We start from the raw sequence: 57,671 nt of genomic DNA on the forward strand, positions 1-57,671 counted from the left end.
GGGCGGCGGGCCTAACTATTCGAATATGTGATCGGCTGGCGGCAGGATTGAAACTGCAATTGGAAATGAAAACGGCGCTTCTTTGAAGCGCCGTTTTTTTCTTGCCTGTTCCTGCGGTGCGGCGCCATTGAGCAGCACCAGCAAGCTGCCCGGCATGGCACCGGGCGGGTTTCAGTACAGGACGAAATTAAAAGGTTTCCCATTCATCGTCGCTGCCGGCGGCATGCACCGAGCCGCGTGCTGCCGGCTTCTTGGCGCTGGCGACCGGCGGCAAAGCCTGAGCGGCTTTGACCGCAGGCGCGCGCGCAGCCAGCGGCTTGGCCGTTGCTACAGGTTTTGCCGCGGCGGTCCGGATCGGCGCTGCAGCAGCAATACCGGCGTGCGATACCGCTGCGTCGCCGATCTTGAAGATCGAGACTTCCTGCTTCAGATTCTGCGCCTGCATTTCCAGCGATTTGGCGGCGGCGCTGGCTTCTTCCACCAGCGCGGCGTTTTGCTGGGTCGCTTCATCCATCTGCGACACCGCACGCGAAACCTGATCGATGCCTGCGCTCTGCTCGCTCGAGGCCGATGAAATCTCACCCATGATGTCGGTCACGCGCTGCACGGCGCTGATGATGTCGCCCATGGTGGTGCCGGCCTGACCGGCCAGTTGCGAGCCGACCTGCACGCGATCCACCGAGTGCATGATCAAAGTCTTGATTTCCTTGGCGGCGCTGGAAGAGCGTTGCGCCAGCGCGCGCACTTCCGATGCCACCACGGCGAAGCCGCGGCCCTGCTCACCGGCGCGTGCTGCTTCCACCGCTGCGTTGAGCGCCAGGATGTTGGTCTGGAAGGCGATGCCGTCGATGATGCCGACGATCTCGGTGATCTTGGTCGAACTGTCGCGGATTTCATCCATGGTGGTGACCACCTTGCTGACCACCTCATTGCCGTCGGCCGCAATGGTCGAGGCGTTCACCGCCAGCGTCGAGGCCTGGCGGGCATTGTCGGCATTGTGTTTGACGGTGCTGGTCAGTTCTTCCATGCTGGATGCGGTTTCTTCCAGGGAGGCGGCTTGTTCTTCAGTGCGCGAAGACAGATCCAGATTGCCCGATGAGATTTCACGCGTGGCGGTGGCGATCGCTTCGCTGCCGGTACGCACGGCGCGTACGGTGTTGGTCAGATTGTTTTGCATGTTGGACAAGCCGGCCAGCAGCTGACCCATTTCATTTTTGGAGTGCACATGCACCGGCTGCGTCAGATCGCCCTGGGCGATGGCGTCGAAATGGGCGAGTGCGCGCGAGATCGGCTCGGCGATGGCCTTGCGCAGCGACAGCCAGCTGTACAGCGCCACCAGCAGGCCGATCACGATGGCGGCAATCGAGATGTTGCGCGAGCTTTCATACAGGAGGGTGGAGCTGTGCAGGCTCTTCTCAGCCTGCTCCGATTCGTATTTGTTGAGCGCCTTGCCGTCGCCCTGCATCGCGGTGTAGGCGGTGCCAAGCGCTCTGGCCGCATCGGCGATGGTCTGGCGGTCGCCGCCCTTGATGGCGGTGGCGAAATTGGTGATCGATTGCTGCACCTTGTCCACGCCTTCCGATACCTTGTTCACGAAGACCTTGGCTTCTTCGGTCTGCGGCAGCGCCTTGTAGGCGGCCCACGCATCCATGGCTTCCTTGCGGCTGTCGCCTTCGGTCTTGTACATGCGTTCGGCCCAGGCCGGGTCAGTGGTCAGCGCCGCCTGATCCAGCGAGGTGCGCTGGCGCGCGATCCAGATCAGCATGTTATCGGCGGCGATTGTCTTGGGCAGACGTTCTTCGATCAGCTCGCGATTGATCTTGACGGCGGCCGACATGCCGAGCAGACCGGCTGCGCCGATCGCAATGAGGAGGATGGACAGCACGGCGATCGCAATCGCCAGCTGTGCCTTGATGGATAAATTCTTGAGGGACATTTTTTGTTTGCTTTCAGTGGAGAGAGGGAATCAACCCGAACCGGCTAGCAAACAGCATCGTTGTGTGGACAAGCGCAGATGTTCAGAACCTCAGCCGGAAGAGGTCCTGCAAAAATATTGGCGAAGCGTCAAGTCCAGGTGTTGTTGAAAGTAGGCGCGGACACTATTTGCTTACTGGGTAACGGCATATGAAAAGAGATTCTTTAGGGAAACACCGAAATCATTTTGGATTTGGCCTTGCCCCTTATCTCCTGGTCAATTGTTTCGGAAGCGGAAATGGCAGAAGAGTGGCGTGGATGGCGTCACTTTTAACGCAGGATCCGACATCGGCACAGCGACCGCGAGCGCCCGGGCCCTGAGGTCTGGCAAGGCATACAGGCAGAGCGGAGCGAATCGCAATGTTTGCAGGCCGACCACACAAACAGCGCGCGGTATGTGTGCAGTTCGGCGGGCGCAAGGCCCCGGCGCTTGACGCAGATTTAATCTTGTAAAGACATGCGGCAATGCCTTGGGAGCAATATGTCGCAACTCAATCCGCCGCAGTCGCATTGGCCGATGCGCGGTACCTGGCCTTCAGCACGTCGGCGTATTGTTCGAGGATGGCCGCCAGCTCTCCTGTCTGGCGCATGCTTTCCAGCTGCGCGTTGAGGCGCGGCAGATATTTGAGACAGGGGCTCTTCTTGCTGATGGCGATGAAATTGTCGGTCTCGGTGACATACGGCGTCAGCGGCATGAAGCGGTCGGCCTGCTTGGACTGCAGCAGATACACCAGGCCGCTGTAATAGCCGGTGACCAGATAGTCGAGCGCGCCCGATTGCAGCTTGGCGAAATTGATGCTGATTTTTTGCGCAGACTCGACGTTCAGATCGCTCAAGAGATATTCATCGAAGCCGTTGCCGAACTGGTTGCCCATGGTGATGCCGCCTTTCCTGCCGGCCAGGCTTTTCCAGTTCTCGTAGACAAAGCTCTTGTCTCTGGCGACAAACACCGCAATCGGATTGGTGAAGACCGGCACCGTGCTGAAGCTCATGTATTGCTTGCGCTCGGGTGTGATCTTGAGGGTGGTGACCATATCGACTTCACCGCTGCGGACTTCCTGCAATACGCGCGAGAACGGGCCGACATAGCGCACCTGAAAAGGAATGCCGAGCGCGGTCAGCGCGCTGGTGGCGATATCGATGCTGGCGCCGGTGAGTTTCTTGCCGTCATACCAGTGCAGCGGTGCATAGTCGGAATCTGCTGAAATGACGAGCTTGTTGCATTCGCCTGAATGAGCCGGCAGCGATGCGGCCGCCAGCAGAAAGAATATCCATCGTTTCATCTCTCCTCCCGGAACCTAGGATTCTCGTTTTGGTGACCTCGCCTTAGCAAGGCCCGGATGCTTGTCATCGACATTTGATGATCGCATCTTCGAAGATTCTTGAGATTAGCTTACGACAAAGCTCAGGCGGCGACCAGCCCGATTCCACAAACGACTTTGATGAGCTGGTGCAGGTGTTGCAAATACGGGCGGCGCTGAGCACACATCTGATGTGTTCCACATCGGCATGTATTTCCGTCAGGCCATGAATCGCATTATTCACTCGTATTTTCTCGCTGTTTTTCTAGCCAAGCTCAGCTTTATGAGGGATTTCCTGATATGCAAACGCACACAGCTGACCAATACTCGGCTCGTATGCGAATACATTCCTGTTGTATGGCTGTCCCCTCGTAGCAATAAATAACGTACGGAACTTAACTACAACGTGACTTTTACTGACCGTAAAACCTAAGCTCGACTCGCATAGCTGCGCGTCCCTCAAAGGAGAATCTCATGAGCTTCTTTAAAAATCTGAAAATCGGAACGAAGCTCAGTCTGAGCTTCGGCAGCCTGGTTGTCCTGATGGCGGTGCTGGTGGCGATTTCGCTGTTCAGCCTCTCTTCACTGACCCGCGCCATGCGCGTCGGCGAGGCTGTGCAGAATGAAAAACTGGATCCGCTCTATGTCGCCCGTGAAGCGCTTGATCAGACCGGCCTGGCAGCGCGCAACGCCTACATCTTCAAGAACGATGCCGATGCCCAGAAGGAACTCAAAATCGTGGATGAGCAGAAGGCGATTTATCTGGACGTGCTGAAGAAACTTGAGCCGCGTTTTGCCGGTGACAAGGACTTCGATAAAGCCCGCAAGGGCTTGCTGCAGATGGCCGACGAACTCAAGCGCCCGCGCCACTATCGCGAAGCCGGCAAGATGGACGAATACAGAGATTTTCTGGTGAACGAATGCAGCCCGCTGCGGCGCCAGATCGTGATTGATATCAACACCCTGTTGAGCCAGGTTGCGGCCGAGGACACCAAGGCCATGCTCGATGCAGAACAAACTTCGCAGGAAGCCCGCGCTTTCCTTCTGACGCTGGCCGGCATCGTGGTGCTGATCTCCATCGCCGTGGCCGTCATCAACACGCGCAGCCTGCTCAAGCAGCTCGGTGGTGAGCCGGCCTATGCCGCCGACATCGCCCAGCAGATCGCCGAAGGCAATCTGTCGGCCGATGTGAAGACCGGCGCCGGCGATCAGTCCAGCCTGCTGTTTGCGATCAAGACCATGCGCGACAATCTGTCGTCTATCGTGCGTCAGGTGCGCCACGGCACCATTACCATCGAAACAGCATCATCTGAAATCGCCAAGGGCAACATGGATCTGTCCGGCCGCACCGCGCAGCAAGCCAGCGCGATTGCCGAGACTGCCAGCGCCATGGAGCAGCTGACGTCAACCGTCAAGCAGAACGCCGACAATGCCCTGCAAGCCAATCAACTGGCAGCCTCGGCCTCCGACGTTGCCTTGCAGGGCGGCAGCGTGGTCAATCAGGTGGTGGAGACCATGGGCGGCATCAATGATTCTTCGCGCAAGATCGTGGACATCATCGGCGTGATCGACGGCATCGCCTTCCAGACCAATATTCTGGCCCTGAACGCGGCAGTGGAAGCCGCGCGCGCCGGTGAACAGGGCCGCGGCTTCGCGGTGGTCGCTTCCGAAGTGCGCAGCCTGGCGCAGCGCTCGGCCGCCGCCGCCAAAGAAATCAAGATACTCATCAGCGACTCGGTCGCCAAGGTGGAAAGCGGCAGCCAGCTGGTCGGTCAGGCCGGCGCCACCATGTCCGACATCGTCAACAGCGTGAAGCGCGTGACGGATGTGGTGTCGGAAATCTCCGCCGCCAGTCAGGAGCAGAGCGACGGCATCGGCCAGGTCAGCCTTGCGATCGCGCAGATGGACGAGTCGACCCAGCAGAATTCCGCGCTGGTCGAACAGGCCGCCGCCGCCGCCAAATCGATGATGGACGAAGCCGAAATGCTGGCCCGCATCGTGGCCATCTTCAGACTGGAAGAAGAGCGCGGCAGTGTGGTGATCGATATCGCGCCCGAGCGTCACGCCGTCAGCTACGGCGGCGGCATGCGAAAGCTGGCCTGATTTGCAACACCGCAGCGTAATTTCAATGTTAAAACGGCCGCTCCATGAGCGGCCGTTTTTCATTGACGGAGGCGATCCGCCAGGCTCAGCGAAAGGCCGCCCAGGCGATGAACGCCGAGAACATGCCCAGCGCCACTGAACTCAGCTGCTGAATCTTGCGCGGGCTGATGAAGCTCAGACGCTTGTGGTTCAAGGCATGACCCAGACCTATCCAGCAAGCGCCGATCGGCACCAGCAGGCAGGCGAACGAGAGCATGGCCAACGCATAACTGTGCATGGCCTCGAAGGTATGTGCCGGAAAGATCACCAGCGCAAACAGCAAGCCCTTGGGATTGAGCAGCGTGGCCACGAACAGGACTCCGGGCGTGATGGTTTTCTGCTGCGGTGTCTGCAGCAGGCGGGCGTCGCGCCAGACCATGACGGCGGTGTAGGCGAGGTAGGCGCTGCTGGCGATTCTGACCAGCGTGGCGATCCACGGATAGTGCAACTGCACCGGCGCCAGCAAAATGCCCCACAGTGAAATCGAGATGAAGTAACCGGCCAGCTCAAACGCCAGCAAGGGCAGGGCGCGCCGCACGCCGAGTCCCAGTCCGGCCAGCGCCAGCAGCGTGTTGGTCGGCCCCGGCGTGAGCAGAATCAGCGCGACGCTGAGTAAAAAGACAAAGGATTGCAGGTCGAAGGACATGGCGATGGCTGAAAAATTTATTGTGGCAGGAGACTAACTCATGTCGGTGCGGCAGTGTTCGATTCACACACTCATTGCCATCCGAATCCCGACGGGGATACCGGCAGATGAAACAGTTTGCAGCGCAGCTCAATGATTCATTGCAATTCATGCAGCCGGATTGAGTGCTTGCGAGGCGTCTGCTTTTTTCAGGCCGCCCGGATTGGTTTCTCAGACCGTGCCAGTTGCCAATCTGGTACGGCATCTCAAAAAATCCGCGCTACTGTACCAGCCTGCGGCGCCGGATGGGGGCTATGCTTGGCAAAAAACGGCAGAGCTGCGGTGTGAGCAGAATCACACGCAGCCATGCGATCAGAGCACAGGAGACAGATTGAATATTTCACCGCAGAACCGGCCCTGCAAGCCCCCGGCCGGATAAAACCGCTGCTTTCAGGCGGGTTTGCCGCGCGATGCCGCAGCTTCTGTCCCGCTTTACCTCTCAGCGCGCCAGCCATCTTGCAAGCGGCTGCAACCGGCGACCAGCACGTCGGTTTTCCATACTCAAAATGATTTTCTTCAAGGACGCCTCATGAAACGTGTTTTGCTTCAGTTTGCAGTTTGTACCTGTGCCGTATGGCAGGTCGCCGCCCATGCGCAGATGTCGAACGATAAGGTGCGCATCGGTTTCATTTCGGACATGTCCGGCCCGTTTGCCGACAACGACGGTCCGGGCGGCCTGGAAGCTGTGCGCATGGCGATTGCGGATTTTGGCGGGTCGGTCAACGGCAAGCCGATCGAAGTGCTGTCGGCGGATCATCAGAACAAGGCCGATATCGCCTCGGCCAAGGTGCGCGAGTGGGCCGATGTGCAGCACGTGGACATGGTGGTCGGCGGCGCCAATTCGGCTGCCATGCTGGCGGTCAACAAGCTGGTGGAAAGCAAGAAGTTCGTGTTTCTGGTGGTGTCGGCCGGCGCCACCCAGTTTGCCAACGAGGAGTGCACGCCCTACACCGTGCAATACGCCTACAACACCACTGCAGTGGCGCGCGCACTGACCAGCGCCACGGTCAAGCAGGGCGGCAAGTCCTGGTACTTCCTGACCAGCGACTACACCTTCGGCCATTCGCTGGAAGGCGAGGCCTCCAAGGTCGTTCTGGAGAACGGCGGCAAGGTGCTGGGCCGGGTACGCCATCCCATCAATACCGAAGACTTTTCCTCCTTCCTGGTTCAGGCACAGTCGTCCAAGGCCAATGTGCTGGGTCTGGCTTCTTCCGGCAGCGACACCATCAATGCCATCAAGGGCGCGCGTGAGTTTGGTCTGACGCAATCGATGAAGATCGCCGGCCTGTTGCTGTTCATGAACAATGTCGAAAGTCTGGGGCTGAAGAATGCGCAGGGTCTGCTGCTCTCCGAGTCGTGGTACTGGGATCAGGACGACGCCTCGCGCGCCTTCGCCAAGCGCTATTTCGCCAAGATGAAGAAGATGCCCAACAGCCTGCAGGCGGCTGATTATTCGGCCACCATGAACTATCTCAAGGCGGTCAAGAGCGCCGGTAGCGACGAGCCGCAGAAAGTGATGAAGCAGATGCGCGCAGCGGGTGTCAATGACATGTATGCCAAAGGCGAAATCCGCGCCGACGGCCAGATGGTGCATGACTTCCATCTGTATGAAGTCAAGACGCCGGCAGAGTCGAAGGGCGCCTGGGATTACCTGAAGGTGGTGGCAACCATTCCGGGTGCGACGGCCTTTACTCCTTTGTCCGAATCGAAATGCGCGCTGGCCAGGAAGCCATGAGGCGCAGGGTGATGGTCAAGCAAGTTCAACGATATCCGGCCAGCCAAGCGAGAAATTCGGGATTGGAACCGTAGGCGACATTGACGCGCATGCCCGGCTCTTGCGTCGGCGACACCATGAAGGCATCAGGCGGTGCAACGAAGATGCCCAGGCGCGCCGCCTGCGCCGCGATGTCGGCGGCGCGCATGGCCTCGTTGAGTCTGATCCAGACATAGAAGCCGCCGCCCAGCGGACGCGGCACGCTGAAGCCGGCTTGTTCAAGTCCGGCCACCGTCTCCGAGGTCGCAAGCGCAATGCGTTCGCGCAGACGGCGCAGATATTTGAGATAGCGGGCGTCCTGAATCAGTGAATAGACCAGTCGCTCGTTCTGCGCCGAGGTGGAGATGATGGTGATCACCTTCATCTCGTTGAGTTCGGCGGCGATAGCCGGCGAGGCCGCGATATAGCCGACCCGGAAGCTGCCTGGCAGCGTCTTTGAAAACGATCCCACATAGATCACGCGCTTGAGCTGATCCAGCGCCGCCAGTCTGGGCGCCGTGGCCGGCAGAATGTCGGCGAAAGGATCGTCTTCGACCAGCAGCAGATTGTTGGCTTCGGCGATCTTCATCACGCCATAGGCGTTGCCGGCGGTGATCGAACCGCCGACCGGATTGTGGGCCAGCGATTGGGTGAAGAAGATGCGGGCGCCGCTGGCTTGCACTTTTTCTTCAAGATCGGCGAGATCGGGGCCGTCATGCCGCCTGCGCACGCCGATGATGTTGGCGCCGGCCACTGTCAGTTTCCAGAACAGCGGGTAATAGCCGGGTTCTTCCACCAGCACGGCATCGCCCGGACGCACATAGCAGCGAATGATGAGGTCCATGCCATGGTTGCCGCCGTAGGTCATCAGCACCTGATGGGGGTGGCACTGGATATCGCGTTCGGCCAGCACGCCGCACAGGTGTTCGCGCAGCGGGAGGAAACCCCATGCGCTGTTGTAGGAGTTGGATGCGGCGACGCGCGGCAGGGCGATCGAGCGCCGCAGTTCCGCCGGGTCCAGCCAGTCGGGCGGCAGGCGACCGTCGCCGGGACGGATCGGCAAGCGCTGCTCAAGCTGCTCGGTCAGAATTTCAGCGCCCCTGGCGGCCTCGACGATGAGCGGCAGGCTGGGCGATTTCATCTGTGCCGGCGTCCTGGAGACGTAGTAACCGGCGCCGGGGCGGGTGGTGACCACGCCCTGGGCGACCAGCCGCAGATAGGCTTCCGCCACGGTGTTTTTGGCCACGCCCTGCAAGGCGGATTCTTCGCGGATGGAGCGCAAACGATCGCCGGCCTGCAGCGTGCCGTTGCGCACGCGGCTCAGCACGCCGTCCATGATGAGTTCGATTTTCGAGCCGCTGCTGTTCGCCATGCTCATGCTGACTGTACCTGTTATGTGACTGGTTCGGAGTCCGGAAAATAGTCAGGGACTGTACCAGTTCCCCTCCGGTGCTGCCAGCTATGCTTGGTGCATCGATTTGACTTCGCGCCGTCATCCGTGAGGATCCGGGCAGCGGACAACGACAAGTGAAAAAAGGAGACCTTCAATGACCATGCAATACGCTGAACAAAATTCTCCCGTGCCGATTCCGCCTGCGGAAAGTGGCCTGGCCACACAGATCGCCACGCCCTGGTTCAAGGTATCGGATCAGACGCTGCAGCTGGAAGGTCTGTGTTTCGATCGCGACGGCAATCTGTATTTTCTCGAAGTGTTCGGCGGCAGCATATTCCGCCTCGATCCGCGCTCGATGAAGCTGTCCACGGTGTTCAGCCTCGCCGGCCGCAATCCGGCCAGCATCAAGATCCACAAGAACGGACAGCTCTACATTTCCTGTCTCGGCGACTTCACGCGCGGCGGCCTGCTCATCTGTAATCCGGACGGCTCGCAGCAACGCACCATCCTGCAAGATTATGTGGTGGACGACATCGTGTTCGCCGCCGACGGCGGTTTCTATTTCACGCATTTCGTCGGCACTTCATGCGAACCGACCGGCGGCGTGTACCACGTCTCAGCTGATGAAGTCGTCACGCCGATCATGGAAAAGATGGCCGGACCCAATGGCGTGGCTCTGTCGGTCGACGAGCGCACGCTGTGGGTGACCGAGACCAGCGCCAATCGTCTGCACCGCATCGATCTGACGGCTGACGGTAAATCGATTGCGCCTTACGGCACCAGCGTCCCGTATCACTTCACCGGTTATCACGGCCCCGATTCCTGCAGCATCGATTGCGATGACAATCTGTATGTCGCCATGTATTACCAGGGCCGCGTGATGGCATTCAATCGTCTCGGTTTTCCCATCGGCCAGTTTCTCCTGCCAGGCCGTGAACTGGGACATCATCTGCTCACCACGCATCCGATGCTGGTGCCCGAGACCAATCAGCTGCTGATCTGCACCAACGATCCCGTCGGCAAGAACGGCTCGTGGATTTTCAGCGCCGAGGGCTTCGCCAGGGCGCACCAGCCTTATCAATTCAAGTGAATCACATCATGAAAAAACTCAGTGGAAAGACTGCGCTCATCACCGGCGCAGCGCGCGGCATCGGCCGCGGTATCGCGCGGCGCTTTGCGGCCGAAGGCGCCAACGTGGTCATCGTCGATCTGGATCGGGCGGGCGCACAATCGGCCGCCGAGGAAGTCGCCGCCGAATTTGAAGTGCAGGCGCTGGCCTTGCGCGCCGACGTCGGATCGGCTGCCGACAACGCCGACATGATCGCGCAGGCGGTCGCACGATTCGGTGAACTCGACATTCTGGTCTGCAATGCCGGCATCGTGCGGCCGGGCAAGCCGCTGGAAGACATCACGCCGGAACAATGGCAACAGGTGATCGACGTCAATCTGCTGGGCTATGTCTACGCTACCGCTTCATTCATTCCGCACGCCAAGCGAAGAAAAAGCGGCAAGATCATCTACATGGCGTCGGTGGCGGGGCAGGTGGGCGGGGTGGCCGCCGAGGTCACCTATTCGGTCACCAAGGCCGGGGTGCTGTGCCTGACCAAGGCCACCGCCAAGCAACTCGGCGCCTGGAACATCAACGTCAATGCCATTGCACCGGGCACCATAGAAACGGCAATGACCGACGTGTTGAATTATTCGCCGGAAGTCAAAAAAGGTATTCCGCTGGGTCGCTACGGCGAAGTGGACGACATCAGTGCCGCCGCCTTGTTTCTCGCCAGCGAGGACAGCAAATACGCCACCGGCGCCACTCTGGATGTGAATGGCGGCCTGTTCATGCGCTGAGGCGCGCGGGCCGGCCGATGTGCTGATTTTTTACGTGAATGGAATGCAAAATGGATATGTACCAAAAGCGCGTGCGTCTGAGAGAACTGCTCAACAACAAGAATGAATGTACGCCGGTGATGGGCGCCTACGATGTGCTGAGTGCACGCATCATCGAGCAGACCGGCTTCCCTGTGCTGTACACCGGCAGCTTCGTGACCGGCGCCACCAAGGGTCTGCCGGACGTCGGCCTGGTGCAGATGCAGGACTTGCTGCCGCTGGCGCGCGACATCGCCAAGGAAACCGATCTCCCCATCATCTGCGATGCCGACACCGGCTGGTACCACTCCGCCAATATCTGGCGCACCGTGCATGAATTCGAAGCGGCCGGGACCTCGGGCATTCACATCGAAGACACGGTGTTCGGAAAACACACCGAGTTTCCGCCGGTGCTGCTGGAGAAGGAGGCCATGTGTCAGCGCATCCGGGCTTGCGTTGATGCGCGCAAGGATCCCAATTTTCTGATCATCGCCCGTTCCGATGCCATCTATCTGAAGGACGACCCGGAAGATGCCATCGATCGCATCAACGCCTATCTCGACGCCGGCGCCGATGCCGGCTTCCTGGTGTTCAAGGGCGCAATTGCATCGCTGGCCGAGTACCGCGCGCGCATCAAGGGGCCGGTGATCGTGACCAGCGTTGATTTTCAGGACTCCATCGATGCCGAAACCGCCGCCGGCGCCAACATGTCCATCTATTGGCCGCTGACGATCTTCGCCGCCTTCAAGGCCGTGCGTCAAGTCTGCGAATCCTTCTACAAAGGGCGCGATGCCAGCAAGCTGCAGGAGTATTGCTTCGACGAAGGCATGATCAACCAGACCATCAGTTACGACCGTTTCAACAAAAACATCGACAAGTACGGCGCGGTGTAAGCGCGAGCCGACGGACAGGCTGCGCCGCCTCTCCGTCGATCAGACGGCTTCGTCTCGCAGGCCTCACCACCGATAGCGTGCGCTCAGTATCGCCGTGCGTTCCGGCGCCCAGAAGCAGGTCAGGGTCGGTTCCGCCAGGCAGGACGTGTATTGCTTGTTGGTGATGTTGCTGACGTTCAGGGCATAGCGCCAGTGGCCGCTGCTGAAGTGCAGCACGGCGTCGAACACGGTGCTGGCCGCGTTCTCCACGGTGTTGGTGGTATTGGCATAGTTGCGGCCGGTGTAGCGCGCGCCGCCGCCGATGCCGACACCGGTCAGTGCGCCCTGCTGCACGGTGTAATCGAGCCAGATCGACGCCGCCTGCCTGGGCACCAGTATCGGCGCCTTGCCTTGCACGTTGGCGGTATTGTTTTTGGTGTTCTCCACCTTGGTATAGGTATAGGCCGCGGCGATGTTCAGCCCGCGCACAATCTCCCCCTTGGCTTCCAGTTCGATACCGCGCGACTGCACTTCGCCGGCGGTGATCGAGAAGTTGGTATGCAGCGGGTCCGAGGTCAGGACATTGGTCTTGGTCAGGTCGTATATCGCGGCGGTGAAGATGCTTTTCTGGTCGGCCGGCTGATATTTGACGCCCAGCTCATACTGCTTCGCCTTGGACGGCTCGAAGGGCGTGCCGTTGAAATCCGAACCGGCCTGCGGCAGGAAGGAATTGCTGTAGCTGACGTACGGCGCCAGTTCCTGCGTGATCATGTAAGTCAGGCCGATGCGCCCGCTCAAGGCCGAGTCGTCGGCCACTACCCGGGTATTGGTGAGGTAGTTGCGCGTGGTGTCCTTGGCGCGGTCGTAGCGGCCGCTGAGCGTGAGGATCAGGCGATTGTTGTACTTGATCTGATCCTGCGCATACAGCCCGGTCTGGGTCAGCGTTTCATCCAGATTGCCGAATGACACGGTGGGCGCGGCGATGCCGCCATAGACCGGATTGCTGATGTTGAGGCTGGGTGCTGCGCCGCGGAAGCGCAGTTCGCGGTCGCTCATGCGCAGCCAGTCCAGCCCGAGCAGTACGGTGTGCTCGGCCGGACCCCAGCGGAATCGGGCCTGGGCCTGATTGTCCAGCAAGGTATTGTCGACCTGGCTGTAGTAGACGGTGGCATTGCGGGTGAGGGTGTTGCCGGACTGGCTGACCGGATTGACCGCCGCGTAGGTCGACTTCAGATTGGCCTGGCGGAAGTTCTGGCGCAGCGTCCAGGTGTCGCTGAGCTTGTGCTCGAACAGGTAGCCGACCGACCACTGCTCGTTATTCTGTTTGTCGAAATCCGGGTCGCCGATCATCGTGTGCGTCAGGCTGCCGTCGGGCCGCACCGCCGTCCAGCGGCCGCTGCCGCTGCGATCGTTGGTGTAATCGGCCAGCAGCGTCAGCGAGGTATCGGCCGCAGGGCGCCAGCTCAGCGATGGCGCCAGATAGACGCGGTCGTTGTTGCCGTTGCGGCCGTTGCCGTAGTCGAACTGGGTGTCGCTGTCGAGCAGCAGACCGACGAAGCGTCCCTGCAGCTTGCCGTCTTCGTCGAATTTGCCGCTCACATCGGCCGCCACCTGACGCCGGTTGAAGGACCCGACGTCCACCATCAGTTCGTTCTCCGAACCGGCGCCGGCGATCTTGCTGACGCGATTGATGGTGCCGCCGGGGTCGCCCTGGCCGAACATCACCGAGCCGGTGCCGCGCAGCACTTCAATGCGTTCCAGGCCGTAGGGTTCGGAGCGGAACATGCCGAAGCCGCCCGGCACCTGGCGCAATCCGTTCAAAAAGTTGCTGGTGGTCTGGGCGTTGATGAAGCCGCGCAGATTGAAGTATTCATAGCCGCGCGGATCGACGCCGTGGGTTTCGCTATTGGCGCCCGGCATGTAGCGCAGCACTTCCAGTACGCTGGTGGCGGCGCGCGCATCCATCTCGTCGCGCGTCACGATGGACAGCGATTGCGGGATTTCAAGCAGCGGTGTGTCGGTCTTGGTGGCGCTGGCGCTGCGTTTGCCGACGTAGCCCTTGAGCGCGCTGAATGGGGTTTCCTGGTCGCCGCTGCCCGCGACCGTGATGCTCGGCAAGCTGCCGCCGGCGTCGGCCGCGACGCCGGTAGCCGGCGCCTGCAGGCTGTAACTGCCGTTGCCGGCGCGTTCCGCGCGCAGGCCGCTGTCCGCCAGCAAGATGCCGAAGCCCTGCGCGATCGAATAGCTGCCCTGCAGCGCTGCCGCTTGCCGGCCCTGCGCCAGCGCCGGCGCAAACGACAAGGTGATGCCGGCCTGGCGCGAGAAGCGGTTCAGCGCATCTTCCAGCGGGCCTGCCGGAACATCGAACTGCTTGCGATCCGGCGCCGGATTCTGGCTCTGGGCCAGCGCGGCGTTCGGTGCCATCGCAGTGGCGGCGATGCTGAGCACGGCGCCGCGCACCAGCAGCGCCAGCGAGGTTTTCAGCAGCAACGGGGACGCACGGCGATGGCCGCGCGGACGGGAATGGGAGGGATGCATGGCAACGTTCCTTCAATCATCAGATGTCGTTACCTGTATGCCGAAGCAGTTGCATGAAACCCGTAAAGCCGTGGCATATTTTTTTGCGATTTGTTTTAGGCGCCGCTTTGGGCCGCCATTTTTGATCAGGCCGGCGACAGACTGACCCAGTAACGCGTGCGGCGCGCGATTTTCACGGGCAGCGAACGCGTCAGCGACTCCAGCGCCTGATCGGTGTCGTCGATCTGGAATACGCCCGACACCAGCAGCCCGGCCACCGCAGGATCGCAGCGCAGCCAGCCGCGCCGGTAGCGCCCCAGCTCCTGCACGAATTGGCCCAGCGGCATCTGTTTTACCACCAGCGCATTGTCGATCCAGCCGGTCGGGTCAAGGCTGAGCGCGCCGGTCTCCTGGCGTGTGACCGCCCCGCCGGAATCGATGAGGAAGCTGTCGCCGGGTTTGGCCACCGCCTGCAGTTGGCCGGCGACATTGATCGCCACGCGGCCCTCGACCACCGTCAGATGCGTGGCCCCGGGCTCCTGGCGCACCACGAATTGCGTGCCCAGCGCCTGCAGACTGGCATGTGCGGTCTGGGTCCAGAATGGCCGGTAGTGCGCAGCGCCGGCATCCTTGCCGGTGTCGATGAAGATTTCACCGTGCTTCAAGACCAGCAGACGGCGTTGCTCGTCGTAGCGCACGTTAAAGGCCGAGTCGGAATTGAGCCGGACGCGGGTGCCATCGGCCAGCGCAACTGCGCGCTGCTCGCCGGTGCCGGTGGCGTAGTCGGCGCTGAGCCTAGCCAACTCACCCAGCTCGTCCAGCACCCCGGTGTATTGCGCGAGAACGGCGCCGAGCGCCACGCCGGAGGCGCCCAGGGTCAGCATGCGCAAAGCCTTGCGCCGGCTCAGTTGCTGCTTGCTGCCGTTGCGCACCGCGTCCAGCGCATCGGCAATCTGGGCCGATGACAAGGGCAATGGCGCCAGTTGCTCGAATCCTTGCTCGCCGGCCTGCAGTTCCTGCCAGGCCAGCTCATGCAGCGGGTCGGCCGCGCGCCAGCTGGCGATGTGCGCCTGCAGCGCCACCGTGCCGACCGCATCCGGCTTGTCGGCACGCAGTCTGACCAGCCAGGCGATGGCCTGATCCAGCACGGGCTCCGGGATTTCGGGCAAGCCGGTGGTCGGCATTTGCAGCTGCGCCTTCATCGGGATTGCAGCAGGGCGCGGCGCATCGTGTAGCAATGCCGGATCGCGGCGGCCATGTATTTTTCCACGCTGCTCAGCGATACCGCCATGTGCGCCGCAATCTCGGCGTAGCTCATGTCTTCCAGCCGCGAGAGCAGAAAGGCCTGGCGCGCCCTGGCGCCGAGGCCGTCGAGCATGGCGTCGATGGCCACCAGCGCTTCGGTCAGCATCATCCGGTCTTCCGGCGACATCATCTCCGGCGCGGGCAACTGGGCGATGGCCTCCATGCAGGCGCGTTCCACTTCCAGACGCCGCACCCTGTCCACCACCAGGCCGTGCGCAATCGAACTCAGCCAGGCGCGCGGTTCACGCAAGGTCGCCAGTTCGCGCGGCTTGCCCAGCACGCGGATGAAGGTGTCGTGCGCCAGATCCGCCGCATCGAAGGAATTGCCCAGCTTGTGGCGCAACCAGGCATGCAGCCAGCCGTGATGTTCGGTGTAGAGCGATTGCAGACCCGCCTGATGGCAGGCTTGCAGCCGCGCCGGCCCGGTCGCCGGCAAGCCTGCTGTGTCTGGACTAAGTGCGCTGAGTTGAACGGACAATTTGGCCCCCGCCATCCAATTTAATAAGAATTATTCTCATTTTAATGATGGACAACGGAAATTTGCAATCTTCATTTGCTTGACGCGCATGCAGCCGCCGGCGCGGCGGCTGTGCTCTTGCATCAATCGGCGCCGCCATATCGGCGGATTTGCCTGACGTAGGGCAGCTGCGGTCGCTAATGCTCCGCGTCATAAGCAAGGTCAAAAGAAACAGTCCCGCCAATACCGCCCGCCTCATTACCCATATGCCTGCCGCAAGTCCTACGAAATGTAACGCCGTCGTCCTATGGCTCGTATTTTGGTGCGTCGGTACATTTTGCCTGTCCATGCAATCCGGACATGACAAGAAAATCAGAGGCATTTCATTCGCAGGCCCGCGCCACGGGCGGCTTATTACGACCGTAAGGCCGATCAGAAAACAGAAGGAATAGAAATGATCAATCACACCGTGTACGACAACAACGCCGTGGAAGCGGAGGCCATCGCATCAGGCTCCTCCGGCGTTTCCTGGGGGGCAATTCTGGCTGGAGCATTTGCAGCCGCCGCCCTTTCATTCATCCTCGTCATTCTTGGCTTCGGTCTCGGATTCTCGGCGGTCTCGCCGTGGTCCGGCGAAGGCGTGACGGCGCAAACCATAGGTTATTCGACGGTTGCGTGGCTCACCTTTACCCAGATTGCCGCCTCCGCCATCGGCGGTTACATGGCAGGCCGCCTGCGTGTGAAATGGGCCGGCGTGCATACCCATGAAGTCTATTTCCGCGACACGGCGCACGGTTTTCTGGCCTGGGCGGTAGCCTCGCTGGCGACCGCAGCCTTGCTCAGCAGCGCAGTGGGCAGCGTCATCTCTGGTGGTGCGCGCGTTGCCGGCGCTGCCGGTAGTGCCATCGTCGCGACCACAGCCGCCGGCGCAACTGCCGCCGGTGCCGGTGCGAGCGCCAATCCGAATGCAGCTGCCGGCGTGGCCGACACTGTCTCCGGCTACTTCGTCGACATGCTGTTCCGGGCACCTGCCACCGGTTCGACCGGACAGGTCGCCGCCCCGGTTGCTGCCGGCAGCGATCCGGCGCCCGCAGCCGCAGCGCCGTCCGCTCCCTTGGCCGATGGCCGCGACAATGCTGTGCCGCCTGCGCAACGGGTCGAAGTGACACGCATCTTCGGCAACGCCCTGAGTACAGGTGCACTGCCGGATAGCGACAAAGCCTATATCGCCCAGGTGCTGTCCAAGCGCACCGGCATGAGCCAGGCCGACGCTGAAAAGCGTGTCAGCGATACCTTCGCCTCGTACAAGAAGGCCATCGACGACGCCACCACCAAGGCCAAGGAAGCTGCAGACAAGGCACGCAAGGCTGCCGCCTACGCCGCCGCCTGGATCTTCGTTGCCTTGCTGTGCGGCGCTTTCATCGCCAGCTTCTCCGCGACTTACGGCGGCCGCCAGCGTGATGGCGTCGTCTACACCTCGCGCCATCCCGTTCATGCAGAACCTGCATCCACTACCATTTCCTGAGAGGAGTCCACTATGCCTGCCATCTTGCTCTGGTTGCTTGGGGTGCCTATCCCCCTGATCATCTTGCTGATCCTGATCTTCCATTGAAATAAAAGCCGCGTCCCGGTGACGCGGCTTTTTTTATTCCCGCCCGGTTTCTGCTTTTACATGATTGACCGACGCCGCTGACGGCGGGCGCCCACGGGCGTATGAGTGCTGCGCCGATAGCTGTTGCTGCATTGATTGATCATGATGACTGCAACGCCATCGTGTTCACGATCAGACATGCAGGCGCTCTTCCTTGATCGAGCTTCAGGAGATTGAAAATGCAAAACCAGCCAAACCAGACGCAAGCAGGTCGTGAACCGTCGCAGGAACAGATGGGTGCCGGACAGCAGAGCCAGCGCCAGGGAAATGCTCAGCAAGAGCAGCGTTCAGGGAATTCGGGCCAGCAGCAGGGCGGAGCGGATCTATCGTCCGACCGCCAGCAGAACGTTGACAATTTCGATGCGGCCGCCGACGCGCTCCAGACCGATACGGCTGACCGCGAGCCCAGTCTGGCGCAGGATGAAAAGCGCAATCAGCCGCTTGCGCTCGATGAAGAAAACATCGGTCTTGCCCATGTCCCGGGTATAGACGATGAGGCGATCGGCAAAGAGCTGAATCTGGCCGGCGACGATCACGATGACGAGGACGACAATGGCGATCCCATCAATCCCACCCTTTCAGAAAACATCTGAATAGCTTTAACAGGATGTCTCCGACCTGGCCGCAGGCAGATCCGCGTGGATCTGCTCATGCGGCTTTTTTTCGTGCTGAGGTTCGCTACCGGCGCGCATTTCAGTTGAAACAAATACAAGCCGTTCTGCAATCATTCCGCAAGCGCCTGGGATCAGGATGATGTCCATACCGCGCTGAACACCAGAGCCAAGCCTTTCGCTCAGCTGGTATATCAGTCGTTATATCTGTTCATCCGATCAACTTGCTTTTCAACGGAGCACACCATGATCCCCGCCGTCTTCTTCACCACCGAAGCTCTCTCCCAGCTGCTGAATTTCATCTAGCCAGCAAGGGCGAAGCACATGGTCAAAACGGCCTTCCTTGCGAAGGCCTTTTGATTTGTCATGCGCACCCGTCACATAGGCGGGCAGGGCCGTAATGAGCGATAATTTTCAAGGAAACCTGAATCGGGAAGGCAGACCTTGCAAACTTGTTCGGCGCCGGATAAACAATTCAACAAACAAGCTCACCATGCCTGACGCTCACCTGCCTCTCATCGACTGGCCGCGCACCCTGTTCTCGGCCTTAGTCGTCGGCATCCTTTACTACATGCTGGCCAGCCCCGCCGCCAGCATCGAACAAAGCACCACGCTGGCGCCGATCGCCTGGCCGGCGCCGACCTTCGTGATCGCGCTGCTGTGGCGCAAGCCCTGGCGTGAATGCGCACCGTATCTGCTGGCGGTGTTCATCGCGATGATGTTCGTCGGCGACCTCGATTGGCTGCCGGTGCAGACCGATGCCGGCTTTGCCTTGCTCAACGTGATCGAGATCGCAGCGTGTGTGCTGATCGGGCGACGCTGGGTGGCGCGCGACGGTCAGATCGACACCTTGCGCAAGCTGACGCGTTTTCTCTTGCTGCTGCCGCTGGCGGTGACCGCGCTGGTCGCGGCCGCCGGCGCCACGCTCGCCTCGTCGGCCCTGCAGGGGGACTGGCTCAGTGAGTGGCGCATCCTGCTGGTCGGCAATGGCCTGGCGATTCTGGTGCTGGTGCCGGCGCTGCTGGCCTGGTCGCAGCCGCCGCGTCAGCTGGATGCAATCGGCGGGCCAGCACGCACCGGCGCACGGGTCTCGCTGGCCGGCGTAGCGGTGGTGGTGTGTTCCCTGCTGGCGTGCATCGTCTTTGATTGGTCCGAAGCCAGCTTGCGCGTGCTGCTGTCGCTGGCGCTGGTCGGCACGGCGCTTTACGGCGGCATGCGCAGTGCGGCCTTGACCATGAGCGTGTCGGCCGTGCTGGCGGTGTTGATGACGCTGTACGAACTCGGCCCCTATCGGCAGGACGGGCTGGACAGCACCTGGCGGTTGCAAGTCGATCTGGCCGGTCTGGCCGTGCTCGGCTTTTTCGTCGCGGTGGCCGTGCGTGAGCGCCAGGCGCTGTCGGCGCGCATGGAGCAGATGCGGCGTTTCGAATCGCTGGGCTTGATGGCCGGCGGCATCGCACATGATTTCAACAATGTGCTGGGCGCCGCCGGCGGCTATGCCGAGCTGGCGCAGGATCGCATTGACCCCGCTTCGCCGGCCGCCGCGCCGCTGCAGCAAGTGATGTCGGCGGTGGCGCGCGGCCGCGAACTGACCGAGCAGATTCTGCTGGCCGCGCGGCGCGGCGACCGTCAGCGCAGCATGTTCGACCTGCGCGATGCGGTGGACGAGGCGGTGCGGCTGGCGCGGCCGCTGTGCGCTCCCGGCATCGTCATCGATTTCGTCCCGCCGCCGCAAGCGCTGGTGCTGCAAGCCAATCCCGGCCAGCTCATGCGGGTGGCGCTCAATCTGGTGCGCAACGCCAGCCAGGCCGCGCGTTCGCGCGTGCTTGTCAGCCTGCATGCCGGCAGCGCACCTGGCGACGCCTTGCTGGTCGGCGAGCTGCCATCGGAACAGGCATTGTGGCTGGATGTGGCCGACGACGGCGGCGGCATCGCGCCGGAACACATGTCGCGCCTCTTCGATCCCTTCTTTTCCACGCGCAGCGGCCCCGGCGGCAAGGGCACCGGGCTGGGTCTGGCCATCGTCGCCGGCATCGCCACCGAGCATGACGGCGGCGTGGCGGTCAGCAGCAGCGAGGCCGGGACCTTGTTCCGCCTGTTGCTGCCGGCGGCGCCCGCCGGCAGTGTCGCGCCGGTAGTAGCAACGACAGACATCGCCGAACCGGCTCAGGAGCCGGCCCCAGGCTTCGCGCCCGAACCGCCGGCGCCGCAAGAACAGCCGGGGCAGGGCGAATGCGTATTCGTGGTCGACGACGACCGCGCCCAGCGCGAATTGTGTGAAGAATGGCTGAGCGCCATGGGCTTCGAACCCATAGGCTTTGCCGATCCGCAAGAAGCCTTGCAAGAGTTCGCGCTGGAGCCGCTGGCGGTGGATTTGCTGATCAGCGATCTGGACATGCCGCAAATGCAGGGCGATGCCTTGCTGGCGCAGGTGCGCGCCCTGCGGCCGGGCATGCCGGCGCTGCTGTGTTCGGCGCGTCCGCAACTGATGCAACTGGCGGCCACGCTGCAGGTGCCGGCGCTGGCCAAGCCCTTCGACCGGGCAGCGCTGCGGCGCGCTATCATAGCGACGCTGGCGGCAGGCGAAAGCCGCAGCGCGCAAGCGCCGCAGCCACGCTAGAAACAGGGGAAGCAACAAGGGAAGCAATACTGGAAGCGCATTACAGAACAGCACAACGGAAGAAACGATGAGCGCCACACAATCGCCCAAAATCCTGGTCGTGGATGACGACCAAGCCATGCGTCAATTGTTGATCGAATATCTGGCCGGGCATGGCATCAACGCCGACAGCGCCGGTACGGTCGCCGAGGCTAGCGCCGCGGTACAGGACAAAAACTATGATCTGGTGCTGCTCGATCTCGGGCTGCCGGACGGCGACGGCGCCGATCTGGCGCGCCGCTGGCGTCAGGACACCACCATGTCCATCATCTGCGTCACCGGCCGCAAGGAAGAGGCCGACATGGTGATGGGGCTGGAACTGGGCGCCGACGACTACGTCACCAAACCGTTTTCGCTGCGCGAGATGCTGGCCCGCATGCGCGCCGTACTGCGCCGCGCCAGCCAGAACGTGCAGACCCCGGTCACGCGCGGCAAACATCCGCGCGCCTACCAGTTCGGCGGCTGGGGCCTGAACCTGAACACGCGCCGCCTGACTGCACCCGACGGCCGCAACGTCAGTCTGACCAATGCCGAATTCAACCTGCTCGTGGTGTTTCTGAGCGCCCCCGGGCGCATCATCTCGCGCGAACATCTGCTGGAAAGCACGCGCGCCTTCGATGACGTCTACGACCGGGCCATCGACGTTCAGATTCTGCGTCTGCGCCGCAAGCTGGAAGCCGATCCCAAGAATCCGACCTTGCTGCGCACCGAGCGCGGCGCCGGTTACTACCTCGACACCGAGATCGAAACGCTGTGGGGCTGAGGCCCGGGACAGCACCGGCGCGGTAGATGAGCAAGATTCGCAGCCGCCGCAGACATCCTTTCTGCGGCGGCTGCTCTGCCGCACGAGGGCATATTTCAGCTGAAACAATTCTTCCGCGATGTGCAACCGCTCTGCAACGCAGGCTGTGCAAACTTCATCCCATGCCGAATCATTGATCAGGTGATGCCGGCGAGAGCAGCATCTCCCCCGTGTCAGCCTTAGCGAAACCATTTCAGAACTGGAGCCGTGATGAAAATATTGTCCATGTTGATCGCCTTTCTGCTCGCCGCAGGCCTTTCTGCCAGCGCCAGTGCCGATCCCAGTTGCCAGCTCAATCTGGTGGGCGACAAAAAGGTCATCCAGACTATCCTGAGTCTGCATAAAGGCCATCTGGCGTCGGAGGAAATCTGTGATCTGCTGCACGATAACGGTTTGAGCCTGAGCGTAACCGGCCAGGCCTCGGTCTCATCCGGCATTGCCTTCGGCTGGGCCAGCGTGCGCCTGGTGGACGATGCGCATTTGTACTCGGAGAGCTTCTCCTCCACCACCGTGACCGACAAGAAGAAAGTCAGCATGGCGCGGGCAAATGAGCTGATGAATCTGAGCTTCGAGTCGGCCGTGCAGGATTTCCGCTTCCTGGAAGCGACCCAACAGATCAAGAGCTATCGCGCCGCCTTGAAAAAATAAGTTTGGCCATCCGCAGATGTGCCTGCGCCCATGCCGTTCAGCCAGACGCTGAGCGGCATTTTTTATTGGCGCGCGGTTTTCGCCTGCGCCATTTCAAATGAAATGAAGGCCTCCCGATCTGAAATCTGCCCGCAACGCCGCACGCGCAATCTGTCCTTGTGGGCACGCAGCCGGCAACGCCGGCATCTGCGGTGCATCAACCGGATCGCGCCGGGCGGCGCAGACAAGCAAAAGGAGCAGGATCATGAAAAGAGCGATGGTGGCATGTGTGCTGGCGGGTTTGTCGTTCGGTGCGGCAGCGCAATCGACAGCCTTATTGAAGCAGGACAAGGCCGATGGCCTGTCGGTGGAAATCGGCGTCGGCCGCATGCAGGCCGAGTCGCGCGAATATGTCTACGACGCCGGCAGCGGCAGAAAGATCAGCCAGCTCGACTGGAAGGCCAGCAACGTCCCCATCCTGAAGGCGACGCTTTCCTATCCGCTCAATTCCTGGCTGACAGCCAACCTGCGCGCGTGGACGGCAATCTCCCCGGGTTCCAGCTCCCAGCATGATTTCGACTGGATGGTGCCGGGGCAGAGCGACTGGAGCCACCGCTCCTACAGCCCGGACACGCGCTTGCATGCGGCGCATGAAATCGATCTGAGCGCGACCGCCTGGCTGATCCAGCGGGCCGGATACAAAGCCGGCGTGGTGGCGGGTTACCAGCAGACACATTTCAGCTGGACGGCCTACGGCGGCAGCTATTCTTACTGGAACGGCGCCAGGACCGGCAATTTTCCGGATGGCCAGCCGGGCATCAGCTATCGTCAGTCCTTCCGTCTGCCGTATGTCGGGCTGGCCGGCAGTTATCGGCATCAGGACTGGGAATTCAATGCGCTGTTCAAGTTCAGCCCCTGGGTGCAGATCGACGATCACGATACGCATCATTTGCGTAATCTGGATTTCACCGACCAGTCGCGCAATTCGCGCTACTACGGCATCAATCTGGATGCCGGCTACCACCTGACGCCGAATGCCAAGCTGTTCGCCGAGGTGTCGTGGAACAAGTTCCTGCAAGGACGCGGCCCCACCGTGGAGAGAAACGGCAATACCGGCGCCACCAGTTTCTATGACGGCGCTGCGGCCGGCATGGACAACAAGAATTACGCGATCACGGTGGGCGTGAAGTACCGGTTCTGAGCGGCGCAAAAGAAAAAGCCCGCTGCCGGATCTTCTTTCGGAGATTTCAGCAGCGGGCTCTTTTTCTGCGGCTTCATGTCAGCCGCGGCGTGAGGCCGTATCAGCGAGTCAAGCGCATCAGAACGGCACGCGACGCCGTCTGCGCACCATCAGCACCGCGCCCGCGATCAGCAACAGCAGCACCACGGCGACCGCGATGGCCGGCAGGATGTAAGGCTGCAAACGCGCCAGCGCGGGCTGTTCGCCGCCCTTGCGGGCTTGCGCCACATAGGCTTCGCTGACCTGCACATCGGGGTTGCCGTATTGCTTGAGCACGTAGTTGGCGATCAGCGCGATCTGCTTGTCGGTGAGCGGATTGACGTAAGACTTCTCGTCGAAGCGCGGCATCAGGATTTCCTTGTCGCCGACCTTGCGTTCCACCCCGTTCAGAATCGCCGCCACCAGATTGGCCGGATTGTGCGAGCCGGTAGCGGTGTTGTTGAACAGCGAGGGATACGCCTGGCCGCTGCTGCCGGCGCCGGTGGCTGAGTGGCAGCTGGCGCAATAGCCGCTGAACAGCACCGCGCCGCTGTTGAGGCTGTTGTGCTCGTTCGGCCCGTTCATGCCGCGCAGGCCGGCTTCGTCGCTGACCGCCTTGCCGTAGCTGTAGGCCGGTTTGGTCTGCGCACTGTCGCGCACTGGCGGCACCGTGCGCAGATAGGCCACGATGGCGGCGATATCGTCGTCGCGCAAATGCTGGAAGCTGTTGGTGACGGCTTCTGCCATCGCGCCGCCGGCCTGGCCCTTGCCTTCGGCATGGCCGGTCTTCAGATACTGCACCAGCTCGGCATCGCTCCAGCCGCCGACGCCGCTGACCGGGTCGGAGGTGATGTTGGGCGCATGCCAGGGCCCGAGCGCGGCGCCGGCCAGCGCGGCGCCGCCTTGTTCACCCATCAGGAAATTGCGCGGCGTGTGGCAGGTGCTGCAATGCGCCAGGCCGTTGGCCAGATATTCGCCGCGATTGATCTGCTGCGACTTGGCGGCGTCCGGCGTGAAGCGCTTGTTGTCGAGGAAGATGGCGTTCCAGCCCAGCATCGACATCCGCACATTGAAGGGAAACGGCAGCCTGGTCTGGCTGCTGGCCGGCTCGTTGACCGGCTCCACCGCGTTCATGAAGTAGCTGTATAGCTTGTGCACGTCGCCGTCGGTCAGCATGGCGTAGCTGGTGTAGGGCATGGCCGGATACAGATGGCTGCCGTCGGCGCGCACGCCCTCGCGCAAGGCGCGTGCGAACTGGGCCTCGGTGTAATTGCCGATGCCGGCCGTCTTGGACGGCGTGATGTTGGTGGCGTAGATGGTGCCCAGCGGCGACTCGATGGCATAACCGCCGGCGTAAGGCTTGCCGGCCGGCGCCGTGTGGCAGGCCATGCAGTCGGCGGCAATCGCCAGATAGCGGCCGGCTTCAATATCGGCCGTGGCGGCCTTGGCCGTGTCTGCGCCGGCTTTTACACCGCTGTCCGCATTGGCCGCCGCCGGCGCCTCCGGCTTGGTCAGCGACTGTTCCTGTGCCTGCGCGGCTGAGGACGCCGTGAGCAACAGCGCACCCAGCATCAAGGCGCCGCCGAGCAGCTTGCGCATGGCCGGCGGCATCGATTTCAGACTGAAAGAATGAGCGTTCATCGGATCAGCCTTTCGCCAGCGTCTTGCTGATATCGTCGGCCGCGCGCAGACCCAGCGCCGCCATGCTCAGCGTGCTGTTGACCACACTCGCCGAGGGCATCGCGCCGCCGCCCGGCAGCCACAGATTGGCGTGGTCGTGGGCGCGGCAATTGCCGTCCACCACCGAATCCTTGGGATTGCTGCCCATGATCGTGCCGCCCATCACGTGGTTGTTGGCGTTCAGGCTGGTGGTGATGTTGAACTCCACCGCACCGAACAACTGGCCGATATGTTCCAGCTGCTTGTGCGCCGCGTCCGCACCCTTGCGCACGTAGTCGCCGACGTCGTAATGAATGTCGGGGCAGGCCAGGCCGAGCGGATCCTTGCGGGTCTGGCTCAGGGTCAGGCGGTTTTCCGCTTCCGGCAGCGGCTCCAGGCTGATCGACAGATCCACGCCATAGGCCGCGCGGCGGCGGATTTCATCATCCAGTTCGGGGCCGACCAGGCCCAGTTTCAGCGCTTGCTGGGTCGCCGGGCCGACGCGCGTGATGTTGTTGAGGATCATCTTGTTGGACGAATACTCGGAGCGGAAGGCGCCGTCGCGCGGACCCACCAGACAACTGCTCTGCGCCGGGCCGCGGCCGGTCCAGATCGGCTCATTGGCGAGGAAGGTGCAGTGAAAACCGGAGTGATCCATCATGTTGCGGCCGACCTGATCCGACGAATTGGCCAGACCGTTCGGGTTGGCGGCATTGGCAGCCAGCAGCAACAGCCGTGGCGTCTCGATGCCGTTGCAGGCAAACACGAAAATTCTGGCGCTGGCCTTGTGCGACTTCTTGCCGGCGTCATACCAGTGCACGGCGGTGATGCGATTGTTCTGATCGGTATCGGCCTTGTAGACCACTGCTTCGGCCAGCACTTTGGCGCCCTTCATTTCAGCGCGCAGCACGTGGTGGATGCCGTTGTACATGGCGCCGATGGGGCAGATCGGCTGGCAATTGTTATTGCCGCAGCAGGTCGGCCGGCCCTGCCACGGACGTGTACTGCGTCCCTGCGGAATCGGCACCGAGTTGTAGCCGTGCGGATTGACCACTTCGGCAAAGCGCTGGTCGCCGTAGCCCCAGGGCACCATGTCCATCGGATACGGCCGGCTGCGTTCGCTGGGAGACTGCATGGCCGGATCGTTGGGCCCGGCCACGCCCATTTCTTCTTCGGCGCGGCAGTAGTAGGGCTCCAGCTCTTCGTAGGAAATCGGCCAGTCGCGGCCGACGCCGTAGGTCGACTTCATCTTCAGATCGACCGGCAGGTGACGCCAGCAAGACGCCGCCCAGTGCCAGGTGGTGCCGCCCACGGTGCGCAGATAGCCTTGCTGGAAGCTGCTGCCGCTGGGGCCGGACAGCGCGATGTAATCGTTCTTGGGGAAATACAGCGGCGCCGGTGCGTTTGCCGCTTGCGGATACAGGCCCTGATAGTCGGAGCCGACGCGGTTTTCAAAAGGCATGTTGCGCCAGTTTTCAACCGCCTGTGCGCGCTCGATGCGCAAGCCGGCTTCCAGCATCAGCACGGAGTGGCCCTGGCTGACCAGCTGATCGGCAATCATGCCGCCGACCACGCCGGTGCCTACGATGACAACATCTGCGGTGGCGTCGCCATCGGCAGTAAAGGTGGGGAGTTTCATAGCGATTTGGATTGAGTTGGCGGTACTACTGCGGGAGTGCCGGTGGTGGCCGGAGCAGGGGCGGGCGCGGGCGCAACCGGCGCCGAAACGCGGATCGCCGGCGGCGCCTTGGTCCACCATAGCGGGCCGTAGTTGCAGTAGGTCGGCACGGTCTGGCCGTCGGCCACGGGCTGATACATCAGCGCTTCGGCATACGACACCACGACCGCGTTCTTGCCGCTGCCGACCGTGCCCGTATACCAGGCCGCCACGATGGCCAGTGCCAGCTCGCGCAGCCCGGCATCGGTGGCCGCCGCCAGCAGCGCCTTGGGCTCCTGATGGTCTTGCAGCAGCGTCGCCAGCCGGGGTGCTTGCGCTGCGAAATCGGGGTAGTTCTTGCGCATTGCCGCTTCGATGCGGCCGGCAGTTTCCGGCTTGAGATCGGCATGGCCGGTGATGCGCGTGGAGAACTTCAGAAAGGCCGCTGCTTCGGGCGTCGCCGTCGGCGCTGCACCGGCGCCGGCCAGACCGGTGGCCGGCGGCGTCTGCGCATTGCTGAACAGCGGATTGCTCCAGAAACCGGCCTCGGCGATCAGCGCCGCCAGTCCGATCAGCACGTGACGGCGGCTGATGCCGCCGGTCAGTCGGACGGTGTTGCCTGAGGGCGACGACCCGGGAGAGTCAGTGGATGAACCCGGATCGGTAGGATGAGAGCGCTTCATATGGCGACTCCCTGGCTGGGTTGACGGACCTGGCGCATTGTGCAAACTCCTGCTGTTTTTTTGTTGGCGGCGATTGATTGTTTTGCTGAGTTGTTTCAGACAGAGCAGCCAAAGCCTTGAAACGTTCCTGCTGAATCGAAAATCATGCTGACGGAATGCGCAATTTTTCGATGTTTGTGCAATAGGAAAATCTGCGCGAACACAAAAAATGCGGAGCAATGAGGATTCAATGATAACGCTGTTAGCGCTAACATGCTTGAGGCGATGCAAAATCGGAGATCAGACGTGGCGACACCGCAGCGCTATTTCGCTGCGGTGTCGCCGCATTGCGTGATGTTCAGGCAGATGGTGGCGCCTGAAGTTGGATGGCCCCTGGTCCGACGTCAAGGCATCGGCGGCAGGCAAGTTCGATCATTCAAAAAGGCCTGATCCGGCCTGCTGCTCGCGCCTTCAGAATACTGACAGCAGTCTTTCCATCTCTCTCATGAGCAAGGCGCCGAGCTGCTTGGCGAGCATGGGGCCGCCTCTGGCGTGTGCGGCAGGGCTGGCGAAGAACAGGACGAGGCTGGAAGTGATGAGTGCGATACGCATGGGAAACTCCTGTCGATGGGTTCAGATCAAGGATGGCTCATGACGGCATCTGCTTTACCTCGTCTGCCGTCCTTGATCCATGCAGACAGAATGCCGGTGCACGGTTACCGATCTGTTGCAGCAACGACGACTGTTTATTGCAAATGAAATACAAGCACAACCTCAGAACCGCAAACGCTCGCCTCGCCCAAAAAGAAAGCCCGCTGACGCGGGCCTTCTCATGCCTGACACCTGAAACGCGTTCAGCGATCACAGACTTCGCCGGATTTACTGGCGTGCCGCCAGCAGCAGCGCGCCGGCGCCGATGAAAAAGCCACCGGTGAGTTTGTTCAATCGCGCGACGCCGCGCGAGGTGCGCCAGCCGAGATAGAACAGATACAGGGCGCCGACCCACTTCACGGCGGTGAATGCGGTCTCCGAGGCCAGCAGCATGGCGCCCAGGCCCACCGCCGAAATCGTCAGGAAAATGGCAAACGCAGTGACCCTGCCGAAGGTGGCCAGCAAAGCGGTGCCGACGCCACGTCGAATACCGTTGTTGAGCGCACAGAAGTTGTTCGGCCCGGGGACGAGCGCCAGCATGACGGCGATGGGGATGAAGAATAAGGCGTCCATGTGGTGTCCCATTTTCAGGCGAAGGAGAAGTCCTGATTTTATCAGCGGCAGGCGCGGAGGGCGGCATATTCCGGACGCCTCCGGGTGCCTGGTCCGGCAACATGCTCGCCGAAGCGGTGACATGGACATGGCAGGCCTGAACGTTTTCGGCCAGAAAAAGACATCCGCACAATCAACCGAGGTCGCCATATGCTCTCCTCAGCATTACTCAAAGATAACGTCCCGCGCCCTTTCCTGCCGAGCCTTCCGACCCGGCGGCGGCAACTGATCTGCCCTTCACGATCATCAGGAAGTGATTGCCGGCGAGTTGCTCATCTTGCTGGCGAAGTAGCAGGAGCAGCAGGCCAGGATGATCGCAGTTTCACTGTAGCCCCCGGGGTTTCACCGATATGGTTCAGGCCCGGGCCGGGGCCCGGACAGTCAGTCTTGCGGCACCCACGTGTGGGTGCCGGGCAGATCGGAGTAAAAATTGTCCAGAACCATAATTTCGACCGGCTTGGGTGTGTTGTCGCCCTGGCCCTGGATCTTCACGATGTCTTGCGGGCAGGCCGAAAACGCAACGAAACAATCCATCTCGGCGCGCAGCGTGATGAAGTCTCCGGGCTTGGTCACGGTCGGCAGCGTCTTCAGCGTGATGCCGTCCGGCTGCACGCGGATGTTCATGAAGATGTTGAACGAGGCCAGATTAGGCCGCGGCGGCGTCACGCCGAGTTCGAACATGCCTTCGAACATGTTGTCGCAACAATTGCGGTGGTAGTGTTTTACGCCGAGCAGCTCATAGCGCCTGCGATCGCAGGCGGCCATGAAGGTATCGTGCACGCCGGGCGTGGCGTCTTCCACCACGGTAAGGATGGGGTGTCGCTGGTTGGTCACGAAGCTGTCGCCGACGATGGGATTCAGGCGCTGGTTCCACACGCGCGTGGTTTCCATGCACATGTATTCGGCCAGGTCGTAAGCATTCCATGCCCAGCAGTCGACCACCTGGCTGCCGTGCGTGTTGACCACGCGTACGGCCTGTCCGGCCTTGAGGCGAACGGCCTTGCCATGGCCGGCGGGTACGGTAATAGAAGCAGAAGAGGTCATGATGTGGAAGATTCCGGATTGAAGCGTTGAAGAAACTGGCGCAGGCGCGCCGATGACGGTTGGTCGATCACCTGCGACGGCGAGCCCATCTCGACGATCTTGCCGCCGTCCATGAACACCACCAGGTCGGCTACGTCGCGCGCGAATGCGACCTCGTGCGTGACCACGATCATGGTGGTCTGCGCCGCCGCCAGGCCGCGCATCACGGCGAGTACCTCGCCGACCAGCTCGGGGTCGAGCGCCGAGGTCGGCTCATCGAACAGGATGACTTCCGGCGCCATGGCCAGCATGCGGGCGATGCCCACGCGCTGTTGCTGGCCGCCGGACAGTGAGGCGGGAACCGCCGTGTGCTTGCCTGCCAGCCCCACTTTGCGCAACGCCTCGGCAGCGATGTCGCTGGCGTCGAGGCGTGCCATACCCTTGACCGAGATCAGACCTTCCATGACGTTCTCGATCACGTTCATGTGCGGCCACAGATTGAAGCTTTGGAACACCATTCCGATACGGCTGCGCTGCGCGCGGATCTCGCGTCCGGAACGGGGCACCGGCTTGCTCTGCGGCCCTTCCTTCACGCCGACGCGTTCGTCGCCGATCCATACCTCGCCGGCATCGGGCGGCGCCAGCCAGTTCAGGCAGCGCAGCAGCGTCGACTTCCCCGAGCCAGAGGGCCCGAGGATGCAGACCACCTTGCCGCGCTCGATATCCAGACTGACGCCGTCGAGAATGCGTTGGGAGCCGAAGGACTTGACGATGTCGCGCGCACGCAGGGCGATGGCACCGGTCACGTTCGAATGGAGTTCAGCTTGGTTCATGGCAGGCTAGCGAGTTAAGGGGATTCCGTGAGCCACGGCGATACGCTGTTCCCAGCGGCGCGTCAGCGCATGCAGCAATGCGGTAGCGGCCCAGTAGACCAGCGCCACCATGCAATAGACTTCCAGCGGCGCGTAGGTCTCGGACACCACGCTTTTGGCAGCAAACATGAATTCATGCACCGAGATCACCGACAGCAAGGCGGAATCCTTGAACAGACCGATCGCCAGCCCGGTCATGGTCGGCAGCAGCAAGGGCAAGGCCTGCGGCGCCACGATCCTGCGCGCGACGGCAAGCGGCGACATGCCGATGGCGACTGCGGCTTCCACCGTACCCTTGGGCACGCCATCGATGGCGGCCTGGATCACCTGGGCGATATAGGGTGCGTAGTAAATTGCCAGCGTCAGCACGCCCACCACCGGAGCCGGCAGCAGCAGGCCGAAATCAGGCAGGACGTAGAAACTCACGTAGAGCAGCACCAGCAAGGGCAGCGCCAGCGTGACCGCGATATAGGCGTCGATCAGCGCGGCGAGCGGGCGCGACCCGATGCGGCGCAAGACCACCAGTACGACACCGAGAAGACCGGCGAGCACCGCGCTGGCCGCACACAGCCAGAGCGTGTCGACCAGGCCGCTGAGCAAGGCCGGTACGTGTTCGGTCAGGATGCCGGGATCGAAGGCCATGTCAGCTTCTCCCTGTGGTGGCAAGCGGTGCTGCCGCACTGCGCGGCATTCTGGTCAGGTGCTTGCCCAGCGCCAGCACCGGCAGCACCACGGCGAGATAACCGAGGCTCACCATCAGCATGATCTGGGACGAGGTATAAGTGCGTGCGATCACCATCTGCCCTGCGTAGGTCAGTTCCGTCACTGCGACGACCGAGGCCAGCGGCGTCGTTTTCAGGAGAATCGTGAATTCGTTGATGAGCGCCGGAATACTGGTCCTGAGTACCTGCGGCATCACGATGCGCGCGGCAATGCGCCACGGCGCCATGCCCAGTGCGGTGGCTGCCTCGATCTGGCCGCGCGTGACGATGCGCAGGTTGCCGCGCAGGATTTCAGCGGTATAGGCGCCGCTGTTGAGACCCAGCGTCAGCGCCGCCGCCAGCAGAGGACGCCCGCCCAATCCCAGCAGCGGCAGCGAGAAGAACACCAGAAACAGCTGCACCAGCGCCGGCGTGCCACGCATGAAGCTGATATAGAGGCGCGCCAGCCACCGCACCGGCGCCAGCGGCGCCAATTGCATCGCCAGGGCGATGTGGCCCCAGATCAGGCTACCGATCGCGCCGAGCACGGTGAGCGCGACCGTCATCATCCAGCCATCGATCAGCGAGGGAATGCTCTGGATCACCTGGGGACTCAGCCACATACAAGCTCTCCGTCGATTACAGCGCGTTCAGCTCTTCAGCCACGGCCACTTCCAGCGCGCCCGGCTTGTCGTTGCCGGGTACGCCGGAGCAGCAGGCGGACACCACGAAGACCATGTCCGCGACCACGCGGCAAGCGATGAAGTCGCCGGCGCGGCTGCGGTTCGGCAAGGGAATGATACGACCCTTCTGATCCAGGTCGACATGCATGAACAGGTTGATCGGGTCGGGTAGCTTGGGTGGGTTCAAGCCCTGCTCCCGGATGACTGCCGATACCGACTCGACACAGCCGGTCCGGCCTGCGTAACCGTTGGCGGCCAGCCATGCGGTGGTCGACGCCGGCATCAGCAGGTCGTGCATGCCGACGCTGTCCTTGCCCAGCACCATCAGCGCGCGGCGCTGGTTGCTCACGATGCGCATGCCGGCCTGCAGCACATAGGAATTGCTGAACACGCGGGTGTGGTGCACCGACATGAAAATGTCCGGATTGGCTCTGTCGAAGGCGAACAGCATGGCGGTGACGCCGGCCTCTTTTGCTTCGATGCGCAGAATCTGGCCGGCCTTGACGTCGATGGCGCGGCTCTCTCCGGCCGGCACGGCAATGCGGCTCGGCTGCAGGGGGCTACGGGCGGGAGTCTCTTTTAACAGAAGCATGATAGTCAGTCGGTGGATGCCGTGGCACCGCTGTGCGGATCGGCGTCGTGAATGGAAATGTCGATGTCGGTCACGCGCAGGCCATTGCCGGGAATGATGTCCTGCGGGCAGGATGAGACTGCGCACAACAGGTCTTCCAGCACTTCGAAGGTGATGTGATCGCCCGGCTTGCTGGTGGGATCGGTGACCTGCATGCGGCGGTCGGCCGTGACCGGGCCGTTCTGAAACAGGTTGAACGGCTCCGGCACGTCGAACTTCGACAGCCCGTGCAATGCCAGGCCTTCATGCATGTTGTCCAGGCAATTGCGGTGGCCGACCACGTTGAAGTCGATAGTGAAGCGGGTATCGTCGCAGGCTGGCACATTGGCGTCATGCACGCCAACGGTGTCCACCACCACGCGCAACAGCGGCCGGTCGAGCGAGGAGTACAAGTAGTCGCCGACGTCGAAGAAGATCGAGCTGAGCTTGCGGCGGGTGTGCGTGGGCGACAGTTTCTCGGCCTTGTTGCCGGCCACGACGGCCACAAAGTCGGCCGCCTGCTGGCCCTCGACGTCGATGATGGTGAGGAACTGGCCTGCCTTCACCTCGAAGGTCCGGCCGTGACCGGCTTGCACGGTCAGGGAATGGGTGTGGTTGCACATACGGCTACGTCTTATTTGGCAGGGATGAAATCGGTGTCCGGCGTGGCGAAGGTCACACCGAGGTATTGTTGCTGCAGCTTGGCCAGCTCACCGCTCTTTTTCATCGCCATGATCTGGTCGCTGACGGCCTTGTTCAGGCGCGTGTCTTCGGGACGAGTGGCCAGCGCGATCCATTGCGAAGGGCCCAGTTCGCCGGTGATCTTCATCTTGCCGGGGTTTTGCTTGATCACATCGGCCAGAACGGTCAGGTCGTCGAAGACGAAGTCGGCGCGCCGCGTCATCAGCGCCGCTACAGTCTGGTCGACGCTGTCCACGCTGAGCAATGTGATCGGCGCCAGGCCCTTCGATTTGAGCGTGTCATTGAACTGCTTGAGGATGCTCTCAGGCGCGCTGCCGGTCTTCACTGCACCGGTCAGCCCGGCCAGCGATTCCGGCGTCGGCTTGGCCGGAATCTTGGTGTAGTCGCCGCGCACCAGGGGGCCGTTGACGGTCTTGCCGGTCGGTACCACATAGGCGATGCGCTTGGCGCGCTCGGCAGTCACATTCAGCGCCGAGCCTTCCATGTCGAAGGAGCGCGACAGCAGGCCGGGAATGATGCCGCTGAAGGCCATGCGCTGGTATTCGATTTTCACACCCATGTTTTTGGCCACCGCAGCCAGCACGGCCGGGTGGTAGCCCACGATGGCATTGGACGCGTCGGTGTACTCATAGGGGGCGAAGGTCGGGTCGATCGCGACGATCATCTTGCCGCGGCTCTTGATGTCGTCGAGCGTGTCGGCGTGCGCGGCGGCGCTGCAGAACAACAATGCGGAAAGCAGGAAACGGGAGAGACGTTGGGCGGACATGGGCGGACTCCTAAAGGTTGGCGGACGAGAGAGAACGGCAAGACGATCAATGCAATGCATGTTTCATGCCAGTCTATGTAGAAACATATGTTCCTCAATAAGAATCCATGGAAACAATGGATTCATAGAGAGGATCATTGAAATAACTGTTTCAATGCCGCCGCGGCAACATACAATGTCCCTCGTTCCATTCCAGCACCCTGCCGCACAAAACAAGTGCGGCGCGCCTCATTGGAATAATTCTTGCACCATCGCGTTTCATCTCAGACTACGTTCTACGGACCCACATGCCGACCACCCAGACCAAGAAAAGCAAGGCCTCCGCTTCCATCGAAAGTCGTATTGCCGAGCTGTATGACCAGCTGTCGGAAATCGACCTGCGGCTGGCCGACACCATCCTCAGCGCACCGGGCCAACTGGCGATGCAAACCGCCACCGAACTTGCCAAGAGCGCGCAGGTATCCAAGGCAACGGCAACGCGCTTCTTTCAGAAACTCGGCTATGCGTCCTACGACGATGCCAGGGAAAGCGCACGCGCGGCGCTGGTGGGTGGATCGCCCCTGTATCTGCAGAAACGGGGAGAGAAGGACGCAGGCAGTGGGCTCGGTGCGTCAATCGAGGCGCACCTGAACCATGAAGTGTCGAACCTGGCTAATACTTATCGCTCGCTGGATCAGCAAGTACTAAGTGAAGCGGTAAACTGCATTGCCGGAGCACAGCGCGTCGCAATTATCGGCTATCGCCACAGCCATACGATTGCGCAAATGATCCGCCGTGAGCTGGTACAGGTTCGCAACAATGTGCTGGTGTTACCGGCGCCGGGTGATACGTTGGCGGAGTACCTGGGCGATCTGGACGAGCGCGACATGGCGATAGTAGTCGGCCTGCGGCGCAGAGTGCCGGCCGTCTCGCTGGCGATGGAGGCGCTCTCGGAGGCGGGAGTGAAGACGCTGTATGTGTCCGACGTGATTGCGGGAAAGCCGGCCCGGCGCGCCGACTGGGTGATTCGCTGCCATACCGACGGCATGATGCTGTTCGATAGCGTGGTGGCCGTCTCCGCGATCGTCAATCTGATCTGCTCGTTGACGGCGGAACGACTGCGCGAACGCGGTAATGGTCACCTGCAGCGCGTCGAAGTGCTGCATCAGAAGATGAAAGAACTGGAGTAAATACGAGTCGCGTGGCGCATCTATTGCCTACGGTAGGTGTCTGGCTCACTGAACCCTTGCTGACCTCCGCCATATCTCCTGTTGCACAGGATTCCAATCGACCAGAAGCGGGCAAGTTAAAATTTTCAGTTTAAAAACATCTGGGAGAGCTATCCATGCCATTCGCTAAAATTGAAGTGCGTCGCAGCCGTCCGCCCAGTGAAGTCCAAGCGCTGATCGAGGCTGTATACCAGGCCCAGCGAGTCGCGCTGAAAGTCCCCGAAAACGACAGGCAAATTCGCTACATAGAACATAAAGAAGAGCACTTTGCCGTCCCGCCCGGCAAGTCTGAAAACTATACATTCGTAGAGATTTTGCTTTTCCCCGGACGATCCTTGGAAGCGAAGCGCCAACTCTACCAAGAAATAGTGTCTCGCTTTGGAGAGATGGGTATTGCGGCGGATGACGTATTTATCATTCTCAACGAACCACCTCTGGAAAATTGGGGTATCCGAGGTGGTCAACCCGCGTCCGAAGTGAATCTCGGATTTAACCTTAACGTATGAGTCGCATCTTCCAGAAATCGAGAACCGGCCCCTGCCAGTAGCGGAACTGCAATAACAAGAATCTTGCTTCCTAGAGAGAATTTCTAGGTTAAAAGTACAAATATGCTCGTGTGGAACACAAAATTATTCAAACTCTTGTTGGTATGTTTCATTTCGCTTGCGAGGCTGCACAGCAACGACGATATATATCTACATGCATCGGCTAGCAATGACACGACCGCATATTGTACGAACCGGGGAGAAGCTAATAACAGCATAGCCTTAGGTGAGGGAGTTCGCATATCCGTTTCCTGGGCCCGGGAGAAAACAAACAGAGCCTTTCTGTAACCTTACAGATTCCTTTGCGCCAGGGGCAAACAGTGCAATTCGACAAGCAGAATGTTGAAATTGAAATAGACGACATCCCTCGTCGCCTCACGGCAAAGTTGGAAAATTTCAGCATTGGGCTTGCCGGTAAAAAAGGAACTTCCGGATATTTTAAATATACTTCCGCCACGCAACCGTTAAAAGGCAGCGGCAGGAATATCACAGCAAGTAGCGAGCCGTATCTTCAATATGACTTTTATCTAACGCGTATCGTATTTAATACTTCACCGTCAGAAGCATTGACCATGATCTTGCCTCCACAGCGCTTCGTATTGGTGACGCGCTCTGTTTGCCTCCCGTCAGCGTAGATTCCAAAGTCCGCTGTCTGCCAGAAGCCGACATCCAAATCACGCTCTCATCGGCCTCTTCAACCATAAATACAATCCGCTCAACAACAGAAAAATAGCGAATACGTCGAATGCGCCCCAAATCAGTTTCAGCGGAAAACCGCCATAGTCGCCAAAGTGCAGCGGACGAGCCAGCTGGAGCGATCTCAGATAGCCTGGCATCTCGGCGACGGCAACGGCCTTGTTGCTGCGGGCATCGACCAGCACCGCCGAAAACAATCGATGAGTGAGCGGCGTATTGCCATTGGTCCAGATCAGGTAATGCGCAGGATTGCTGAAGCTTCTGCTGGGCAGGATGATGCTGGTGACGTTGTTGTCGGGCAGTGCCGCGGCCGCTGCGTCACGCGCAGCCTGGATTGAGGGCAGAGCCTCGAACGGCACAGGCGTGTTGCCGGACGCGGCGAGCCTGGACATCTGCCCGCTACGCCATACCGCCGCCAGCGGTTTGGCGAATTCATTGATGATGCCGGTTGCGGTGATGGCAAGCACCCAGACCGCCGTCGCGATGCCAATCAGATTGTGGAGATCCAGCCACCAGGTCCGGCGGCGGCCACGGCGCAGGGCGCCGAAAGCCTGGTTCTTCATGTAAGGCCCATACAGGGCGACACCCGACAGGACCGCCATGAGCGCCAGCAAGCCCACGGCCGCCAGCACCATCTCCCCCGCGAATCCTGACAGCAATTCGGTATGCAGCCGCTGCACGAAGGGCATGAACTCCCAACGGCGCCTGAGCAGCGACGGCGGCTCATCTACCAATCGTCCACTTGCGCCATCGAAGACCAGCGGATGATCGCGACTTCGATCCGGACTGTCTTGCGACCCCATCACTACCTTGATCTGCCCTTCGTCACGGTCAAAGAAAATGAAGCGGACGCGCTCGTGCGGGTAGCGGCGGGTCGCAGCTGCGGCCATCGCATCCAGATCCCCAGGCGTCACTGCCAGCGCCGGTCCGGACAATGCAGGAGGACGACCGATCAGGGCTTCGATCTCGTCGCTGAAAATCAGTGGAAGGCCGCTCAGGCACGACAACAGCAGGAAAATCGTGCACCCCAGGCTGCTCCAGCGATGCAGCCGTCGCCATACCGGCAGCCTGATGCCCCATACCATCATGTCCGACTCAGAAATCGAAGGTGGTCGAGATGATCAGCGTACGCGGCGCGCCGCGCGCCAAACCGAAAGAGCTCGACGCGGCTGCCCAGTAATTCTTGTCCAGCAGGTTTTCGATGCTGGCGCGGATGACCACCGGCTTGCCCGAGATCGTGGCGGTGTAGCGCGCACCGGCGTCCAGGCGTGTCCAGGACGGGATGCTCTGCGTATTGGCCACGTTGTAGTACTGCGAAGACGTATAGATGATGCGTCCCGTCAATGTGAATCCCGGCACGAAAGGAAGATCCCACTCGCCGCCCAGATTTGCCTGGGTCGTTGGCACGCCGACGGCCTTCTTGCCGTCGTTGACGCCGCCGGCGGTCTTGCTCATCAGCCCGCGGATGAAGGTCACGCCGCCCAATACCCGCACGCCGGCACCGGGTTCGCCGAACATGTTGATTTCCAGCCCCTGGTTGCGCTGTTCGCCATCAAGCCCATACACATTGGTGGCCTGATTGACGATGCCGCTGGGCTGTTCGATCTGGAACAGTCCGACAGTGGCTGCCAGCTTGCCGCCGTCGTATTTGACACCGCCTTCATACTGTTTCGAGACGATGGGTGCGAAGACTTCGCCGCTATTGACGGTGCCCGCCGTTGCCGTCGGCCCCTGGCTCAGACCTTCGATGTAGTTTCCATAGAGACTGAGCGAGGGCGCCAGCTTGAAGACAAGGCCGACGGCAGGCGTCACTTTGCTGCGGTCATATAGCGAGGTCTGCGCGCCGGTCACCGCACTGAAGTTGCGCACCTTCACATTTTGCTGTCGCGCACCCAGCGTCAATAACAGCCGCTGATCAAACAAGCCAAGCGTGTCGGCGATGGCCAGACTGTCCAGGTCGGACTCGGAAGTCTTCGGCGCCGAACTGGCGTACGGCGCAAGACTTTGCTGGGCAACGCTGCCGGGATTGTAGAGATTGGAGCTATAGGTGGAAATCACCGGCGCCAGCACGCCGGAATCGGTATGCAGGCTCGTCGCACTGAGGTTGAATTCATGCCGGACCGGGCCCGTGTCGAACTTCCCTTTCAGGCCGGCCGTCGCCGTCTTGGTATTGGAAAAGGTCGGCTGAAAATACTGATTGGCGCGAAAAGCACCATTTGCATTCTGCAGATAGACGAAGTTATAGAGGCCGAGGAAATCGTTATTCCGGGCGCCGGCGGCGGCGTAGACGCTGAGGTCCGGCAGCAGGTCGAACTCGCCCTGGATCATGCCGAAAGTGTCGTTCGACCTGGCGAAGTACCAGGGCTGGCCCAGGCTCAGCGTGTTGTCCGGCGCAGCCGGTATCTGGAAATTGGCGTTGTCGGTATAGACAATGCGGGTTGGCGCGTCGGTACGCATCTCGTGGTATCCAAGGTCGGCCGAGACCCGTAGCCTGTCGTTGCGGTAGTCGATGCCGACCGTGGCCGAGGAAGCGCGCTGCGACTGATCATTCACGCCGGTACGGCCATCGCGATAGGCGCCGTTGAAGCGGATGCCCCAGCTGTTGTCTTCGCCGAAGCGCCGGCCAAGGTCGATGTGGGCGCCGAACTGGGCATCCGAGTAGTAGCTCGCGGTGAACTGGGTAATCGGCGTGTCGGTGGCACGCTTGGTGACCAGGTTGATGTTGCCGCCCACGCCGCCGGTCGGCGCCATGCCATTGAGTAAGGCGCTCGGCCCCTTGAGGATTTCCACGCGCTCCACGGCTTCGAGTCCACCGGTCATTTGCGGCGGCACGATGCCGTAGAGGCCGTTGACCGCCATGTCCTGCGTTTGTGTGGGAAAGCCCCGGATGGTGAATTGGCTGATGTAGCTGACATCCGGCCAGATGGTGCGCACCGAGGAATCGTTCTTGACCACGTCGCCGATGGTGCGCGCTTGCTGGTTCTGGATGGTGGCGGCGGTGATGCTGGTGACGTTGAACGGCGTTTCCATGAAATCGCGCTGGCCCAGCAGTCCGAGGCTGGACCTGCGCGCGACCTGGCCACCGGCATAGACCGAGGCCGTGGACGGTTCGGTCGCGGCGTTCACCTCGACGGTCGGCAGGATATCGTTCGTCGTGCTGCCCGCCGGCTGTGCACGCAGCACGTAGCCGCCGGCGGGCCTTTGCGCTGCGGCCACACCGCTGCCTTCCAGCAGCAGTCCAAGCGCTTCGCGCGTCGTGTAACTGCCGCGCAGCCCCCTGGTGCGCTTGCCATCCGTCAGGGCTGAGTCGCCTGCCAGGAAAGTGCCTGACTGCTGGGCGAAACTGTTGAGCGCAGGCGTCAAGGGGCCGGGTGGGATGTCGTAGGCCCGTACCGCACTTTCCTGGGCGGCGGCGGGCATCGACATGGATGCCGTCAGCGATACGCCTGCGCAGATGAGCCGTGCGGCCAGGCTGAGACGGCGCAGCTGTATGCCGCCGATGGATCGTGTTCGGCCTATGCCGGTGTTCTTGCGAGAAAGCATGTTGTCCCCTGAATCTGGTTTGATGTGGAAGGTCCTTGCTTCCGAATCGATCCAGCGCAGTAAAAGGGGAACCACCGCGAAAAATAAATCCTTCGGCCCGTTCCGTCAGCGCGGTTCCAGGGTGATCCACCAGGGCAGGATGCGTCGCACCCTGAGCGAGAGCGCGTCGGCCAGCAGGTCGATGGACTTGTCCATGTCGTTGGCGGGATAGGCCCCCATGACGCGCAGACCCGAGACCGCCGGCGCCACGTCCAGATGCACCCGGCGGTAGCGAGCCAGTTCGCCGGCGAACTCCGCAAGCGGAATGTCATTTGCCAGCAATACGCCGCTTGACCAGGCCTCACGTGCCCGGTCGACCGGTTGCAAGGGCCCGGCTGTGGCATGGGTGAACTCGGCCTGATGGCCAGCGTGCACGGTCAGAGGGCCTCCGCCTGCATCAGGCCTGATCTCGACGGCGCCGTCGTAGACGCACAGCAAGGTGCGGGTATCGAAGCGCCGCACCGTGAAGCGAGTACCCAGCGCGCGCATGCGGCCCTGGCCAGTCGCCACAACGAATGGACGGGTTGCATCCTTGGCCGTCTCGAACAAGGCCTCGCCCGCCAGCAGATGCACGAAGCGGGTGGACGGACTGAAGTCGAGGTTGAGCGCGGTGGCGGTGTTGAGCCAGGCGTGGGTGCCGTCCGGCAGTTCGATTTTTCTGATCTCGCCGACGCCGGTGCGATAGTCGGCGCGCAGCGCCAGCACCGCTTCAGGGATCGATGTGAATTTCCAGATTGCGCCGCCGGCGGCTCCGAGGACCAGCAGACGAGTCAAGGTGCGGCGCTTGCGGCGCCACTCGGACTGGCTATTGCGCAAGGCCTGACCGGCGACCTCGCGATGCTGTTCGCCGGTCAGGCCGGAAAAACGGCGACTGGCGTTTTCAATGTGCGCCCAGGCTTGCCGGTGCTCTTCGCGCTCGGCCAGCCAGGCCTGCCAACGCAGTCGTTCCTGCGGGGTGGTGTCGCCGGAGTGTAGTACGGAATACCATTCGGCCGCCTGCTGCAGGCTGGCGAACTGAAGGTCGGGCGCATTCATTGCAGCGCCTCCGCTGCCAGCTTCACTTCCAGCAGCGCGAATTCCAGGATGGCTTTAGCCATGTATTTCTTGACCATGCGCTCGGACACGCCGATCTCCTGTGCAACTTCCTTGTAAGTCATGCCATGGATCTGGACCAGGATGAAGGCATGCGCCGCCTTCTCGCTGAGACGGGCTAGTACGGCGTCGACCTGATAGAGTGCCTCGACGATCTGAAGCCGCTCCTCTTCGGAAATTGCCAGCGGATGGCGCATCGCCTCGGTCGCCTGCCACCAGGCATCCTCGACCTGGCGACGGCGCCACAGGTCCACACACAGGCCTTTGGCCATGGTGCTCAGGTACGCGCGAGCGCCGTCGGAACTGTCGAAAGCGCGCGGTTTCAGCAAAAGTCGCAGAAAAGCGTCGTGCGCCAGGTCTGCAGCATCGAAGGCATTGCCCAACTTGCGCTGTAGCAATCCCTGCAGCCATCGGTGATGGTGGCGATAGAGCTCGGAGAGCGCGCTGGTTGAATCGGTCACTTTGAGGAGTCCCGATGGGAAGGCGTTGTGCGGGCACCCGATACTGGCTGGGCGAACATCTTAATTGGTAATTATTCTCATTAAGATTTTCGCACTGAAGGTGACGAACGTCAAATCAGTGCTGACGCCGACATTTCTTGGAGGAGGAGCGATAGAAGTCGACCACATTCTGAATGACTGAGCTATCGCATGTTTCAATGCGAAGGACGGCGTCGTCTGCTATCGGCGGCAGAAGCGGACAAATCCATTTGAAAAGGAAAGGTAGATGGCAGAGATTGAAACCCTACTCGCGCTTAAAGAGCCAGAGATCAGTTTTTGCCATATAAGAAAATCACCCACGTTGCGCGAGGAAGTCTCTTCGAAATTCTCATGGTGGATGATGATCACTGCGGCTATCGCATCTGTACAAGCAAAGACGGTGAGTACTGTTGCCAAGTTACAGACCCAATGCGAAGTCGGGATATCGAGCAAAACGATTTGGACATGTTCTAGCTGAAAACGGGCTGACTATCTGGAGGCTATGGCTGATTCCGGCCAGAAGCGGACTGTCTCATCCGAAGTGCTACCAAGACCGTGATGCCGCTACGGAATCTGATTACTTGCTTCTCATCTTATATATCAATAAAATGAGAAGCATTATCATTAATAGAGATCATCGTGGCTTTCGCAGCGCCCTCATCTGCAGGCCCCCTTCATACAAGGGAGCTGGATAACCTCTATCGCGAACACCATCATTGGTTGCTTGGCTGGCTCCAGCGCAGGATCGGTAACGCTTTCGACGCCGCAGATATCTCCCAGGATACCTTTGTTCGATTGTTGCTCAACGGACATTCGCCGATTCCGGAGCAGTCACGCTCACATCTAGCCCAGATTGCCAAAGGTCTGATGATCGATATGCACCGTCGACGTCTTCTGGAAACTGCCTGGCTGGACACATTGGCGCGTATTCCGGAGCAATATGCACCCTCGGCAGAATCACGGGCCATCATTCTTGAATCGCTGGTGCGCATCGATGCCATGCTGGATGAAATGCCTGCCAAGGTACGTGAAACCTTCCTGCTTTCGCGTTTCGAAGGACTTACCTACACCGAAATCGCCACCCAGCTTTGCATTTCAGTGCCGACTGTACGCAAGTACATGCTAAAGGCGGCGCAATCCTGCATGGCCTGCCTGGGCGGCAATGCCTGACATAAACACCCCGTCCGCCCAGATCCCGGCCGCCATCATGCAGCAAGCGCTGGAGTGGCAGGTCAACTTCTGGTCAGGAGAGAGTTCAGTGGAAGAACGCCGGCAATTCGAGCACTGGCTCGGTTTGGGACCTGAGCAGCAAGGCGCCTGGCGGCACATACAGGCAATGGATAGCCGTTTGCTCGATATGGCGAGTCCATCGATTGCAGGAGCGCTGCGAGACACACGCAAGTTGACTGCGCGGCGTCGCACACTGCGCACCTTGCTGTTCATCAGCGGCAGTGGACTAGCGTTATATGGCGCAAGGAATACATCGCAATGGCAGGTCATCGCAGCCGATTCCCGCACTAGGACCGGCGTACAACGTGAAGTAACGCTTCCTGATGGCGGGCGCCTGACACTCAATACTGATAGCGCGGTGAATATTGTCTATGACGAACACGTCCGCAGTATCAGCTTGCTACGGGGCGAAATCCACGTCGCCACCGCCGCCGACGGACACCAGCCGGCGCGTCCCTTTATCGTGGAAACCCGCTATGGACGGGCCCGGGCCATTGGCACCCGCTTCACGGTGCGCCTCGATGATGACCGATCTAGAGTTGCCGTCAGCCAGGGCATGGTGGAGTTGCGTCCAAGGCAAGGTGACGCTGTTTTGGTAGTCAATGCCGGCCAGGAGGCCAGCTTCGACGGTCATGACGTCGGCCCCGCGCGGGCCTCGCCCTTGGGCGGGGAGGAATGGCTGCGTGGCCTGGTCATTGCCGAGCGCATGCCGTTACGGGAATTTCTCTCCACGCTGGCCCGCTATCGCAGCGGCTTCCTGTACTGCGATCCGACGGTTGCCGACCTCCCCGTCTCCGGTGTCTTCTCGATACGTGACACGGACCAGACCCTGGCAGCGTTACTGCAGGTATTGCCTGTCAGCATTACCTATATCACGCGATATTGGGTATCGGTATCCGCTGCATAAAAAAACTGCGCGCACCGTATCACTTTTTTCTTCTCGTTCGGAATAGAGACATGGCCGGCTGCCGGACCATGCCCACAACACACCAACGAAGGGGAACCAACCATGTCTTCAGTAGCGATTGCCCAGATAACCGAGCGCCAGGCAGGTCTGCCGGCCTTGTCTGCCATCTCCCGCGCGGTGATCGTCGCCTGCCTGTCCATCGGTACAATCAGCATATCTGGAGTCGTGCATGCGCAGCCGGTCCAGCCAGTCAATGCTGCACTCAAAAGCTACCGCATCAGCGCCGGCACGCTGGACCAGGCGCTCAATGCCTTTGGCGCCCAGGCAGGCATCCTGATCTGGATCGATGCCAATCGCACGCAAGGCAAGACCAGCGGCGGACTCAACGGCCAGTACAGTGTAGAAGGCGGCTTGGCGGCACTGCTGGCGGGTAGCGGCTTGCAAGCCGTCAAGTCGGACAATGGTGGATATGTCCTACAGGAAGCCCCTGCGACCAACACCGCCGCAAGCGACGGCACACTGCCGACAGTGGAAGTTTCAGCCGAAGCCGAAAGCGGCGAGAACAACGCCTATCGCTCCCGTAGCATGAAGCTTGGTGCGCTCGGCACCAGCAGCTTGCGCAACACGCCCTACAGCGTAGATGTCATCACGCGCGAGCTCATCGAGAACAAGCAGGCCCATTCGCTTTCCGACGCGGTCAAGGGGGATGCTGGCATCGCTTCGGGCAGCAACTACACCAACGGTACCGGTGATGTGCTGCTTATTCGCGGTACCCTGCTCAGCTATCGTAACAACTACAAGCTGGACGGCATGGACCTGATCGGCTTCCTGGGTGCCCCGCAGCTACCCACGGAAGTGATGGAGAACATCGAGGTACTGAAAGGCGCCGGTGGCTTTTTGTATGGTTTCGGCACGCCTGGCGGCATCGTCAGCCTGACACTCAAGCGCCCCACCAATGAACCGGTACGCACGCTCAATACACAAATCACCGACAGCGGGAAAGTGCTGGTTCACGGAGACGTTGGCGGGCGCTTTGGTGAAGATGACCGCTTTGGCTACCGCATCAATCTGGTCAAGGAGCAAGGCGACACCTATGTAAAGGATGGCGGCAAGATCGACCGCCAGACTGTATCCCTGGCCTTCGACTGGCGCCTGACACGTGACCTCGTGTGGAGCCTGGATGCGCTACACCAGGAACGGCGCGTGGACGCGGTCTATTACCAGTTGGTCCCGAATGCCAGCGGCGGCTTGAGTAACGCGATCTCGGCGCCGCCGGCCGCAGTGGATGGCAGCAAGCGCCTGGCGTCCCCCTTTGCCTATAGCCAGATCAGGAGCACCTCGGTTGGAACCTCGCTGGCCTGGCAGTTCGCTCAAGACTGGAATGCCCGTGTCTCCTATCGAAAATGGGACCAGGACATGCAGAGCGACCACAGCTTCCTGTATGCCAATGCCGCAGGCACCTACACCGAAATGCAAATCTCGCTGCCTTCCAAGGTGCGTTCCGAACAGACTCAAGCGATGCTAACCGGATCCTTCGGTGGGGATTACCTGCGCAATGACGTAACGCTCGGCGTGACCTATTCGGACATCCAGGCCCAGGAATCAAACGACTTCAAGTCGGCGGTATTGGGCACAGGCGTACTGGGCACGACCACCAACTATGCCAATCCCGGCCTGAGCACCACCTGGATCGACGGTGGCTGGTATTTTCCCGAACAGCAGAAGAGCGCCTTCATCTCTGACATCATGCACGTTGGTACGCAGGTGGACCTGATCGCCGGCCTGCGCCACAGCAGCTTCAAGTCAACCACATACGACAAGAGTGCAGTCACGCCGACCGTCGCAATGGTCTATCGTCCGGTGACCTGGCTGTCCACTTATGCCAGCTATGTAGAAGCCCTGGAGCAGGGCTCGGTGGCCCCGACCGGCACGGTCAATGCCAACGAAGTCTTCGCGCCGCTCAAGAGCAAGCAGGGCGAAATCGGCGTAAAGACGGAGCTGGGCAACTGGTCCGCCAGCGCCGCACTGTTCCGCATGAACCAGGCACTGACCTACACCACTTCGGCGGGGGTATACACCCAAGATGGCCAGGCACGTTACCAGGGCCTGGAGCTGTCGAGCAAACTGCGCGTGGACCGTCGCTGGAACATCCTAGCCAGCGCGGTGTTTCTTGATGCCCGCAACACCAAGACCAGTGGAGGCACCCTGGATGGAAAGCGAACCCCAGGCGCGTCACGTCAACAGTATTCGCTGTATAGCGAATACTCGCTGGCCGACATGCCTGCCACTTTCACCGGTGGCGTACGCTATGTCAGCGCACGCGTGCTCGATACCAACAACAACTGGGAGCTGCCAGGCTACACGGTCTGGGATCTCGGCGCGCGCTACGTCACCCGCCTCGGGCAGACCAAGACCACTTTCCGCCTGAATCTGGACAACATCGCCAACAAGGCCTATTGGCTGATGGCTGGGTCTAACCGCCTGATTCAAGGGGCACCGCGGACTATCAACCTGAGTGCCCAGTTCGACTTCTGATCAGCAACAGGATCAACGCATGCGCTCGCTCCCGTTGCGCGCCATCCTCCTTTCCGCGCATCGCTATGCGGGACTGGTGATGGCAATCTTCCTTTTTATTGCCAGCTTGACTGGCGCATTGCTCGCATGGAATGACGAACTGGAACGCCTGCTTAGCCCGGAACTCTTTATCGCGCCGGTTCCCGTCGGCAGGACCGCCATGGACCCGCTAGATCTGCGTGCGAAGGTCCTGGAAGCCAATCCCAATGCGCAGGCGGCCTACCAGCCCCTGCGCGTGGAAGCGGGCCAGGCACTGCAATTTTTCCTCACGCCGCGCATCGATAGCGACGGAAAACCATTGCCATTGGTCGATAATCAGGTCTTCATCCATCCCTATACCGGCGCCCTGCTCGGTAGTCGCAACGCCAATGACTTGTGGCAAGGACGCAAGGCGTTCATGCCGTTCATCTATCGTCTGCATTACACCCTGACCCTGGGTGTCCCTGGAGCACTGGTGTTTGGAGTGGTTGCCGTGATCTGGACCATCGATTGTTTCGTTGGCTTTTATCTCACTCTCCCGCCACGTGTACGTAACCCGAATCCCAAGCCTTTGCTGACCCGCTGGTGGCCGGCATGGAAGATACGGCCGAGTGCAAGGGGACATAGGCTCAATATCGACCTGCATCGTGCGAGCGGACTGTGGCTGTGGCCGATGCTGTTCGTGATTGCGCTTTCCAGCGTCGCACTGAGTCTGCCTACCGTTTATCAACCGGTAATACGTGGGCTGCTCGAACATCAGCCGGATGACAAATCCATGCCCCGGCTTGCGCAACCGCTCTGGTCACCTCCGCTCGATTGGTGGCCCGCCCGAGAAATCGGTCGCCGTGAAATGAAACGCCTCGGGCTGCGAATGGGATTCACAACTGGTCCGGAAGAGTGGATGTTCTACGATGCGAGCCGGGGCCTGTACCGTTACGCCATCACTAGTGAACGGGATATTCGTGATCGCTACACCAACACCACACTCTATATAGATGCACTTACAGGTAGGGTGAAGGGAATCTGGCTCCCTACCGGATCTGCCGCCGGGGACACATTGACGACCTGGCTTACCAGCTTGCATATGGCCGTTGTTGGCGGTCTTTTCTACAAGGCATTCGTATCCTTCCTTGGATTGGCAGTTGCCGTATTGAGTATGACCGGAATATTGATTTGGGTGAAAAAGCGTAACGCCCGCAAGACGCGATGACAAGGGAGGCGCTCCTTCGGCGAAAACAAACAATCAGCAAGCCCTTTGGCGGCCAGTCGGACGAAACCATAGCTCATGCCGGAAGATGTAAGTCCACTTCCGCAATCGGCCAGAAGCCACCTTTCACACAAATAACTTAGCCCGCGCATGCGGGCTAAGTTATTTCAGGTATCCCAATGGTCCAGTAAGGTGAACTGTGGGTATCCAGGGCGCCGAACCGGGTGGCCCTGATCACTGAAACATGCAGCGCCGGTTGAGTATTCAGCAGGGAGGCAAGGGCACGTTCGGTGGCGAGGATCATTTCAACCGTAACAGCCGGCCGGGTTTCTGAAACAAAGCGGCAAGCTGGCGTCGGCATCATGCATTCCATACTGAATCTGAACCCACACCCAGACAGTTCGGCTCACTTGATCAACCGGAGGATGTCATGCGTATTGCCTTGATGATTGCAGGTCTGTTTTTGACGTTGAACGCGCAAGCCGCTTTTGCCAAAGGACTTACCGTCGGCGGTGCGCTGTCCGGCGTATGGGATGGCTACGTCTACCTGATCAGCAACTGGATCTGAGACGGCGCTTGCCAATGTGATGAAGCCGGGATCGCAGCGAATCTGATCCCGGCATCCCCAGCTTCATTGCCGGCAAGTTCACGACGCGCATGCAGAGGCATTTCAGCTCATTGAACATTGCCGGCGTCGGCTTGCCAGGCGCTTTCAAGATGTTGTTCGACAAACCCGACGAAGGCTCTGGCCTTGGCGCTGGCGCGGCGTCCGGCCGGAAAGACCGCCCATAAGTCCACATCCGGAAGTCTCCAGTCGGCCAGGACTTGCTTCACCCGGGCTTGCTTCAGATCCGGCTGGATCACCCATTCGGATACGATCGCCAGCCCCAGGTCGGCGAGTACCGCAGCCCTGATGCCTTCTGCCGCAGTTGCCCTGATGCGGCCTGAAATCGTCACGCGCTGCTGCGCGCCCGAGGGATGCTGGAATTGCCAGAGCGGGCCGCCGCCGCGCGTGTCGTAGACGATGCACTCTGTTGATTCCAGCTGTTTCGGTTCCTGCGGTTCGCCGGCTGCTGCGAGATACGCAGGGGTGGCGACCACCATGCGTCTGGCGCGTCCTATGCGCCGGGCTGTCATGCCGGAGTCGGGCAAATCTCCCACGCGCAAGGCCACATCGATGCCATTTTCCAGCAGATCGATGTTCCTGTCGTCGAGCACGAAATCGATATCCAGCTGCGGGTGCTGCGCCAGAAAAGGCTTGAGCGCAGGAATAAGGCAGAGCCGTGAAAATGTGACGGTGGCGCTGACCCTGAGCCGTCCCGAGAGCCCGGCGTCCGAACCGCGTGCAGCGCTTTCGGCTTGATTGACTTCGTCGATGGCGACCCTGGCGCGTTCATAAAACCGCTGACCGGCTTCGGTCGGCACCAGTCCGCGCGTGGTCCGGTGCAGCAGATGCACACCCAGACGCTGTTCCAGTTGCGCGATCGTTTTCGATATCGACGGTTGTCCGACATGCAGCAGCCGGGCCGCGCCCGAGAATGACCCGGTCTCGACCACGTGGACGAAGGTCTCCATGCCGCTCATTCGATCCGTGCTCAAAGTCTCTCTCCCCATTGCTTGCCTGGCGACGCCCTCGCAATCGAGAGGCCTATTCCGATCAGGAATGAATGTTATCCCGATCAGGCCGTTCCCGGCTTGGGGATCGTCCGGAATAATCGGGACTCCCGGAGTGAAGTTGCGTGTGGCGCAATTTGCCAGGCTTTGCTCAGCTCATCCACCTCCCCGGAGTATCAGACAGATGCCGATTCTGAACATGGCCAATGGCCCTGACATCAATTACGTCCGCACGCGCGCTACAGGCGGCGTTCCCATTGTCTTCATCCATGCGCTGGGTCTGGATCTGAGCGTCTGGGAGCATCAATTCGAGGCATTCGGCGGGGATCACGATCTGCTGGCGATGGATCTGCCAGGTCATGGGCGATCGGGCGACCTGCAGCAGCCTCCGAACTTCAAGGCCATGGCGCAGAGCGTCTGCGACCTGCTTGAGCATCTGCACATCGCACAGGCCCATCTGGTGGGTATCTCGGTCGGCGGCATGATTGCACAGACGCTGGCGGTGATGGCGCCGCAACGCATCCGTTCGCTGATTCTCGTGGCTACCTCATGCACCTTTCCCGACGCAGTCCGAACGATACTCCGGGAACGCGCGCAGCTTGTGCGCGCAGGCGGAATGAAGGCCGTCATTCCCTTGCATCTGGATCGCTGGTTTCCTCAAGCCTTTCGTCAGAAGCGTCCTGATGTGCTGGATCGTCTGAGCAAAATCCTGCTGCGGCAAGACAGCGAATTCCACGCCGGCATGTGGGACATGGTGGCTGAGCTGGAGCTCCACCAAGATCTGGCCTCGCTCGGATGTCCGGCGATGGTGGTGGCCGGAGCGCTGGATATGAGCGCGTCGCCGGAAGCCGGCAACGTCATTGTCCATCAGTTGCCCGGGGCAACGCTGCATGTGATGCCGGGCAGCGGACACTTCCCGCAGATGGAATTTCCCGTGGAATTCAACCGCCTCATGCGTGCTTTCCTGCAGCAGACTGAATGAATAACTCAATCCGCTTTCAGCGCCGGATCCCCGTTCAGCACCAGCGGCATTGCTCGTGCCCAGCGGTTGGCCGAGAGCGAAAACGTCAGTGAACGCACCTGGTGATACCAGCCGGCCGGCACATACAGAAGCTCGCCCGGCTGCATGACGCATTCGATCATGGCAGCCTGGCGAGCCAGCGGGAATTGTTCGAAATCCGGCGCCTCGGGGTCGAATGGCGAGCCGAACAGAATCGCGTTCGCTTCGCGCGGGTAGAGAAATTCATCGTGATGCGGCGGCGACAGGAAGATGCGCTTGCTGCCCCAGATCTGCGCAAAAATATTATCGTCGTAGTCGCAATGCAGCGGCGTCACGGTTCCTGCCGGGCCGAGCCAGAAGCGCGGCGGGCCCATCTTTTTGAAATAGCCGGGCCAGTGGCACAAGGTATTCAATTCACGTAATTCCACATTGCCGACGTACGGCGGCAAATCCTGCGGATCATTTGCGACCCATTCAAGATAGGCCAGCAGCGACATGTCCTGCATGGCGCGGTCAGCGGCGAACGCGGTGTTGATATAGTCGCCCACTCTGGCGCGCACCGGCAGCGTGCCAAAGCGTTCGCGCAGGGTGTGCGGCGTGAGCGCGCAGAGCGGCCACTTGCCGACCAGCCCGCTGATCACGAAGGGCAGGCCCTGCGCCGCACGTGCGCGGAAGGCCGCGGCGTCGGGCATGGCCACGCGCGGTACGGCGGACATCGTGGAAATGCCGGGCAGGGCGCGGCTCGCGCGCTTCAGGGCTTCACGCATTTCGTGTATGGAAGTGACGCCGCGAATCAGCGCGTCCTTGCGCTCGCGCTCCTGTTTCCTTGCAAGGGCCTGTTCGGGCGACATGGCTGTCAGGGCGGTCGCTTGCGGCCGGGGCGGCAATGATCTTGTCGCGGGCGCTGCGTTCGGTGCTTCTTGCTTAGCGGCTATCGGATCGTCCATATTCGTTTCTTCATTTTTCCAGCGCATGGCCGATTGTATCTTCACGCACACCGGCATCGTGTTTGTCCGACCAGACTGACGCGCTGTCTGCCATGGCACGCTCTCTGCGCGAGCACTACGAAACAAAAGCCGGATAGGAAATCTCCCGATATCCCGCCTGCAGCGCCGAAGTTATTCTGACAACAGATGCGGTCGAAAGAAGAATTGCCGTGTGGAAATCGGCGTGAGAGCTCTTCCTTGCGCGACCGAACAAAAGATCGCAGGATAAAAGATAAAATGTTGGTAATTATGTAATTTGTGAAGATTCAGTCAGAGGACGGGGATGGGGAATTTTTTTTGGAGTGCCTCGGACGGGGGGGAAATCCTCCAGGGCACCTACAGCACAGGCCTGGTATTGCTCTCGATATTTGTGGCGATATTCTCGGCCACCATGGCACTGCAAACCGCTTACGTAGCCCGGCACACCACTCAGCTCCTGCAACGTCATGTGGCGATTGCGACGGGGGCGATCGCTCTGGGCGGCGGCATCTGGACCATGCATTTCATCGGCATGCTGGCCTTCGATCTGTGCCTGAGCGTGGATTACAGTCTGGGCGTAACGTCCTTGTCCATCTTGCCTGCGCTGGCCGCGTCATGGGTTGCGCTGAGCATGCTGTCGCAGAAAAAGATTTCCACCTGGCAGTTGCTGCTCGGAGGATTACTGGTGGGCGCCGGCGTCGGCACCATGCACTACACCGGCATGGCCGCCATGCGCATGTCGGCGGTGCTGCGCTACGACCCGCTTTATTTCTTCCTGTCGATTCTGGTCGCTGTCGTGCTGGCAACGATTTCCCTGGGCATACGCTTCAAACTGCAAAGCATCAGGATGCGGCGCATTACGCGTCTGATCCTGAGCGGCTCGGTCATGGGTCTGGCAATTGCCGGCATGCACTACACCGGCATGAGCGGCGCGCGTTTCATCGGCGCGGCCGAGGCGGCGCATAGCGGCATTCTCATCAACACCACATTTGCGTCCTTGTCGCTCTCCATGTTCACCATCACGGTCACGGTGCTGGTGACGGCGGCCAACGGCATGATGCGCTACAAGCAGACCTTCCGGATGATGAGGGAGAGCGAATCACGCATTCGCGCCATCGTGGAGACCGCAGTCGACGGCATCATCACCATCGACAGCAAGGGAACGGTACAGGCCATGAATCGTTCGGCCGAACAATTATTCGGCTGGACCGCCGGCGAGGTGCTCGGCAAGAACATCAAGATGCTGATGCCCGAGCCGGATCAGTCCAGACACGACGGCTATCTGAGAAATTTTCTGAGCACCGGATTCGCCAAGGTCATCGGGCAAGGGCGCGAGGTGATGGCGCTCAACAGGAACGGCCGACTGATTCCGGTGCGGCTGGCGGTCGGGCAAGTCGATATGCCCGGCGATCCGCTGTTTGTCGGTTTCGTGACCGACATCAGCGAGCGCCGCGCGATGGAAGCCTCGCTGCGCGAGGCCGCCGAAAAAGCGGAGCAAGCCGCCGCCGCCAAGACCACCTTCCTGGCCAACATGAGCCATGAAATCCGCACGCCCATGAACGCGGTCATCGGTTTTTCCGAGCTGTTGCTCAAAGGGGAGCTGAGCAACACCCAGCGCAGCCATCTGACGACGGTGCACCAATCGGCGCGCTCGCTGCTGGGTTTGCTCAATGACATTCTGGATACCACCAAGCTTGAAAAGGGCGCGGTTTCGCTTGAAAGCATCGACTTTTCGCTCAAGGAAGTGGCGCAGCAGATTGTCACCTCCCTGCAATTGCATGCCGACAAGAAGAAGCTGAATCTGGTGCTGGATTACGAAGCCGGCATGCCGGAATTCTTCAAAGGCGATCCCTTGCGGATTCAGCAGGTGCTCACCAATCTGGTTGGCAACGCGATCAAATTCACGCAGCAGGGCGGCGTGCGTCTCTATGTTTTCCAGATCGGGAAAAAGGTCGGCGTCGAGGTATGGGATACCGGCATCGGCATGACGCAAGAGCAGCTGTCCCGCATTTTCGATCCGTTTTCCCAGGCCGATGCCTCCATCAGTCGCCGTTTCGGCGGCACCGGTCTGGGCACCACCATTGCCAGCCAGCTGATTGAATTGATGGACGGCACCATCTCCGCCGAAAGCCAGCTCGGCAAAGGCAGTGTCTTCAAGCTGACCTTTCCGCTTGCGCCGGGGGAGAAGCCGCAATACCAGGCCAGCGTGCTGGGAATCGGCAAGCTGCCGCCCTTGAAGGTGCTGATCGCGGATGACGTGCCCCAGAATCTGGAGTTGCTGCGCTTGTTGCTTGAGGATGCCGGCCATACGGTGACGGCGGCGAATGATGGCGCGCAAGTGTTCGACCAGTTCTTTGCACGCGATTACGACCTGGTGCTGATGGACGTGCACATGCCGAATGTGGATGGCCTGGAGGCGACCCGCGCCATCCGTGCCGAAGAACAGAATCGCCAGCGCAGACGCACGCCCATTATTGCGCTGACGGCCAGTGTCATGGAGTCGGATCGGCGCGCGGCCACCGCGGCAGGCATGGATGGTTTTGCCAGCAAGCCTTTTGATGTGCCCAAGCTGGCGTCTGAAATAGCCCGGGTATTAAAGCTGGCGCCGGGGGCGCAGCTGGAGCAGGTGGTCGCCGACGATCAGGACCAGATCATCGACTGGCCCAGGGGCACGGCCTTGTGGCAAACCAGAGAGCGCATGGCAGAAGCCATTTCCCGCTTCCTGGCGGACATGCCGGCACGCCATCCTCTGCCCGCATCCGATGCCGGGCCAGAGACTGTGGATTGGGGGCTGGCCGCCAAGAGCTTGCACGGCATTCGCGGCGCGGCCGCCAACCTCGGCCTGTCGACGGTGGCGCATCTGAGCGCAGTGCTTGAAGCCGGCGCCGCCCAGCCATCCGAAAAATGGTTTCAGCAGTTGAAGGATTTGCGCAAGCAACTGGATCTGGTCGAAAAGACTTTGCGGGACGTGGACGCATCAGACTCGTCGGCCGGGCTAGCGACACAGCAGGCCAGCGGAATCAGCCATGCCGATCTGATCTCCTCGCTGGAAAAACTGACCGGGCGTCTACAGCATGGCGAACTGGATGAAACCAGTTTTGAGAAAATCAGCGGCTGGCTGATTGAGAACGGCAAAATAAGAACGCGCAATGCCATCAACGATGCGATTGAATCCTTCGATTTTGAAAACGCGTGTGAACACTTGAAAGAACTGTCTCGGCAACTGAACGCAAGCTGAGAATTCTCTTCCGATCGGCAGCTGTTCATATCAAGGATGACGGCTGCGCCCGGCAAGACTTGTCTGGCCGGGATCGCAAGTTGAGGACCTGAAAATATGCAAAACGAAGACCGTAAATGTATCTTGCTGGTAGATGATGAACCTACCAATCTGCAAGTATTGAAACACACCTTGCAGGACGAATATCGTCTCCTTTTTGCCAAGGACGGCGAGAAAGCGCTGCAACTCACGCGCACCGAAAAAGTAGATCTGATCCTGCTGGACGTGATGATGCCCGGCATGTCCGGCTACGATGTCTGCCGCGCCCTGAAGGCCGATACCGCGACCCAGGCGACGCCGATCATTTTCGTCACGGCCCTGAATCAGGTGTCCGATGAGCAAATGGGTTTCGATCTGGGCGCGGTGGACTACATTACCAAGCCGGTCAGCCCGGTGATCGTCAAGGCGCGCGTCAAGAACCAGCTGTCATTGGTGCAGCTGGACGTCATGAAGCAGACCCGCCTGCAGGTAGTGCAGTGCCTGGGGATGGCGGCCGAATACAAAGACAATGAAACCGGCATGCACGTGATCCGGATGAGCCATTATTCGCAACGCCTGGCGCTGCGCGCCGGTTACAGCGAAGCGATGGCCGAGGAACTGTTGCATGCGGCGCCGATGCACGATGTCGGCAAGATCGGGATTCCGGACGCCATTTTGCAGAAGCCCGGCAAGCTGGAGCCGGAAGAGTGGTACATCATGCAGCAGCACGCCAGGATAGGCGCCGCGATCATCGGCGAACACAGCTCCGGACTGCTCAATACGGCAAGAATGATTGCGCTGTACCACCATGAAAAATGGGACGGCAGCGGCTATCCGCATGGTCTGGCCGGCCTGGATATTCCACTGGCGGCCCGTATCATCGCCATTGCCGATGTGTTTGACGCGCTCACCAGCGAACGGCCCTACAAATCGGCATGGACGGTGGAAGATGCGATTGCCCTGATTCAGCGCGAAAGCGGAAAACACTTCGATCCGGCCCTGGTAGAAGTATTCATGCAATGCCTGCCGGAGCTGATTGAAATCAAGGAGCGCTGGCGCGATCCTATGGGAGAGAATGTCTGAGCCGGCTTGTTCCGGCTCGCTTTCTTGCAATCGGATTGAGCGGTTCGACATGGGGAAAAGCCCGCTGTGCATAGCGGGCTTTTGCTTTTTATGGGCCGGGAAAGTATATTTGCCAGCCAGGCCGCCGCCGGGTTTGCAGATGGCCGAAGCGCCTTTATATTGCTCATCGTCGGCTTGCCCCGCCAGGTCGCGCTTGAGCTTCCGGCGGAAATCGGCTCGTTTTCCAGCTTCACGAGAGACGCGCCGGCTGCTCCGGCAAATCTGGAGAGCCGGGGAGTCGAATGTAAAAAATCATCAAGATTGCTTGCCGACTCGCTGAGCCATCAACAATAAAAAACATCTCGCCATCAGTTGTCGTTATTGGAATCGCATGTTGATTCCGGAATAGGAAGTGAATTTGAACAGCGTTGTTTCAGAAGAGGCGCTTGCCGCTCAGGAAAATCCCTCTTCGCTCAGGCAATTAATTCGTGCCGATCAGTTGACTGCGGTGCGCCAGACCGTGTTGCTCTCTATCCCGGTCAATGTGGTGCTGGGGCTCATCTCAACCTTTGTCGCCTGGAGTTCCGGGAAATTCCTGATCGGCCTGGTATGGCTGGCTTGTTCCGGCGTGGTCAATATGCTGCGGATTCTGGCCTGCCGCATGTCGATCGAAGGTATCGCCCGGGCGCCGCTGATATCGCGCGTCGCGGGCAGCGGCGGGCGCACTGCGGTGGACATCAATCTGCGCTTGCACTGGATGCTGGCGTTGCTGTCCGGGCTGGTCTGGGCCGGCGTTCCCGCCCTGTGCGAAGGCTATACGACGCCCGAGACCCTGTTCTATCTGACGTGTGTGTGCGGCATCACCGCCGGCGCCGTTACCCATGGCTTCGCTTACGCCCGCATTCCCATCTGCTTCATTACGCCGCCGCTGGTGTCGGTCATCGCCTGCCTGGCCTATGGCGGCGACTCGACCCGTATTGCGCTGTCGCTGGCGGTATTGCTCTATCTGGCGGCCTTGATCCGGGGCTCGCGGGTCAGTGAAAAACTGGTCTCCGATGCCAGCGCATTGAAGAACCGCGCCACTTCGGCGACCGCTGCACTCAAGATCGCGCACGAGAATCTGACCGAGTTTGCCGAGAAAATGCAGTATCAGGCCGAGCATGATCTCTTGACCGGATTATTGAGCCGCGCCGGATTCATGGACATGGGCGAACGGCTGCTGCTGCAGCGTGAACACCCGCTGTGCATGATGTTCCTCGATCTGGATGGCTTCAAGGTCATCAACGACGCCTATGGCCATGATGCGGGAGATCAGGTGCTGGTTGAAGCGGCGCAGCGCATGCAGGACGCCTTGAGCGAAGCCTATACTCTGGCGCGGCTGGGCGGGGATGAGTTTGTCATCCTGTATCCGCTGACACCGGTCAGCGAGGCCGCCGAACTGGTTGCCACGCGGCTGATCGATGCAGTCAGGCTGCCGTTCTCGCGGCTTGCCAATCGCCACATCGGCTTGAGCATCGGCATCTATGTGTCGGATCAGGACGACATCAACGAAATGCTGGTGTGTTCCGATGCCGCCTTGTACGAGGCCAAACGCAGAGGGCGCAATCAATATTGCGTCTTCAGCGAGAGGCTGAATGAGCGCTTGCAGATGAAACGCGACGTGGAGCGCGATCTGGCGCAGGCTTTGGCGAACGGCGAGCTGGAGGTCTGGTTTCAGCCCATCATTCAGCGCAACGGCCGTTCGCCCGATGGCTTCGAAGCCCTGCTGCGATGGAATCATCCGCGGCACGGCTGGATCGCACCGCCCGATCTGATTGAAATCGCTGCATTGGCCGGTCTGTCG

Annotated in this window: 48 protein-coding genes (1 of these 48 running past the window's edge); 23 read left to right on the forward strand and 25 right to left on the reverse strand. The window is 60.7% G+C overall.

Annotation, left to right across the window (positions count from 1 at the left end):
* Positions 1–187 precede the first annotated feature (187 nt).
* Positions 188–1,936: a methyl-accepting chemotaxis protein gene (locus PQR62_RS20925; RefSeq protein WP_408159971.1), complete on the reverse strand. Its 1,749-nt coding sequence runs from the start codon at positions 1,934–1,936 to the stop codon at positions 188–190.
* A 529-nt stretch (positions 1,937–2,465) separates the two neighbouring features.
* Positions 2,466–3,257: a substrate-binding periplasmic protein gene (locus PQR62_RS20930; protein WP_408159972.1), complete on the reverse strand. Its 792-nt coding sequence runs from the start codon at positions 3,255–3,257 to the stop codon at positions 2,466–2,468.
* Between the two features lie 492 nt (positions 3,258–3,749).
* On the opposite strand from PQR62_RS20930, the gene PQR62_RS20935 reads away from it, so the two are divergent.
* Entirely contained in the window at positions 3,750–5,378 is a 1,629-nt protein-coding gene (locus tag PQR62_RS20935; protein WP_408159973.1) for a methyl-accepting chemotaxis protein, read from the forward strand.
* Positions 5,379–5,463: 85 nt separating this feature from the next.
* Here the strand turns inward: PQR62_RS20935 and PQR62_RS20940 are convergent, their stop codons facing one another.
* Positions 5,464–6,063 carry a LysE family translocator gene (locus PQR62_RS20940; RefSeq protein WP_408159974.1) on the reverse strand — a complete coding sequence of 200 codons (600 nt, stop codon included), beginning with the start codon at positions 6,061–6,063 and terminating at the stop codon, positions 5,464–5,466.
* Positions 6,064–6,631: 568 nt separating this feature from the next.
* Here PQR62_RS20940 and PQR62_RS20945 point away from each other — a divergent pair.
* Entirely contained in the window at positions 6,632–7,837 is a 1,206-nt protein-coding gene (locus PQR62_RS20945) for an ABC transporter substrate-binding protein (protein WP_408159975.1), read from the forward strand.
* Positions 7,838–7,862: 25 nt separating this feature from the next.
* Here the strand turns inward: PQR62_RS20945 and PQR62_RS20950 are convergent, their stop codons facing one another.
* The gene (locus PQR62_RS20950) at positions 7,863–9,233 is read right to left on the reverse strand and encodes an aminotransferase-like domain-containing protein (RefSeq protein WP_408159976.1); all 1,371 of its coding nucleotides are present in this window, start codon (positions 9,231–9,233) and stop codon (positions 7,863–7,865) included.
* Between the two features lie 169 nt (positions 9,234–9,402).
* Here PQR62_RS20950 and PQR62_RS20955 point away from each other — a divergent pair, with 169 nt between their 5' ends.
* Genes PQR62_RS20955 through PQR62_RS20965 form a run of 3 tightly spaced genes read left to right on the forward strand, consistent with a single transcriptional unit; the run spans position 9,403 to position 12,007 of the window.
* Entirely contained in the window at positions 9,403–10,338 is a 936-nt protein-coding gene (locus PQR62_RS20955) for an SMP-30/gluconolactonase/LRE family protein (RefSeq protein WP_408159977.1), read from the forward strand.
* Between the two features lie 8 nt (positions 10,339–10,346).
* On the forward strand, positions 10,347–11,096 hold the full coding sequence (locus PQR62_RS20960) for an SDR family NAD(P)-dependent oxidoreductase (RefSeq protein WP_408159978.1): 750 nt from the start codon (positions 10,347–10,349) through the stop codon (positions 11,094–11,096).
* A 50-nt stretch (positions 11,097–11,146) separates the two neighbouring features.
* Entirely contained in the window at positions 11,147–12,007 is an 861-nt protein-coding gene (locus tag PQR62_RS20965; RefSeq protein ID WP_408159979.1) for an isocitrate lyase/PEP mutase family protein, read from the forward strand.
* A gap of 63 nt (positions 12,008–12,070) precedes the next feature.
* Here PQR62_RS20965 and PQR62_RS20970 read toward each other — a convergent pair whose 3' ends face one another.
* The 3 genes from PQR62_RS20970 to PQR62_RS20980 all read right to left on the reverse strand — a co-directional run bounded on the left by PQR62_RS20970 (position 12,071) and on the right by PQR62_RS20980 (position 16,220).
* Positions 12,071–14,524: a TonB-dependent siderophore receptor gene (locus PQR62_RS20970; RefSeq protein WP_408159980.1), complete on the reverse strand. Its 2,454-nt coding sequence runs from the start codon at positions 14,522–14,524 to the stop codon at positions 12,071–12,073.
* Positions 14,525–14,649: 125 nt separating this feature from the next.
* The gene (locus tag PQR62_RS20975; RefSeq protein WP_408159981.1) at positions 14,650–15,705 is read right to left on the reverse strand and encodes a FecR family protein; all 1,056 of its coding nucleotides are present in this window, start codon (positions 15,703–15,705) and stop codon (positions 14,650–14,652) included.
* Positions 15,702–16,220 (reverse strand): sigma-70 family RNA polymerase sigma factor, encoded by a 519-nt coding sequence (locus PQR62_RS20980; protein ID WP_408160122.1) that lies wholly within the window; start codon positions 16,218–16,220, stop codon positions 15,702–15,704. The genes PQR62_RS20975 and PQR62_RS20980 overlap by 4 nt, the downstream gene beginning before the upstream one ends.
* A gap of 499 nt (positions 16,221–16,719) precedes the next feature.
* On the opposite strand from PQR62_RS20980, the gene PQR62_RS20985 reads away from it, so the two are divergent.
* The 6 genes from PQR62_RS20985 to PQR62_RS21010 all read left to right on the forward strand — a co-directional run bounded on the left by PQR62_RS20985 (position 16,720) and on the right by PQR62_RS21010 (position 23,816).
* Positions 16,720–17,790, forward strand: a complete 1,071-nt coding sequence (locus PQR62_RS20985) for a hypothetical protein (RefSeq protein WP_408159982.1) — start codon at positions 16,720–16,722, stop codon at positions 17,788–17,790.
* A gap of 305 nt (positions 17,791–18,095) precedes the next feature.
* Positions 18,096–18,509, forward strand: coding sequence for a hypothetical protein (locus PQR62_RS20990; protein WP_408159983.1), 414 nt, complete (start codon positions 18,096–18,098; stop codon positions 18,507–18,509).
* 511 nt (positions 18,510–19,020) lie between these two features.
* Positions 19,021–21,147 carry an ATP-binding protein gene (locus tag PQR62_RS20995; protein WP_408159984.1) on the forward strand — a complete coding sequence of 709 codons (2,127 nt, stop codon included), beginning with the start codon at positions 19,021–19,023 and terminating at the stop codon, positions 21,145–21,147.
* A gap of 67 nt (positions 21,148–21,214) precedes the next feature.
* A complete protein-coding gene (locus tag PQR62_RS21000) occupies positions 21,215–21,949 on the forward strand; it encodes a response regulator (protein ID WP_408159985.1) in 735 nt (244 codons plus the stop codon).
* A gap of 249 nt (positions 21,950–22,198) precedes the next feature.
* A complete protein-coding gene (locus PQR62_RS21005; protein ID WP_408159986.1) occupies positions 22,199–22,636 on the forward strand; it encodes a hypothetical protein in 438 nt (145 codons plus the stop codon).
* A 244-nt stretch (positions 22,637–22,880) separates the two neighbouring features.
* Positions 22,881–23,816: an omptin family outer membrane protease gene (locus PQR62_RS21010; RefSeq protein WP_408159987.1), complete on the forward strand. Its 936-nt coding sequence runs from the start codon at positions 22,881–22,883 to the stop codon at positions 23,814–23,816.
* Between the two features lie 117 nt (positions 23,817–23,933).
* Here the strand turns inward: PQR62_RS21010 and PQR62_RS21015 are convergent, their stop codons facing one another.
* From PQR62_RS21015 to PQR62_RS21070, 12 genes are all read right to left on the reverse strand, one after another.
* Positions 23,934–25,475 carry a c-type cytochrome gene (locus PQR62_RS21015; protein WP_408159988.1) on the reverse strand — a complete coding sequence of 514 codons (1,542 nt, stop codon included), beginning with the start codon at positions 25,473–25,475 and terminating at the stop codon, positions 23,934–23,936.
* 4 nt (positions 25,476–25,479) lie between these two features.
* The gene (locus PQR62_RS21020) at positions 25,480–27,132 is read right to left on the reverse strand and encodes a GMC family oxidoreductase (protein WP_408159989.1); all 1,653 of its coding nucleotides are present in this window, start codon (positions 27,130–27,132) and stop codon (positions 25,480–25,482) included.
* Positions 27,129–27,833 carry a sugar dehydrogenase complex small subunit gene (locus PQR62_RS21025; RefSeq protein WP_408159990.1) on the reverse strand — a complete coding sequence of 235 codons (705 nt, stop codon included), beginning with the start codon at positions 27,831–27,833 and terminating at the stop codon, positions 27,129–27,131. The genes PQR62_RS21020 and PQR62_RS21025 overlap by 4 nt, the downstream gene beginning before the upstream one ends.
* A gap of 450 nt (positions 27,834–28,283) precedes the next feature.
* Complete coding sequence (locus PQR62_RS21030) at positions 28,284–28,424, reverse strand: hypothetical protein (RefSeq protein WP_408159991.1); 141 nt, start codon at positions 28,422–28,424, stop codon at positions 28,284–28,286.
* 267 nt (positions 28,425–28,691) lie between these two features.
* Entirely contained in the window at positions 28,692–29,036 is a 345-nt protein-coding gene (locus PQR62_RS21035; protein WP_408159992.1) for a LysE family translocator, read from the reverse strand.
* A gap of 420 nt (positions 29,037–29,456) precedes the next feature.
* Positions 29,457–30,119 carry a DUF1989 domain-containing protein gene (locus PQR62_RS21040; protein WP_408159993.1) on the reverse strand — a complete coding sequence of 221 codons (663 nt, stop codon included), beginning with the start codon at positions 30,117–30,119 and terminating at the stop codon, positions 29,457–29,459.
* Positions 30,116–30,931, reverse strand: a complete 816-nt coding sequence (locus PQR62_RS21045) for an amino acid ABC transporter ATP-binding protein (protein ID WP_408159994.1) — start codon at positions 30,929–30,931, stop codon at positions 30,116–30,118. Before PQR62_RS21045 ends, PQR62_RS21040 begins: the two co-directional genes overlap by 4 nt.
* Before the next feature lie 6 nt (positions 30,932–30,937).
* Positions 30,938–31,612, reverse strand: a complete 675-nt coding sequence (locus tag PQR62_RS21050) for an amino acid ABC transporter permease (RefSeq protein WP_408159995.1) — start codon at positions 31,610–31,612, stop codon at positions 30,938–30,940.
* Position 31,613: 1 nt separating this feature from the next.
* A complete protein-coding gene (locus tag PQR62_RS21055) occupies positions 31,614–32,294 on the reverse strand; it encodes an amino acid ABC transporter permease (RefSeq protein ID WP_408159996.1) in 681 nt (226 codons plus the stop codon).
* Positions 32,295–32,310: 16 nt separating this feature from the next.
* On the reverse strand, positions 32,311–32,946 hold the full coding sequence (locus PQR62_RS21060) for an urea carboxylase-associated family protein (protein WP_408159997.1): 636 nt from the start codon (positions 32,944–32,946) through the stop codon (positions 32,311–32,313).
* 5 nt (positions 32,947–32,951) lie between these two features.
* Positions 32,952–33,587 carry a DUF1989 domain-containing protein gene (locus tag PQR62_RS21065; protein WP_408159998.1) on the reverse strand — a complete coding sequence of 212 codons (636 nt, stop codon included), beginning with the start codon at positions 33,585–33,587 and terminating at the stop codon, positions 32,952–32,954.
* A gap of 11 nt (positions 33,588–33,598) precedes the next feature.
* Entirely contained in the window at positions 33,599–34,432 is an 834-nt protein-coding gene (locus PQR62_RS21070; protein WP_408159999.1) for a transporter substrate-binding domain-containing protein, read from the reverse strand.
* Positions 34,433–34,719: 287 nt separating this feature from the next.
* Between PQR62_RS21070 and PQR62_RS21075 the strand changes: the two genes are divergently transcribed.
* The 3 genes from PQR62_RS21075 to PQR62_RS21085 all read left to right on the forward strand — a co-directional run bounded on the left by PQR62_RS21075 (position 34,720) and on the right by PQR62_RS21085 (position 36,820).
* Positions 34,720–35,601 carry a MurR/RpiR family transcriptional regulator gene (locus tag PQR62_RS21075; RefSeq protein ID WP_408160000.1) on the forward strand — a complete coding sequence of 294 codons (882 nt, stop codon included), beginning with the start codon at positions 34,720–34,722 and terminating at the stop codon, positions 35,599–35,601.
* A 155-nt stretch (positions 35,602–35,756) separates the two neighbouring features.
* Positions 35,757–36,146 (forward strand): tautomerase family protein, encoded by a 390-nt coding sequence (locus PQR62_RS21080; protein WP_408160001.1) that lies wholly within the window; start codon positions 35,757–35,759, stop codon positions 36,144–36,146.
* A gap of 359 nt (positions 36,147–36,505) precedes the next feature.
* Positions 36,506–36,820 (forward strand): hypothetical protein, encoded by a 315-nt coding sequence (locus tag PQR62_RS21085; protein WP_408160002.1) that lies wholly within the window; start codon positions 36,506–36,508, stop codon positions 36,818–36,820.
* 39 nt (positions 36,821–36,859) lie between these two features.
* Here the strand turns inward: PQR62_RS21085 and PQR62_RS21090 are convergent, their stop codons facing one another.
* From PQR62_RS21090 to PQR62_RS21105, 4 genes are all read right to left on the reverse strand, one after another.
* Positions 36,860–37,969, reverse strand: coding sequence for a PepSY-associated TM helix domain-containing protein (locus tag PQR62_RS21090; protein WP_408160003.1), 1,110 nt, complete (start codon positions 37,967–37,969; stop codon positions 36,860–36,862).
* A gap of 7 nt (positions 37,970–37,976) precedes the next feature.
* A complete protein-coding gene (locus PQR62_RS21095) occupies positions 37,977–40,424 on the reverse strand; it encodes a TonB-dependent siderophore receptor (RefSeq protein WP_408160004.1) in 2,448 nt (815 codons plus the stop codon).
* 105 nt (positions 40,425–40,529) lie between these two features.
* Positions 40,530–41,498: a FecR domain-containing protein gene (locus PQR62_RS21100; RefSeq protein ID WP_408160005.1), complete on the reverse strand. Its 969-nt coding sequence runs from the start codon at positions 41,496–41,498 to the stop codon at positions 40,530–40,532.
* The gene (locus tag PQR62_RS21105; RefSeq protein ID WP_408160006.1) at positions 41,495–42,016 is read right to left on the reverse strand and encodes a sigma-70 family RNA polymerase sigma factor; all 522 of its coding nucleotides are present in this window, start codon (positions 42,014–42,016) and stop codon (positions 41,495–41,497) included. Before PQR62_RS21105 ends, PQR62_RS21100 begins: the two co-directional genes overlap by 4 nt.
* Before the next feature lie 657 nt (positions 42,017–42,673).
* Between PQR62_RS21105 and PQR62_RS21110 the strand changes: the two genes are divergently transcribed.
* From PQR62_RS21110 to PQR62_RS21130, 5 genes are all read left to right on the forward strand, one after another.
* On the forward strand, positions 42,674–43,204 hold the full coding sequence (locus PQR62_RS21110; protein WP_408160007.1) for a sigma-70 family RNA polymerase sigma factor: 531 nt from the start codon (positions 42,674–42,676) through the stop codon (positions 43,202–43,204).
* 37 nt (positions 43,205–43,241) lie between these two features.
* Positions 43,242–44,171 carry a FecR domain-containing protein gene (locus tag PQR62_RS21115; RefSeq protein WP_408160008.1) on the forward strand — a complete coding sequence of 310 codons (930 nt, stop codon included), beginning with the start codon at positions 43,242–43,244 and terminating at the stop codon, positions 44,169–44,171.
* Positions 44,172–44,273: 102 nt separating this feature from the next.
* Complete coding sequence (locus PQR62_RS21120) at positions 44,274–46,706, forward strand: TonB-dependent siderophore receptor (protein ID WP_408160009.1); 2,433 nt, start codon at positions 44,274–44,276, stop codon at positions 46,704–46,706.
* Between the two features lie 19 nt (positions 46,707–46,725).
* Positions 46,726–47,934, forward strand: coding sequence for a PepSY-associated TM helix domain-containing protein (locus PQR62_RS21125; RefSeq protein WP_408160010.1), 1,209 nt, complete (start codon positions 46,726–46,728; stop codon positions 47,932–47,934).
* Between the two features lie 427 nt (positions 47,935–48,361).
* Positions 48,362–48,499 (forward strand): hypothetical protein, encoded by a 138-nt coding sequence (locus tag PQR62_RS21130; RefSeq protein WP_408160011.1) that lies wholly within the window; start codon positions 48,362–48,364, stop codon positions 48,497–48,499.
* Between the two features lie 107 nt (positions 48,500–48,606).
* Here PQR62_RS21130 and PQR62_RS21135 read toward each other — a convergent pair whose 3' ends face one another.
* Entirely contained in the window at positions 48,607–49,515 is a 909-nt protein-coding gene (locus PQR62_RS21135; protein WP_408160123.1) for a LysR family transcriptional regulator, read from the reverse strand.
* Between the two features lie 214 nt (positions 49,516–49,729).
* Between PQR62_RS21135 and PQR62_RS21140 the strand changes: the two genes are divergently transcribed.
* Positions 49,730–50,527 carry an alpha/beta fold hydrolase gene (locus PQR62_RS21140; protein ID WP_408160012.1) on the forward strand — a complete coding sequence of 266 codons (798 nt, stop codon included), beginning with the start codon at positions 49,730–49,732 and terminating at the stop codon, positions 50,525–50,527.
* Positions 50,528–50,532: 5 nt separating this feature from the next.
* Here PQR62_RS21140 and PQR62_RS21145 read toward each other — a convergent pair whose 3' ends face one another.
* Complete coding sequence (locus PQR62_RS21145; protein ID WP_408160013.1) at positions 50,533–51,492, reverse strand: cupin-like domain-containing protein; 960 nt, start codon at positions 51,490–51,492, stop codon at positions 50,533–50,535.
* A 430-nt stretch (positions 51,493–51,922) separates the two neighbouring features.
* Between PQR62_RS21145 and PQR62_RS21150 the strand changes: the two genes are divergently transcribed.
* The 3 genes from PQR62_RS21150 to PQR62_RS21160 form a co-directional block, all read left to right on the forward strand.
* Complete coding sequence (locus PQR62_RS21150; RefSeq protein ID WP_408160014.1) at positions 51,923–54,748, forward strand: MHYT domain-containing protein; 2,826 nt, start codon at positions 51,923–51,925, stop codon at positions 54,746–54,748.
* A gap of 96 nt (positions 54,749–54,844) precedes the next feature.
* A complete protein-coding gene (locus PQR62_RS21155) occupies positions 54,845–55,849 on the forward strand; it encodes an HD domain-containing phosphohydrolase (RefSeq protein ID WP_408160015.1) in 1,005 nt (334 codons plus the stop codon).
* Between the two features lie 397 nt (positions 55,850–56,246).
* Positions 56,247–57,671, forward strand: partial view of a putative bifunctional diguanylate cyclase/phosphodiesterase gene (locus PQR62_RS21160; protein ID WP_408160016.1) — the 5' portion only. It continues 594 nt past the right edge of the window; only the first 1,425 of its 2,019 coding nucleotides appear in the window; its start codon is at positions 56,247–56,249; its stop codon lies beyond the right edge, outside the window.

Source organism: Herbaspirillum lusitanum (assembly GCF_046025995.1).
GTDB lineage: Bacteria > Pseudomonadota > Gammaproteobacteria > Burkholderiales > Burkholderiaceae_D > Herbaspirillum > Herbaspirillum lusitanum_A.

Coding starts and splice junctions, on each gene's coding strand:
- PQR62_RS20940 (WP_408159974.1), bottom strand. CDS start 6,063: ATGTCCTTCGACCTGCAATCCTTTGTCTTTTTACTCAGCGTCGCGCTG.
- PQR62_RS21050 (WP_408159995.1), bottom strand. CDS start 31,612: ATGGCCTTCGATCCCGGCATCCTGACCGAACACGTACCGGCCTTGCTC.
- PQR62_RS21070 (WP_408159999.1), bottom strand. CDS start 34,432: ATGTCCGCCCAACGTCTCTCCCGTTTCCTGCTTTCCGCATTGTTGTTC.
- PQR62_RS21130 (WP_408160011.1), top strand. CDS start 48,362: ATGCGTATTGCCTTGATGATTGCAGGTCTGTTTTTGACGTTGAACGCG.
- PQR62_RS20985 (WP_408159982.1), top strand. CDS start 16,720: ATGATCAATCACACCGTGTACGACAACAACGCCGTGGAAGCGGAGGCC.
- PQR62_RS21090 (WP_408160003.1), bottom strand. CDS start 37,969: ATGATGGTATGGGGCATCAGGCTGCCGGTATGGCGACGGCTGCATCGC.
- PQR62_RS21045 (WP_408159994.1), bottom strand. CDS start 30,931: ATGAACCAAGCTGAACTCCATTCGAACGTGACCGGTGCCATCGCCCTG.
- PQR62_RS21015 (WP_408159988.1), bottom strand. CDS start 25,475: ATGAACGCTCATTCTTTCAGTCTGAAATCGATGCCGCCGGCCATGCGC.
- PQR62_RS21095 (WP_408160004.1), bottom strand. CDS start 40,424: ATGCTTTCTCGCAAGAACACCGGCATAGGCCGAACACGATCCATCGGC.
- PQR62_RS20950 (WP_408159976.1), bottom strand. CDS start 9,233: ATGAGCATGGCGAACAGCAGCGGCTCGAAAATCGAACTCATCATGGAC.
- PQR62_RS21125 (WP_408160010.1), top strand. CDS start 46,726: ATGCGCTCGCTCCCGTTGCGCGCCATCCTCCTTTCCGCGCATCGCTAT.
- PQR62_RS21040 (WP_408159993.1), bottom strand. CDS start 30,119: ATGACCTCTTCTGCTTCTATTACCGTACCCGCCGGCCATGGCAAGGCC.
- PQR62_RS21025 (WP_408159990.1), bottom strand. CDS start 27,833: ATGAAGCGCTCTCATCCTACCGATCCGGGTTCATCCACTGACTCTCCC.
- PQR62_RS20975 (WP_408159981.1), bottom strand. CDS start 15,705: ATGAAGGCGCAGCTGCAAATGCCGACCACCGGCTTGCCCGAAATCCCG.
- PQR62_RS21140 (WP_408160012.1), top strand. CDS start 49,730: ATGCCGATTCTGAACATGGCCAATGGCCCTGACATCAATTACGTCCGC.
- PQR62_RS21030 (WP_408159991.1), bottom strand. CDS start 28,424: ATGCGTATCGCACTCATCACTTCCAGCCTCGTCCTGTTCTTCGCCAGC.
- PQR62_RS21155 (WP_408160015.1), top strand. CDS start 54,845: ATGCAAAACGAAGACCGTAAATGTATCTTGCTGGTAGATGATGAACCT.
- PQR62_RS20995 (WP_408159984.1), top strand. CDS start 19,021: ATGCCTGACGCTCACCTGCCTCTCATCGACTGGCCGCGCACCCTGTTC.
- PQR62_RS20935 (WP_408159973.1), top strand. CDS start 3,750: ATGAGCTTCTTTAAAAATCTGAAAATCGGAACGAAGCTCAGTCTGAGC.
- PQR62_RS21115 (WP_408160008.1), top strand. CDS start 43,242: ATGCAGCAAGCGCTGGAGTGGCAGGTCAACTTCTGGTCAGGAGAGAGT.
- PQR62_RS21120 (WP_408160009.1), top strand. CDS start 44,274: ATGTCTTCAGTAGCGATTGCCCAGATAACCGAGCGCCAGGCAGGTCTG.
- PQR62_RS21000 (WP_408159985.1), top strand. CDS start 21,215: ATGAGCGCCACACAATCGCCCAAAATCCTGGTCGTGGATGACGACCAA.
- PQR62_RS20930 (WP_408159972.1), bottom strand. CDS start 3,257: ATGAAACGATGGATATTCTTTCTGCTGGCGGCCGCATCGCTGCCGGCT.
- PQR62_RS20960 (WP_408159978.1), top strand. CDS start 10,347: ATGAAAAAACTCAGTGGAAAGACTGCGCTCATCACCGGCGCAGCGCGC.
- PQR62_RS21005 (WP_408159986.1), top strand. CDS start 22,199: ATGAAAATATTGTCCATGTTGATCGCCTTTCTGCTCGCCGCAGGCCTT.
- PQR62_RS20970 (WP_408159980.1), bottom strand. CDS start 14,524: ATGCATCCCTCCCATTCCCGTCCGCGCGGCCATCGCCGTGCGTCCCCG.
- PQR62_RS21020 (WP_408159989.1), bottom strand. CDS start 27,132: ATGAAACTCCCCACCTTTACTGCCGATGGCGACGCCACCGCAGATGTT.
- PQR62_RS21035 (WP_408159992.1), bottom strand. CDS start 29,036: ATGGACGCCTTATTCTTCATCCCCATCGCCGTCATGCTGGCGCTCGTC.
- PQR62_RS21065 (WP_408159998.1), bottom strand. CDS start 33,587: ATGTGCAACCACACCCATTCCCTGACCGTGCAAGCCGGTCACGGCCGG.
- PQR62_RS20925 (WP_408159971.1), bottom strand. CDS start 1,936: ATGTCCCTCAAGAATTTATCCATCAAGGCACAGCTGGCGATTGCGATC.
- PQR62_RS20955 (WP_408159977.1), top strand. CDS start 9,403: ATGACCATGCAATACGCTGAACAAAATTCTCCCGTGCCGATTCCGCCT.
- PQR62_RS21075 (WP_408160000.1), top strand. CDS start 34,720: ATGCCGACCACCCAGACCAAGAAAAGCAAGGCCTCCGCTTCCATCGAA.
- PQR62_RS20945 (WP_408159975.1), top strand. CDS start 6,632: ATGAAACGTGTTTTGCTTCAGTTTGCAGTTTGTACCTGTGCCGTATGG.
- PQR62_RS20990 (WP_408159983.1), top strand. CDS start 18,096: ATGCAAAACCAGCCAAACCAGACGCAAGCAGGTCGTGAACCGTCGCAG.
- PQR62_RS21100 (WP_408160005.1), bottom strand. CDS start 41,498: ATGAATGCGCCCGACCTTCAGTTCGCCAGCCTGCAGCAGGCGGCCGAA.
- PQR62_RS21060 (WP_408159997.1), bottom strand. CDS start 32,946: ATGCTTCTGTTAAAAGAGACTCCCGCCCGTAGCCCCCTGCAGCCGAGC.
- PQR62_RS21135 (WP_408160123.1), bottom strand. CDS start 49,515: ATGAGCGGCATGGAGACCTTCGTCCACGTGGTCGAGACCGGGTCATTC.
- PQR62_RS21145 (WP_408160013.1), bottom strand. CDS start 51,492: ATGGACGATCCGATAGCCGCTAAGCAAGAAGCACCGAACGCAGCGCCC.
- PQR62_RS20965 (WP_408159979.1), top strand. CDS start 11,147: ATGGATATGTACCAAAAGCGCGTGCGTCTGAGAGAACTGCTCAACAAC.
- PQR62_RS21055 (WP_408159996.1), bottom strand. CDS start 32,294: ATGTGGCTGAGTCCCCAGGTGATCCAGAGCATTCCCTCGCTGATCGAT.
- PQR62_RS21010 (WP_408159987.1), top strand. CDS start 22,881: ATGAAAAGAGCGATGGTGGCATGTGTGCTGGCGGGTTTGTCGTTCGGT.
- PQR62_RS21150 (WP_408160014.1), top strand. CDS start 51,923: ATGGCACTGCAAACCGCTTACGTAGCCCGGCACACCACTCAGCTCCTG.
- PQR62_RS21080 (WP_408160001.1), top strand. CDS start 35,757: ATGCCATTCGCTAAAATTGAAGTGCGTCGCAGCCGTCCGCCCAGTGAA.